We start from the raw sequence: 51737 nt of genomic DNA on the forward strand, positions 1-51737 counted from the left end.
GAATAGCATGGCTTTAGATGGTATTGATGCTGAATATATCTCTTCAAAAGGAATGAAAACTTTTAATATGGCAATTGCAGGAAGTCATGTTTCAAATTCGTTGCTACTATTGGAAAACTATTTAAAATATAATACAAAACCTAAAATGATTATTATTGGATTATCCTCTTGTATTGGAAGAGGATATCTTAATCCTGTAGCTTTTGAAAATCCAGAGGTTACTTTTTTTTATAAGCCAAGCATAAAAAATAATCTAATTAATCCACCGCTTTTAAATTTTCAATGGTTGGCGGTTGATATGTTTAAAATACTAATTTCAAAAGACCATCGTAATGCCACAAGCGTTTCTGGACAATGGAGAACAAAAAAAACCATTCCAGATAATTCTGTTTATACTAATCCTAAAACCTTTACTGTAGATTATTCAAATCAATATTTGTCCAAAATTATAGCACTTTGTGAGTCCAATAGAATAAAAGTTGTTATCACAGAAATGCCAGGTTCTAATTTTCATAGAAATGCTTTGCCTTTTCAACGTCCAATTTTATTCCAAAAAAATACAATCAAAACAGTTTATAATCTCAATAATTATGTAGTTTCTAGCGCTATAATTGATGCACAAAAAGACTGGCTAGCAACTGACCATCTTAACTCGTATGGTGCAAGAAAGATCACAGATTATTTATTTAACAGCGTTATAAAAAAGGAGTTTTCAACTCAATAAAATCAATAATAAAGCTATGATTAAAATAGGTTTTACAGGCGATTTTTGTCCTTGGCTTCGTATCGAAAATCAAGTGAAAGCCAACAATTGGCAAACCTTATTTGACGAAGTTAAATCATTTTTTAATCAAAATGATTTGAATATTATTGATTTAGAATGTCCGTTGACGGTTGCCAATGATGGAATTTTGAAAACCGGTCCGCACATCAAAGCGCATCCAGAAACCGCAGTAATTTTAAATTATTTGAATTGCCAATTAGTAGCAACAGCAAATAATCATTTCAAAGACTATGGTTTAAAAGGAATGCAGGAAACTTATGAAACATTAACCCAAAATAAAATTTCTTGGTTAGGAAGTGGAACCAATTTTGAAGAAGCTTCTAAAACATATTATTGGAAAAAATACGATACAAAAGTTGCTTTTATAAATGTTACCGAAAACGAATGGACAACAACACACGATTCAACTCCAGGTTGCAATCCTATTGATTTAGTCACTGTTTTTTATAAAATAAGAGAAGCTAAAAGCAATGCCGATTTTGTTGTAATTATTGCACACGGAGGTCACGAACATTATGAATTACCAAGTCCGAGAATGAAAAAATGGTATCGTTTTTTTGTCGATGCAGGTGCTGATGCAGTTATTGCGCATCATACGCATATTATTTCGGGATATGAAATTTATAATGAAGCGCCAATTTTTTACAGTTTAGGAAATTTTTGTTTTGATTGGCATGACATCCGCAACAAGCCGTGGAACAAGGGAATGATGGTTTGTTTAGCTTTTGAAAAAAATAAACCTATTACTTTTGAAATGGAATTTGTTTCACAAAACAATGATGTTTTAGGACTTTTTAAAGTAAAAGAAGCCGAGAAAAAAGCAATGCTTCAACATTTAGAAAAATTGAATATCATAATTGCAGATGATACACTCTTGGAAACCGAGTTCCAGAAATATGCTCAAACCTGGAAGCCCGTAATGAATACTTGGATTCAGCCTTATAAAGGCAAAATCATGTCAAGCCTTTACAAACGAGGACTTTTGCCATCTATTATTACCAAGAGAAAGAAATTGCTTTACACGAATTTGATTCAATGCGAAGCCCACAGAGACATACTTTTACAATCCATAAACCCTAATAAATAAATGTGCGGATTTACAGGATATTATTATTTTAATGACCAAAAAGAGACTAACAATCACGCGATGCGTCAAATGCTTTCCATACAAAAGCATCGTGGACCCAATGATTCGGGAATTGTTGGAATCAATACGCATGACAAATCTTTTGAGACTATTTCTATGTCAGAAAATGTAAAGTGTTCAAAGCCCAATGATTTAATTTTTGGTTTCAACCGTTTGAGTATTTTAGATTTATCACCCATGGGGCATCAACCTATGGTGAGCCCAAATGAGAAAGTGATTTTGATGTTGAATGGCGAAATATATAACGCCTTTGATTTTAAAGAAGATTTAGAAAAAAAAGGATACACTTTCAAAAGCACTTCTGATACCGAGATAGTTTTATGTTTATATTTAGAATATGGAATGGAGAAAATGATTTCGCTTTTAAACGGAATGTTCGCCATTGCGATTTATGATTTAGATTTGGATACGTTGTTTCTTGTTAGAGACCGTTTCGGCATAAAACCGCTGTATATTTTGCAAGAAGAAGACCGGCTGGCTTTTAGTTCAGAAATTAAGAGTTTTAAAGGGTTACCCAATTTTAAATTTGAACCCGATTTTAATAAACTAGACGAATTCTTATTGTTCCGAAATGTGATTAATGATACCTTGTTTAAAAACATTACCAACTGCATTCCTGGAACATACTTAAGTATTAAAAACGGAAAAATTAAAACAAACGTTTTTTACGAATTAGATAATGAAGGAAGTCAGACAATTCAAAATAATGCGGCTAGTATTTTAGAAAATGCCTTGCAAAAAAGCGTCGATTCCCAGATGATAAGTGATGTAAAATTGGGTTGTCAACTTTCAGGTGGTGTCGATTCATCATTAGTGAGTTATTATGCGTCAAAATCATTAGAAAAAGGAAATTTAGAAACGGTTTCCATCATATTTAAAGACCCAAATTTTTCCGAAGAAAAGTATATTGATATTGTCGCTAAACAACTTTCCCTTGAAGCACATAAATATGAAATGAATGCTCATTATTATTTTGAGGTTTTGGAAAATGCCATTTGGCATTTTGAACATCCGTTGAATCATCCCAATACAATCGGAATTTATTTATTGAGTCAGGAAGCTAAAAAACATGTAACCGTTTTGTTGAGCGGGGAAGGCGCAGATGAATGTCTGGCGGGGTACGGACGTTTTTCTAGAGCGCTACGATTTCCATATTTCAAACGAGAATTTCTAGGTGGCTTGAAAAAGAATAGTAAACATATTTTTGAATATTTAAGTTATTACGTTAGTCCAAATAAGCGAATGATCATGGAAACTGCTTTTGGAAGTTTGGCCACAGTTCATAGTTTAAAATCTAATTTTAAATTAGATAACGCCATAAATGACAGGATAAAAGTCTTAAATAAACTCAAAGGAAATACCAATCTTAAACAAAGAAAATATGAATTGCTTACCTATCTGCCCGATTTATTGATGCGTCAAGACAAAATGTCGATGGCACATTCTATAGAAAATCGCGTTCCATTTTTAGATAACGAAATGGTTACAACGTCGCTTAATATTCCAAGTGAATTGCTGGTTGGTAAACGCAAGGGTAAGAATGAAAATAAAATTTTGTTGAAAGATATTTGCGCTTCAAAATTTGGAGAATCTTTCGCTTATAGAGACAAAATGGGATTCGGAATCCCGTTAAGGGAGTTTTTCTCATCCGCAGTTTTTAAAGAAAAATGGAATACACAAGTAGCGCCAGGAATAAGAAAACGAGGACTTTTTGAACTAAATGAATTAGATTCTTGGCTGCAAAATAGTAACAATGCAACATCAGATCAATTAGATGCGATTTGGTTAATGCTGGGTTTTGAACTTTGGGCACAACATTATTTAGATTAAATGATAGCCATACACAACAATAAAAGTAAAGATTTGTTTCATTACAGATGGATTGACTACTGCGAAAAAAATAACATTGCGTATAAGTTAGTTAGGTGTTATGATAACGATATTATACAGCAATTGTTGGGTTGTTCATGTTTAATGTGGCATTATCATCAGGCAAGTACAACAGATATTGTGATGGCAAAATCATTACTTTTTTCATTAGAACAGAGCGGTTTTAAAGTTTTTCCAGATTTTAATACAGCGTGGCATTTTGATGATAAAGTAGCACAGAAATATTTACTGGAAGCTTTAGCAATTGATTTGGTTCCAACATGGGTTTTTTATGATAAAAAAACCGCATATAATTGGATAGAAACCACTTCGTTACCAAAAGTTTTTAAATTAAAAGGTGGTGCTGGCTCTCAAAATGTGCAGTTAGTCAAAACAAAAGAACAGGCCAAATCACTCGCCAATAAAGCGTTTGCAAATGGATTTCCCGCTTATGACGGCTGGGGAAGTATTAAAGAAAGATATAGAAAATGGCGATTAGGAAAGAGCAGTTTTTTTGATGTTTTTAAAGGCTTTGCGCGATTATTCAATCCGCCACGTTATGCAAAAGTAATGGGTAACGAAATGGATTATTTGTATTTTCAGGAGTTTATCAGTAACAACGATTCAGATATTAGGATAATAGTTATCGATGGCAAAGCTTTTGGAATAAAAAGAATGAATCGTGAAAATGATTTCAGAGCTTCGGGAAGCGGATTTATTTTGTACGATAAACAGTTCATAGACGAACGTTTTGTGAAAGAGGCTTTCGAAATCAATAAAAAATTGAATGCACAATGCATAGCCTACGATTTTGTTTTGGATAAAAATGATAAGCCTTTACTTATCGAAATTAGTTACGGATTTGCTAACGGTGGTTATGATGCCTGCGTTGGATACTGGGATGAGCAAATGAACTGGTACGAGGGAACATTTGATCCGTATGGTTGGATGGTTGAATTGATGTTGAAATAAATGAAAAACTACGCGCCAATTTTAGTGATGGTTTATGACCGATTAGATTGCCTAAAAATATGTATCGAATCGCTACAAAAGTGTGAAGAAACATCACATTCGGTGCTATATATTTCATCGGATGCGGCATACAAAATTGAAGATAATGTCAAAATTGAATCTGTAAGAGCTTATATTAAAACCATTTCCGGATTTAAAGAAGTAATTCTAATTATTGCAAACGAAAATAAGGGTTTAAAACGGGCTTATGAATTTGCTACCGATTTGGTTTTTAGCCAACACCAAACTTTAATCTTTTTAGAAGATGATATTGTGGTTGCCCCCAATTTTTTACAATTTATGAATAACGGATTAGAATTCTACAAAAATGATCCGAAAATAATTTCCATTTCTGGGTTTTCACATTCAGTTTTTTTTGATGTAAATGACAAATTGAAAGCAGATGTTTATTTCACAAATCGGTGGTGTCCGTGGGGGTTTGGAACTTGGAAAAATAAAATGCAAAACGTTTCAAACATCTCGTTCCAAACATTAAAAAAAGATTTGAATAATAAGGATTTTGTCAAAAAGTTAGACGCCATAGGCATTGATTTATTCACAGCTTTTCAGCGAAAATTATATAAAAATGAAGCTTTGGTTTTAGATTATCGCAATGTTTATCACATGATTAAAAATGATTTTTACTCGGCAACACCTTATACAACGAAAACTTTTAATATTGGTAACGACGGACAAGGAACTCGAACAAAAAAAAATGAAAAATTTATTGGTTTCAACACGAATTCATTGAACGAAATTGTTCCTTATCAATTCTTGGCGTTTGACCCTAACAAAATAAATAATTCTTTTAATTTTTTATCCAATAATACAAGGACTAGTAAAGTCAAGCGTCTACTGAATGCAGTTGGATTGCTGCAGTTTGGCTATCTATTGCACGAAAAAAGAAAAAAATGGCGGAAAAAAAAATAGTTATAATATTGCCCAAGTTAACTGCTGGTGGAACAGAGCGAACTGCTGTGGTTTTGGCAAATTATTTGGTCGAAAATAACATTAAGGTAACTATTTTGGTTATGTTCAAAAAAGATAAATTCTTTGACTTGCATCCCAAAGTAAAACTCATTGAGCCTGATAATTTTCGAGATAAATATGGCAAAATTATATCCTTTCCAATGCTAATATGGTACCTGCGAAAAAATATTAGAAGTGAAAAACCAGATACTGTTTTTTGCTTGGGCTACATGCTTTTGGGAATTATAAGTACTGTTGGATTAAAAACAAAAGTAATTATTTCGGGGAGAAGCAGTCCAGATAGAGTAAGATTTCCACGAAATCCGTTTTTCAACAGTTTCTATAATCTTTGCTATTCGATTTTAAAATTCAGAATCAACGGAATCATTGCCCAAACTAATTATGCCAAAGAAGTTTATAAAAAAAAATACAGTTGCCCAATAGTAGTAATTCCTAACTTTTTAAGAGATATCAAGGAATACCCACATCAAAGAAAAAACCAAATCATCACATTAGGAAGGTGTTCTTACGAAAAAGCACAGCATTTTTTACTTGAAGCTTTTTCAAAAGTTATAGCCCCTAACTGGAAAGTAGCTATTATTGGGGACGGTCCTTTATTAAAAGATTTAAAATATCAAGCAAATCAATTAAATATTGCCGAAAAAGTCGAATTTTACGAATTTCAAAAAGAAGTCGATTTTTATTTGTCACAAGCTAAAATTTTTGGTTTTACTTCAATCATAGAAGGCTATCCAAACGCACTGATAGAAGGCATGGCAAACGGTTTGGCTCCCATAAGTTTCAATTGCGTTGCAGGACCATCTGATATTATAAACGAGGGTGAAAACGGATTTTTAATTCCAGTTGGAAACGTAACTCTTTTTACAGAAAAATTACAGTTTTTAATTGATAATCCATTACTATTAAATCAAATTGGTAACAGCGCTTCAAAAATCAAACAAACAAACAATTTAAAAATTATCGCCGAAAAGTATAAAGAGTTTTTACTTGGGTAAGCGTGATGAAAAATAGTTAAACTATGAAAATTTTAATAACGGGAGGTGCTGGATTTATTGGTTCAGCAATTGTTCCAAAACTGCAAAGTGAAAAGCATGATATTTTTGTTTATGATAATTTAAGTTTTGGAAACAGAGAATTTATAACTGTTGCTGATGATCATTTTTTTTATGGAGATATTAGAGATGCGGTGGCTGTTTCAAATGCTATTCATGTAATAATGCCGAATGTTATTATCCATTTGGCTGCTGTTCATTTCATTCCGTATTGCAATGAGCATCCATTTGAATCTTCGGATATTAATATCAGAGGAACAATGAATGTTCTCGAAGCTGCCAAAAAAGTAAAAAATTTAACTAAAATAATTTTTGCTTCAACTGCTGCGGTTTATCCAATTTCTGTTAGTGCTGTTGCCGAAACTGATGAAGTAAGACCTCTTGATATATATGGTTTGAGCAAATTAGCTGGCGAACAATTGTTGAAAAAGTTCCATCTTGAAACCGGAATTGATACCGTTTGTTGCCGATTTTTCAATGCTTTTGGACCAAACGAAACCAATCCACATCTTATTCCGGAAATTGAAAAACAAATCAAAGAGGGTAACCGCAAAATTGCTTTAGGAAACTTAACACCAAAAAGAGATTTCATCCATACACATGACATGGCAAATGCTATGTATGCATTGATAAAATTGGAAAACGTTGGGTTTGACATCTTCAATTTAGGACGCGGAATTGAGTACGCCGTTACCGAAGTAGTTGCCGAATTTGAAAAAGTCCTTAACGAAAAAATTATTATAGAAGTTGATCCCATAAGAGTTAGAAAAGTTGAGCGTATGCACTTATTGGCTGACGTTTCTAAACTAAAAGAAAGAACTGGTTGGGAACCAAAATGGAGCTTGGATCAAGGTATTAAAAATCTAGTTGATAACTGGTAAAATTATGGAACAGAGATTTAAATTAGGTTTACTTTTCAATTTCAATCCAAAATGGACAGGTGGAATAATTTATTTATTAAATGCCATTCGGATTTTAAATTTTCTTGATGATAAAGACAAACCTATGGTTGTTATTCTTTATAACCCTACATTAAAAAAATATGTTGACGAAATTAATTATCCGTATTTGGAATTGGTGCCCCATAATTTTTCTTCAATTTACAAAGGATATATTAATTCTTTCCTGAAAAACAAAAACACTTTCGTACACGATTTAGTGATCAATTTCAAGCTGGACGCCATTTTTCCGATGCATGATTATCCGATAAAAAGTAAGTTAGACGCTAAACTCGTTTCATGGTACGCCGATTTGCAACACCTATACTACCCGCAGTTTTTTACTAAAAGAAAACGTATCGAACGTAATGCTCGGATTAAATTAATACTTAAAAATTCTAAAGATTTAGTAGTTTCAAGCCAGGCTGTAAAGGATGATTTCCTGAAATTTTTTAAGGTTTCAACAAAGTTGAACATTCATATTTATCATTTTGTTTCTATCATTGAAGGTTTGCCAAATAAAAGTTTTGAGGAAATCCTTGCAGAATATGATTTGCCAAACCATTTTTATATGATTAGCAATCAGTTTCATAAACACAAAAATCATAAAGTTGTTTTTGAAGCAGTTGCCGAATTAAAGAAAAAAGGATACGAAGTTTGTGTGGGAATCACAGGTCGCTTTCCCGAAGAACCCGATTCTAGCTATATGCAGGAACTACATGACATTATTAATAAAAATGATTTAAAAAAATCAATCAAGTTTTTGGGATTAATTCCGCGTGGAAATCAATTATTACTCATGAAATATTGCAAAGCCATTTTGCAACCTAGTTTGTTTGAAGGCTGGAGTACCGTTATCGAGGATGCAAAATCACTTCAAGTTCCCGTTATTGCAGCCAATTTGAATGTGAATATAGAACAATTAGAAGAAAAAGGAACGTACTTTGAACCTCATAATGTGAGTCAATTGGTTTCAATATTGGAGCACTATCCAAACAGGGATTATAACAAACAATTATACGATTCCTATGATAAAAGAATGAAAAATGCTGCCTACGAATTATTAGCTGTTTTTAAATAAATAACACATGAATAAGTTATCAAAAATATACATTGCAGGACATAAAGGAATGGTGGGAAGTGCCATCTGGAATGCTTTAAAAGATAAAAAATACGATAATCTGATTGGCAAAACTAGCAGTGAACTCGATTTGAAAAATCAGCAAGCGGTCAAGGAATTTTTCGCTAATGAAAAACCTAATATTGTAATTGACGCTGCTGCTAGAGTAGGAGGAATATTGGCCAACAACAATTATCCGTTCACATTCCTAATGGAAAATATGCAAATTCAAAATAACCTAATCGATACATCATTAAATCAAGATGTTGACAAATTTATTTTTTTAGGGAGTTCTTGCATTTATCCAAAATTAGCACCACAACCTCTGAAAGAAGAATGTCTTTTGACCTCTTCATTGGAACCAACAAACGAATGGTATGCCATTGCAAAAATATCCGGAGTGAAAGCTTGCGAATCGATTAGAAAGCAATTTGGGAAAGATTTTGTGAGTTTGATGCCAACCAATTTATATGGGCCAAATGATAATTTCGATTTACAGACGTCCCACGTTTTACCTGCAATGATTCGAAAATTTCATGAGGCCAAAATCACCAAAAACGAATCAGTGACACTTTGGGGTTCTGGTTCGCCGATGCGCGAATTTCTTCATGTCTACGATTTAGCTGATGCAGTTGTCTTTGCTTTGGAAAATCCGTTTACAGAAAATTTATACAACATTGGAACCGGAATCGATCTAACCATTAAATCGTTAGCTGAAATGATTCAGAAAACAGTTGACTTTACAGGTCAAATCATTTGGGACAGTTCAAAACCGGATGGAACTCCGAGAAAATTAATGGATGTAAGCAAAATGGAAAACCAAGGCTGGAAGGCAAAAATTTCGCTTGAAGACGGAATTAAATCCACATACGAATGGTATTTAGAGAACGAACATTCGTTCAAGGAAGTCAAAATGTAATTGCATATAATAAAAAAATAAAACTAATGAAAACCGCATTAATTACAGGAATAACAGGACAAGATGGAGCTTATTTAGCAGAATTATTACTCGAAAAAGGTTACATGGTTCACGGTATTAAAAGACGTTCATCGCTTTTCAATACCGATAGAATTGATCATTTATACCAAGATCCGCACGCTAAAGGAATTCGTCTAAAATTGCATTACGGCGATATGACTGACTCCATGAATATAACCCGAATTATTCAGGAAGTACAGCCCGATGAAATTTATAATTTAGCAGCGATGTCGCACGTTAAAGTGAGTTTTGACACGCCAGAATATACCGCAAATGCTGATGGAATAGGAACTCTTCGGCTTTTAGAAGCGGTTCGTTTGCTGGGTTTACAAAATAAAACCAAGATTTATCAGGCATCAACTTCAGAATTATATGGTTTGGTGCAACAAGTACCGCAATCAGAATCGACGCCTTTTTATCCGCGTTCGCCTTATGCTGTCGCCAAAATTTATGCCTATTGGATCACCGTTAATTATAGAGAAGCCTACAATATGTTTGCTTGCAACGGAATCTTATTCAATCACGAATCGCCTTTGCGTGGAGAAACTTTTGTTACCAGAAAAATTACACGTGCCGTTGCCAAAATTGCGCTGGGATTGCAGAGCGACTTGTTTATTGGAAATCTCGACGCACAGCGAGATTGGGGACATGCAAAAGATTATGTAGAAGCAATGTGGCGAATTCTGCAGCAAGACATAGCCGAAGATTATGTTATAGCAACCGGTATAACAACCCGTGTTCGTGATTTTATAAAAATGGCTTTTCAGGAAGTTGGTTTTAAACTTAAATTTGAAGGAGAAGGCGTCAACGAAATTGGAATTTTAGAGTCAATAAATGCCGAAAAATATCAAGCAGCTTTAGGAAAAGAGTTTTCAACCAAACAATTCTCAATTCCTGCAATTGGCAGTACAATTGTAAAAGTAGACCCAAGTTATTTCCGTCCAACCGAAGTAGATTTATTGATTGGCGACCCAACGAAATCGAAAACCAGATTAAGCTGGCAACCTAAGTATGACTTGAAAATGCTGATTGAAGAAATGGTTTCTTCAGATGTGAAATTGTTTCAAAGAGACATACATTTAGCCGAAGGCGGACACAAAATTTTGAGACAGGCCGAGTAAAATTGACAGCATTCTATGAATAAAATTGAGGATAGAAGGATAGTAGTCATTAATCAAGCGTCCAATTATCTTACTGTTGGTTTTTGCAACGCTTTCGCTCAAAAGTTTGAAAATGTTGCCTTAATTACGGGAAGCATTCACATACAAGGAGAAGCGCTCCATCAAGATATTCAAGTGAAGTACATCAACAAATGGATGGAACGTCCAGCTAGAAAAAAGTTTTTGTCCTATATCAAAGCATGTTTTAAAATTTATTGGCTTTTGATGACCAAATATAAAAAACACGAAGTATTTTTTGTTTCGATTCCGCCAATGGGTTATTTATTAAATCTTATGGTTTCCAACAAATTCAGTATGGTAGTTTGGGATGTTTATCCCGATGTTTTTAAGATTACCGGAATGAAGGAAACGCATCCAGTTTACAGAATTTGGGCATTATTAAACCGAAAATCTTTTAAGAAAGCATTACGACTTTTTACTATTGGCGATAAAATGGCAGAACTATTAGAAATGTATGTCACAAAATCCAAAATAATCATTCAGCCCATTTGGTCTATTTTTCAGCAGAACGAGCGCGTTTTAAAAGATAAAAATCCGTTTGTAAAAGAACATAATTTACTAGATAAATTCATCGTTCAATATTCGGGAAACATTGGCTTAACACATAAAGTTGAGGTTGTAATTGAACTTGCAGAACTTTTAAAAAATAATAAAGACATTATTTTTCAGATAATTGGTCGTGGACCAAGAGTTCCAGCTTTGCAGAAAATGGTTGAAGATAAAAGCTTGCCCAACTGTACTTTTCTTCCGTTTCAAACCGACGAAATGTTCCCGTTTTCATTATCTGCTGCCGATTTAGGAATTGTTATTTTGGATGAATTGACTTCGAAAGGAAGCGTTCCCAGCAAATCCTATAATTTGATGAGTTATGGAATCCCGTCTCTTTACATTGCTGGTGAAGATTCAGAATTAAACACCTATGCGCACAAATATAAAGCTGCCGAATGTTTTTCTGAAAAGGAGTTACGACTTGCCAAGGATTTTATTCTCGATTTGTGTCAAAACAAACAAAAATGGAATGCTATGTCCGCCAATGCCATTGCTACAGCCCAACTTTTCAAACGTGATAATGCCGATAAATTTGTTGCTAATTATTTGAATCCAATTCATGATTAAAAGCATAATATCTTTTATACTATCAAATTTAAAAAACAGCATTGGTTGGAAAACCCATCGTAAAATTGTTGTTTTTTCGGTTGATGATTATGGTAACGTCAGATTGAATTCAGCGGCAGCCAGAAAAAATATGGATGCTGCTGGAATGAAAATTTATTCTCGTTTTGATGCTTTAGATACTTTGGAAACCACACAAGATTTGGAACAACTTTTTACGGTATTGTCTTCTGTAAAAGATAAAAATGGCAAACATGCTATTTTCTCGGTATTTGCTTTGCCGTGCAACATTGATTTCGAAAAAATGGAAGCCGATGAATTTCAACATTTTTATTTTGAAACCTTACCGAATACCTATAAAAAGCTAGCTATTCAGCAACCAGAAGCTTATACAGGAACTTGGGATTTATGGAAAGAAGGGATTGCTAAAGGATTTTTGAAACCACAATTTCACGGGAGAGAGCATCTGAATTTAAAGATTTTCAATGATAAATTAAAAAATCGTAATGTAGAATTACTGACAGCATTGAGCAATAAGTCCTACACCAGTATTGCAGACGATGACTATCCAACTATGTCAGCAATGGCAGCACTAGACTTTTTGGATGTAAAAGAAAACGAGGATTTAAAACCAATGCTAAAGGAAGGATTGCAACTTTTTGAAGAAGTTTTTGGTTATCGGAGTAACTATTTTACACCGCCAGTTTTTAATATTCATCACTCGTTATTTCAGACATTAAAAGATAACGGAATACAATTTTTAGATTTAGCTTTGCATCCTAAAGAACATCAGGGCTTTAATAAATATAAAAAGTCATTAAATTACCTTGGAAAGAAAACAAAAGAAGGCTTATGTATTATGGTTAGAAATGTTGTTTTTGAACCAACGGAAGAACGTGGAATTGATTGGGTAAATTTTACAATGAAGCAAATAGAAACTGCTTTTCGTTGGAATAAGCCAGCTATTATAAGTTCGCACCGTGTAAATTTTTGCGGACACATAGATAAAAAAAATCGTGAAAAAGGATTAGAGTCTTTGAAAAAATTATTACAACAAATTGTAAAGAAATGGCCGGAGGTCGAGTTTATGTCGGCTGATGAAATGGCAATGATTTTAAAAGATAAAAAAAATGTTTAAACGACTATTGTATTTAGGATATTATATTAAGAAAATGGACTGGAAGAAGTTAAACCTTTTTTTGAACCATGCTTCTAAACTAACCAAAAAAAATAAAGTCAGTCTTTTGTCTGATGCTGTTTCCTGTGTTTTTAAATACAATATTTCCCTTTTGGAATATTTCCAATTCCGTTTTTTTGAGCTTGATGATACACAACGAAAAACATGGGCTGGAACGGGTTATATGTTCGAATATCAATTGAAAATGAATCCGAAAAATTCCCGTGATATTCTGGATGATAAGACCAAATTTTATCGATTGTACAATGAGTATTTTGTTCATAATGTAGCAGATAGAAACGACTTGAAACAATATCCAGAAGTAACTCAAAAATTATTGAATAATTCATCGGGAAAACTTGTTTTTAAAGTTGCTGACGGCAGTTGTGGTATTGATGTTCAGATAGAAGTTGCCAAAAAATTTGACGAAAAAAGTATCATTACTTTCATGGAAAACAACCATTTTGATTTGGTAGAAGAGTTTATTCAACAACATCCGGTTCTCAATAACTTATCACCTTCGGCGGTTAATACAGTTCGAATTTTTACACAATTGGACTATACTAATGAAGTGATTTTGTTAGGTTGTAGACTACGAATTTCAGTAAATTCTTCTGTTGATAATATGGCAGCAGGAAACATGGCAGCACCAATTGACGAAATCACAGGAATTGTTCACGGAAAAGGAGTGTACAGCGACATCACAAAACCAGAAGAAAAATTTCATCCCGTTACAAAAGTTGAAATCGTCGGTTTGCAGATTCCATTTTGGAAGGAAGCAGTTGCTATGGTTACAAAAGCGGCTAAAAAATATCCTGAAAACAGGTCGATAGGTTGGGATATTGTAATCACTGAAAATGGTCCAGGTTTTATTGAGGGCAATCACGATTGGTGTAAACTATTATGGCAGCTACCTGTTCAAAAGGGATTAAAATCAAAATTAGAACCTTATTTTAAATAAAATGTATCGACTTTTTTTTAAGCGAATTTTAGATATTTTGATTTCAATAATAGTATTGTTAGTTACTGCTCCTATTATACTTATAGTGGTTTGTATTTTAGGATTTCAAAATAATTGGAATGTTTTTTTCTTTCAAGAAAGACCAGGATTTCACCAAAAAGCATTTAAAATTATCAAATTCAAAACCATGACCGATTCTAAAGATGACAACGGAAATTTATTACACGATAATCGTAGGATAACCAGTGCAGGAAAAATTATCAGAAGATTATCCATAGACGAATTGCCACAACTTTTAAACGTTCTTAAAGGCGATATGAGTTTAATAGGACCAAGACCACTTTTATTTAAATACATTCCGTTGTATTCTTCGAATCAGTTAAGACGACACGATGTTAGACCAGGAATAACAGGTTGGGCGCAAGTAAACGGAAGAAACTCAATTAGTTGGAAGCAGAAATTTGACTATGATATTTTTTATGTTGATAATCTTTCGATGATGATTGATATTAAAATTTTGTGGTTGACCTTCATAAAAGTGATTAGAACCGAAGGAGTAAATCAAAGTTTAGACCGACCAATGCAACCGTTTAATGGAAATAATTAAAAAGATATGATGCAAAAACTACTCATAATTGGTGCGGGAAGTGTTGGTAAATTTATTGCTTACAATATCAATCATTTTACCCAATCGTTTGAAATCATCGGCTTTTTAGATGATGATGTTTCAAAACACGGTACCGTTATCGCAGACTTTCTTGTTATAGGTTCAGTAGATAAATTGCCCGAGTATTCTGGAAAAGATATTGCTATAGTTTGGGGCATAGCTTTTCCAACTATTAAAAAAAAATTATTCAATCGATATCAAAATTTATCATTTAGCTTTCCTAATTTTATTTCAAAAAACGCTTGGGTTTCCGAAAAAGTTATTTTTGGACAAGGAAGTATTGTTTATCCTGGAGCTGCCATTAATTACGAAACGGTTATTGATGATTTTGTTGTAATTAATATGAATTGTAGTTTAGGTCATAATTGTTTTGTAAAATCTTTTTCATCCCTAGCACCAGGTGTAAATCTTGGGGGAAATACAACTATTGGGGATTGTGTTGAGTTAGGTATTGGCGCCTCAACTATTCAAGGGGTTGTTATCAACGATGATGCTATTATTGGCGGACAAGCCATGGTAGTTTCCTCGGTTTCTAAAGCTGATAGGGTGGTTGGAATTCCTGCAAAAAGTATAAAATGAATGCCATAAGTAAAAGATGCTTCGACCTTATGGCTTCGATTGCAGCATTGATTATATTTTCGCCTTTCTTGGTAATTTCATGGTTGATTTTGATGATAGATACACAATCGAATGGGTTTTTTTTTCAAGAACGAATTGGTCAGTACGGAAAATTGTTTACAATTTATAAACTAAAAACCATGCATCCTAAAACTGGTATTATTACCAAAACAGGTCTTTTTTTCAGGAAATATAAATTAGATGAACTACCTCAATTTTTAAATGTTTTAAAAGGTGATATGAGCATCGTTGGTCCTAGACCAGATATCGAAGGATACTACGATAAGCTCACTGGAGAGGCCAGAAAATTATTGGAGTTAAAACCAGGAATAACTAGTCTTGCTTCTATAAAATATTATAATGAGGAAGAAATATTAGAGCATCAAGACGATGCTTTAAACTATAATAACACAATCATCTTTCCAGATAAAGTACAGATGAATTTGAATTATTACTACAATCAAAATTTTCTATTGGATATGAGAATTATTATTAAAACAATTTTTAAAAGATAATTATTAGATAATGAATGACTCTAAAATTTGGCTTTCCTCTCCACATATGGGCGGAAAAGAGCAGCATTTTGTAAAAGAAGCTTTTGATACGAATTGGGTGGCGCCATTGGGACCAAACGTTACTGGTTTTGAAAAAGATTTAGAAGTATTTTTAAATGATGATGCCTGCGTAGCAGCGTTAAGTTCTGGAACAGCAGCAATTCATTTAGGGTTGGTTTTATTTGGAGTGCAAGCTGGCGATGAGGTTATTTGTCAAAGTTTTACTTTTTCGGCTTCTGCTAATCCGATTTTGTATCTTAATGCAACACCAATTTTTATTGACAGCGAATTAGAAACTTGGAATATGTGTCCAATTGCTCTCGAAGAAGCTATTGTTGACCGATTAAAAAAAGGAAAAAAACCAAAAGCAATTATTCCAGTTCATTTGTACGGAATGCCCTTTAAAGTAGATGAAATAAGAGTTATAGCTTCAAAATATGAAATCCCAATTCTTGAAGATAGCGCAGAAGCTTTGGGAAGTACTTATAAAGGTAGAAAATGTGGAACTTTTGGGGATATTGGGGTTTTATCTTTCAATGGAAATAAAATTATTACAACTTCTGGCGGAGGAGCATTGGTTACGCATTCAAAAAAAATGAAAGAAAAAGCAGTTTTTTTAGCCACACAGGCTAGAGATGCTGCGCCACATTATCAACATTCAGAAATTGGTTATAACTACAGATTGAGTAATATATGCGCAGGAATTGGACGAGGACAGATGGAAATTTTAGAAAAACATATGAACTTGAGACGCCAAATTAACCGATTTTATATCGAAATTTTTCAAGGCATAAAAGGAGTAACAGTGTTTCAAGAACCTAGCTCTAATTATTTTTCAAATCATTGGCTAACGTGTATAACGATAGATAATAATGTGATTGGGGCAACAACAGAAGATTTAAGAATAGCACTTGAGAACGTAAATATTGAATCTAGACCACTATGGAAACCAATGCATTTACAACCTATATTTGAAAATTATCCTTATTATGGTGGGAAAAATGCGCAACAACTTTTTGAAAACGGTTTATGTTTACCGTCAGGTTCAAATTTGACAGTATCTGATAAAAAAAGAATTTACGATGCACTTCAAAGTTTTTTTAGTATAAATTTGTAAAAATCTGTCTTTTACTATGCGTGATTTTGTTTTTAAATTTTTGAGAAAAATCATTTCTACAAAAAGATTTCAAAATATTGGATATTTACCAAGGTGGATAATTTTTACCATTGACGTTTTTATTGTTTTGATAGCTTGTTTGATTACTCAAATTATAATTCACAGTTTAAATGTGAAACTCTATCCAACGCTGAATGTATATATACAATATGCTATCGTTATACTAGTAAATGCAATATCATTTATTTTTTTTAAAACGTATAGCGGTATCATAAGACACTCAACATTTATAGATGGTGTAAAACTTCTGGTAGCTACCACAACGTCGTATTTAGGATTAATGATTGTTAATTATTCCTTACAAATTTTTCGAAAAGATAGATTACTCTTATCAACCGGTTTATTTATAACTTATGTTATTTCTTTTTTATTACTATTTCTTTTCAGAATATTAGTCAAAAATATTTTTGAAACTTATTTGCAAATATCAGATACAAATCAACTAGTAAAAGCGGTAATATATGGAGCTGATGCTAATGCAATTTCAGTTGCTAATGCCTTGAAAACCGAAAAACCATCCCGATTTAATGTAATAGCTTTTGTAAATAAATTCAAGCAGGATAAAACAAATAAAAGTATATTGAATTTGCCAATAATTAATCAAACAAAAGGAATACATGTAATTTTAAAATCGGTAAATGCAGAAGCATTGATTATTGCTGAAAAAAGTCTGACAAAGGAAGAAACAATAAAACTTGTTGAAGAATGTTTAGAATATAATTTTAAAGTTTTTACGGTACCGTTAATAACAAACTGGGAAGACCAAAATCAGATTTCAAATCAACTAAAGAATTTCGCCATTGAAGATTTATTAGAAAGAGAACCTATAGTTCTAGATGATAATAAAATTTCCAATCAAATCAAAGGCAAAATAGTTATGATTACTGGTGGTGCAGGTTCTATAGGAAGCGAAATTGTTAGACAAGTTATTAATTTTAGTCCAAACAAAATAATTATTTTAGATCAAGCCGAATCTCCCTTACACAGTTTGCAACTTGAAATTTCGGAACAATCAAACGATATAAAAATTATAACAGTTCTTGCAGATATTAAAGATTATGATGCACTTGAAATGGTTTTTGAAAAGTTTAAACCTGATTTTGTTTATCATGCTGCGGCATATAAACATGTACCTTTGATTGAAGAGAATCCATCTCAAGCCATTTTTACAAACGTAATTGGTACCAAAAACCTTGCTGATTTATCCAAAAAGTATTTGGTAGAAAAATTTGTAATGGTTTCAACAGATAAAGCTGTCAATCCGAGTAGCGTAATGGGCGCAAGCAAACGTATTGCTGAAAAATATGTACAATCGTTGCATTATCATCTTGTAAATACTACTCAAAAAAACGCTACTAAATTTATTACTACAAGATTTGGGAATGTGTTAGGTTCCAATGGTTCTATAGTTCCTTTGTTTACCAAACAAATACAAGAAGGTGGACCAATTACTATAACTCATCCTGAAATTATAAGATATTTTATGACTATTCCAGAGGCTTGTCAGCTTGTACTTGAAGCAGGTGCAATGGGTAATGGTGGTGAGATTTTTATTTTTGATATGGGGAAACCCGTAAAAATTATAGATTTTGCCAAGAAGATGATTCGATTAGCAGGATTTATCCCAGATAAAGACATTAACATCAAAATCATTGGGCTACGACCTGGAGAAAAATTATATGAAGAATTATTAAATGATTCTTCAAAAACATTACCCACATACAATAACAAAATAATGATTTCACAAGATATTTGTGATGATTTTGAGGACGTTAAAGATTTAGTAGCAGAATTGATAAATATAACAAAAAAATACTCAAACCTTGAGGTTGTTGCCCAAATGAAAAAAATTGTTCCAGAATTTAAGAGTATGAATTCAGAATATCAAATTCTTGATATAAAATAGGTTTTCAAAAAATCACCATCAAATTAATTAAAATCTTGTAATCATATTAAAATATAAAATCAAATTGTAGCTTTGCATTTTTTGAAAATAAATTAAGCATAACGTTTTAAAAACACTCACCCTAAAATACTGAAATCATTTATTTATGTTAAAAAAAATACTCCTTTCGTTTGTTGTCTTTTTTATATTTATTTCTTGTACTAACAAAAAAGACATCCTTTATTATCAAGATTTAAAAGATAAAACACAAGCACCTATAAACTATGTTTCAAATGAAATTCAAATAAACGACATATTATACATAAAAATTGATGCATTAGTCCCTGAATCTACAAAACCATTTAATTTAGAAATCAATCCTACGACTGCTTTAAATATAGAAACACTAAAAGTTCAGGGTTATCTGGTGTCACAGGAAGGAACCATCGTTTTTCCAATTTTAGGAACTTTAAAAGTAGTAGGAAAAAGCACATTAGAATTACAACAAATGTTAGTGAAAATGCTTGAAGACAATGGATACATAAAAGATGCTAATGTAAATGTTAGAGTTATAAACAGTAAAGTAACTGTTTTAGGAGAGGTAAGAAACCCAGGAACCTATAGTTTTGGGGAGCAAAATATTTCTTTAAATCAGGCTATTGGTTATGCTGGCGATTTAACTATTAACGGTATACGAAAAGACGTTTTATTGATTAGAGAAAATAACGGAACCAGAACTTATATTAAATTGGACTTGACTTCATCTAACTGGTTTACAAGTCCTTATTATTATGTAAAACAAAACGATGTTATAATTGTTAATCCAAATGGTGCAAAAATTATGACATCCGGCTATTTGGCTAATGTAGGAAATGTTCTTGGCATAATGTCTTTTGCGCTTACACTCTTTATAATATTAAAAAAATAATTTTTAATGGAAAACACTCAACCTGATATTCAAGACAAGCATAACAGCTTTGATTTTTTAGAACAATTCTTTGTTTATCTACGTTATTGGCATTATTTCTTAATTTCTGTAATAGTTTGCTTTTTTGTCATGAAATATTACTTAAATCACACAGTTTCAGTATATGAATCCAAAGCAAAAGTAAAAATAATTGACGACTCTAAAAATAGCTTTATACTGCCTAATAGTCCTGTCGCATTGTTTGGGAAAAACAAAGTTAATTTGGATAATGAAATTGAAGTTTTAAAATCCTATAGAATTCTTGAACAAGTTTGTAGAGCCTTAAATTTAAATAATCAATATTTTAATGTTGGATATTTAAATAATATCGAAATCTGGAAAAATAGACCATTTACTATAGAATGGCTTGACAAATCATTAAAAATAGATGATAAATCAATTTCTTTTGAGATTGAAATAGCCAATGAAGGATATAAAGTAATTAGTTCATCATCTGGAACATCATCTAAAGTTTACCCCTTCAATTCGGTTCAGTATATAAATGGAGTTCCTTATAAACTAATTCTTCAAGTAGGAACAAATTTAGGTTCCATCAATACTAGAAAATTTTTAATTGTTCATCCAACGATTGAATCGGTTGTATTGAATTTAGCTGGAAATTTAAATATTGCAAATAGTAACAAGAATTCGGATATTCTTGTTATATCTTTAGTTGGATCTAATAAAGACAAATCAGAAGTAGTTCTTAATGAAATTATTAAACAGTTCGACATTGATGGTTTGAATGACCGGCGATTAGTATCTCAAAGAACTATTGATTTTGTTAATGCACGTTTCAAATCGTTGGAAAGACAGTTGGACTCTGTTGAAACCGGCAAAGCTACTTTCAAACGCATTAATGCCTTAACATTTATCAACAATGATGCTTTATCAGCAACAGCGGGGAAAATACAAGCTACTAGTGATGTTTTTCAAGTTGAAACTCAAATTGCATTGGCAAAAGTATTAGAACAAACCGTCAAAGAAGATAAAAAATTAGGATTGCTTCCAGCCAATATTGGACTGACCAATCAAGGTATTAATCAATTGATTTCCGATTTTAACATTGTTGTTTTAGAACGAGACCGTCAATCCATTAGTGGTTTATCAAACAATCCAACTATACTTTTATTAAATGGCAAATTGGCAAGCTTAAAAGAAAATGCTATTCAATCTATTAAAGCATATCAGAAAGAACTTGAAGTTTCGCTTTCTAAAAATGATTATATCAAAAAAGAAACAGGCAGTAAATTTAGTGCCATTCCTAATGATGAAAAAGTTTTGAGAGGAATAGAACGTCAGCAAAACATTAAAGAAACATTATATTTATTGCTTTTGCAAAAAAGAGAAGAAGCAGCAATAAATTTAGCAATAACTTCTTCCTCTCTTAAAGTTGTAGATTATGCTTTGACAGGTTCTACTCCTGTAGCACCAAAAAAAGGAACTTATTATTTGGTATCTCTACTTTTAGGAATGCTGATTCCGTTTTTGATTTTATGGATAAGTTTCTTGCTTGATGATAAACTTCACACTAAAGAGGATATTTTAAAATTAACGAGGAATAAAATTATACTTTCCGAAGTTCCTCATATTAATTCAGAAAATAAATTAACAACACTAAATGATAGATCAATTCTTGGGGAATCATTTAGGATATTAAGGACTAATTTAACTTATATTTTCCCTTTACTAAAAGAAAAAGTAGGTCAAACTATAATGATAACTTCAACTATAAAAGGAGAAGGAAAAACATTTACCGCACTCAATTTATCGATATCTTTTTCTATAATGAATAAAAAAGTGTTGTTGATTGGCGCGGACATGAGAAATCCTCAATTACATACGTATTTAAACATAGAAAAGAATCAGCACGGACTTCAAGATTATTTATTTGATATAAATGTTGATTGGAAAAGCACTATTAATAAAGATTGTTTAAATAATCCTAATTTAGATATTATATTATCTGGAACAATTCCGCCAAACCCAGCCGAATTATTATCAAACGGACGTTTAGAAAAATTGGTTTCAGAGGCAAAACAAGATTATGATTTTATAATTTTAGATACACCACCAACATTACTGGTAACGGATACTCTTGTAATTTCGCATTTAGTAGACACAACTTTATATGTAGTTAGAGCCGATTATACGCCTAAAAAAATATTAGAGTTTTCTGTAAACTTAAGCGACAAAGGAAAATTGAGGAACATGGCTTATGTTATCAATAATGTGGGGGCTAATTATAAAAGCTTTTCTTCTTATGGCTATGATTATAAATACAATTACGCCTATGGTTACGGTTATGGATACGATTCTGAAACGGGAACAAAAAAATCGTTGCTAGAAAAGGTTTCATCTTTCTTTAAAAGCAAAAAATAAAAAAACTAAAATTCAAAAAAAGAATTATTTTGAAAAGCAGCCGTCAGATAACCATAATTTTTTAGGACAATTCTCTTATGCATATATTCCAAATGTCGATTATGGTGTATATCAGAGCCAATAAAATCTATTAACCCGTTTTTTAATAATATATCAGCAATTTTAGCGACTTTCTCGCCATAGTATCCTGTTGTAGATAGCATGTTTAACTGAAAATAACATCCTGCATTTTTCAACTTTTTATAAGCATCAAGCGAATTATGGTAAAAATTATATCTTTCAGGATGAGCCAATACGGGATGATAACCAGCTACTTGCAAATCGAATAAAATTTCGAATAATTGAATTGGAGGATTTAAATATGATATTTCTACTAAAACATAATTGTCTTTTAAAGTTAATAAAGATTTGCTTTTAAAAAGTGTATTAAATTCAGAGTCAATCATGTATTCTGCAGCAGCTTTCAAACGATTACTGATGTTAGGAATTTTTACTTCAGAAATAGTCGCTAATAAATTTTGATTTATTTGTTCGTTGGTATTTTTCCAAACATCACCCATAATATGTGGAGTGGTAATAAATTTTTTAAAACCAATTTCTTGTAAACCATTTATTAAACTTGAAGTATCTTTAATACAAGTGGCACCATCATCTATTGCAGGTAATAAATGAGAATGAATATCAATATAATTATCTGGAATTAAATCTTTTAAAAAAGGTTTTTTTTGTTTAAAAAAATCTATCACAATAGTAAATTTAGCTTGCAAAATTAATCAATTAAAAGCATTATATCTAAATGTTAATAGTTTACTAAACAAATCAATTCATTTCTTTTTCTGCACCTGTTGTAATCTATATATTTGCATTCAATAATTTTTATAATCACATATTTTTTCAATTAATACAGGTTTAATGAAAGAAAGTAATCAATCTCAATATTGGGATTTAGTAATCAAGGGACATACTTCACTTTTTGATGTAAAGTTTAAAGACCTTTGGTATTACAGAGATTTGTTGCTTTTACTGGTAAAAAGAGATTTTATCAGTTTTTATAAACAAACGGTTTTAGGTCCGTTATGGTTTTTTATACAACCTATTTTTACAACATTAGTTTTCACATTTGTGTTCGGAAATTTAGCAGGAATAAGTACTGATGGCATACCAAAATATCTTTTTTACTTATCAGGAATTACATCATGGAACTATTTTTCGGATTGCTTGACCAAAACAAGTACCGTATTCAGAGACAATGCAAATATTTTTGGGAAAGTATATTTTCCTAGGTTAATAATGCCATTAAGTATAGTGGTGAGTAATTTGGTTCGTTTTGGAGTTCAGTTACTTTTGATGATTTTAATGATGATTTTCTTTTATTTCAAACCAATACCTGGAACCAGTTTTCAAGTCACTACTGGTATATTTTTATTTCCTATTTTGGTACTCTTAATGGCATTACTTGGACTTGGTCTTGGATTAATTATTACCGCAATGACAACTAAATATCGTGATTTAACCTTTTTAGTCACCTTTGGAGTGCAGTTATTAATGTACGGAACAACAGTTATTTATCCGTTGAGTTATGCTAAAGAAAAAGGCTATGGCTGGATAGTGGAGTTGAATCCAATGACAAGAATTATTGAAGCTTTTAGATATGCTTTTTTAGGAAAAGGTGATTTTACCGCTTTCACTTTACTGAATTCAATGCTGATTACACTTTCAATTTTAGCCATAGGAATTATTGTTTTTAATAAAACCGAAAAAAACTTTGTCGACACCATCTAATGAGCAAACCTAGTATACATGTCGAAAATTTATCAAAAGCCTACCAAATTGGGCAAATCGGAACAGGAACTATCTCACGCGACATTGAGCGTTTTTGGTTAACAAAGATTCTTGGTAAAGAAGACCCTTTTCTGAAAATTGGACAAACAAATGATAGAAGTGTCAAAGGAGAAAGCGATATTGTTTGGTCACTAAAAGATATAAATTTCGAAATCAAACAAGGAGAAGCCGTTGGTATTATCGGAAAAAATGGAGCAGGAAAAAGCACCTTGCTAAAGTTATTATCAAGAGTCACCAGCCCTACAATGGGGGAAATTAAAGTAAAAGGAAGAATTTCTAGTTTGCTTGAAGTAGGTACTGGTTTTCATCCAGAGTTATCAGGTAGAGAAAATATTTATCTTAATGGTACTATACTTGGAATGCGCAAAAAAGAAATTACTCAAAAACTGGATGAAATAATAGATTTTTCTGGAGTTGAACGCTATATAGACACTCCAGTAAAGCGCTACTCATCTGGAATGTATGTTCGGCTAGCTTTTGCTGTAGCGGCTCATTTAGAAAGTGAAATTTTGATTGTAGATGAAGTTTTAGCCGTTGGTGATGCGGAGTTTCAAAAAAAATGTCTCGGTAAAATGGGAGATATTTCAAAAGGTGAGGGGAGAACTATTTTATTTGTAAGTCATAATATGGCGGCTGTGAAAAGTTTGTGTCAAAGAGGAATTGTTTTGGAAAATGGTATTTTAAAATTTGATGGCACAACAAATCAAGCATTGACGGTCTATGATGACGCTATTAACCTTAACGTTTCGATGAAATATATTGGAGAAAAGATTATTAAAAAAGCTATCCTAAATGAAGAAAATGATTGTGTTAAGTACAAATCACTGTTCAAACTGGATGTGTATTTTGAATCTAAAGAGGTCATTAAAAATGTGGTATTAGGGATTGTAATCAAGGATTTTAATAATGTTGAATTAATTGGGATAAACAACAAACATTATATTTTTGACAAAATAAACCCTCATGATGTTTTAAAAGGAAAAGTATCATTGACAATAAACGAAATTATTTTACTGCCAGGACTATACAAAATAGATATTTTTCTAGGCGATTCAACTAACGATATTGAGGTACTCAACGATGCCATTATTTTCAATATTCAAGAATCTTTTCAAAATGAAATATTAAACAGCCTTGACTTCAGATTGAACAAAGTTTTTCATGAAAATGTAGATTGGGAATTTAACAAAATATAACGAATGAATTTTTTTAGAGTAATTAATAAATGGCGCATTGCAGCTTTTCTCAAACAATCAAAACCTCAAACGGAAGAAGAATATTATGAGCAACTTTTTACGAAAAGTCAATTGTGGAGTAAACCCGGCCCTAATAATGACGAAAAATTACGATGGGATGTTATAAAAACTTTTGTTGAAACGGGAATAAATATCTTAAACAAAGAAAATAATATTGCACTTTTAGACCTTGGCTGCGGGAGAGGTTGGCTCTCAAATTTGCTTTCTGCATACGGGAAAGTTACCGGAATTGAACCTGTCAAACCTGTTATAGAACACGCACGAAAAATATTTCCAAAACTTGAATTTTTAGTCGGAACATCACAAACAATACTAGAAACTAGAAGTAATAGTTTTGATTTTGTTGTTTCATCAGAAGTTATAGAACATATACCCAATGAACAAAAAGAAGTATTTATAAATGACATTGTTAAACTTTTAAAAAAAGATGGTTTTTTAATTCTAACGACTCCTCGAAAAGAAGCACAACTAGAATGGAATAAATACACATCCACAGATCAACCTATTGAAGAATGGATATCAGAATCAGAATTAGAAACATTAGTTACCAAAAAGCATTTCAAGGTGATTGCATTAAAGCGAATTCCTCTGATTCCAAAGTTGAATTTTCCAGAAATTGATGTTTACCAACTTTGGTTATTCCAAAAAATAAACTAATGAATAGATTAGTATCAGTTATTATTCCTTGTTATAACCATGCTCATTTTTTAACAGATGCACTCCAATCAGTTTTAGAACAAACTTATCAAAACTGGGAATGCATTATAGTTAATGATGGAAGTCCTGATGATACTGAAAAAATTGCCCAAGAATGGGGCAAAGCGGACAGTAGATTTCTTTATTTTAATAAAAAAAATGGAGGATTGAGTAGTGCCAGAAATCATGGCATCGAAAATTCTAGAGGAGAATATATATTAACTTTAGATGCGGATGATAAATTTGATAAAACCTTCATTAAAAAAGGTGTACAAATTCTTGATGAAAATTCAAAAATTGGAATAGTTAGTTGTTGGGGTTTTCGTTTTATGGGCAATAAATATCTTGAACAATTTAAGCCTGATGGCAAAAACTTAAATGATTATTTATTTAAAAATGCAGCCATTGGTAATTCGCTTTTTAGGAAAAAATGTTGGGAAGAAGTAAAAGGTTTTGATCAAGAAATGAAAAATGGATATGAAGACTGGGAATTCTACATTAGAGTAAGCAAGGAAGGTTGGGAAACAAAAATTATAAAAGAACCACTTTTCTTTTATCGTCAGCATAAAATTTCCATGAGAACTGAAGCACTAAATAAATATGATTACGAAATAAGACTTTATATTTTTAAAAAACATAAGGATATTTACCTTAATTTTTATGACGAAATGATTTCTTTTTTCTTACAATCAATAGACTTAAATAGAAAAAACGAATTGAAAAGATTGAATTCAATAAATTTTAGAGTAGGTCATTATATTTTGAAACCATTTCGTTTTTTTAAACAATTATTTAAAAAATGATCCCAGTTGTATCTATAATTATGGCTACTTACAATAGAGCACATTATATTGTTGAAACTTTGCAGTCAATTCAAAATCAGAATTTTACAGATTGGGAATGTCTTATCATTGACGATGGTGGAACAGATAATACACTTGACATCATACAGCCAATTTTAGAAAATGACAAAAGATTTCAGTATTTCATAAGAACTGATAAGCACAAAAAGGGATTGCCAGGTTGTAGAAATTATGGTCTCGATTTAGCAAAAGGTAACTATGTTATTTTTTTTGATGATGATGATATTGTTCATCCTCAAAACTTGACAGTCAGTACTAGCCATATTGAAAAAAATAATGTAGATTTTTGTCATTATGCTAAATCACCATTTACCACAATTTATCCAGATTTTATCTATCATACCGATGCATATGTTCGAGAAATTGGCATAAATGATATTAAAGATATTATTATACAAAAAATTGGATTCGCTTCTTGCACAGTTTTATGGAAAAAAGATTGTTTTAATAATAATCATTTTAATGAAAGTTTGCATTATGCTGAAGAATGGGAATGTTATTGTAGATTGATGACCAATAATCTTCGCGGGATAATGATAGACACGATTCTTTATTTTAATAGAAAACACCCAAATTCAAACACAGGAGAATTTTATGCTAATGATCCACTCAGAAGAAAATCTTATGTAGAAGCAGTTCTATTAGTTGTTAAAAATCTTAAACAAAAAGGATTACTAACCTATTCATTAAAACGATATTTTATTGGTATTTCAATAAAATTTAAAGAATATAATTTATTTAAGAATTTAATTGATACTCTTGAATTCACTACTTTTGAAAAATTAAAATGGCAACTATTTTATTTTGTTCTTCCACTACGATTGAAGGCTACTAAAATAAAAAAAGCTTTTAAAAACAACTAAAGTTTTATGACATTAAATAATTCTAAAATATTAATAACAGGAGGATTCGGCGCATTAGGTTATAATTTAATTAATTATTTACAACAAAATTTTATTTGTGATATTCATGTCATTGATAATTTTAGTTCAGGACACACTAATTTTTTAAAAAACGTAAATTTTTCCTATATAGACATAGGAAATACCGAAAAGGCAAATACTTTCTTCAACAACCACAAGCCACACTTTATTTTTCATCTGGCAGCACACTTTGCTAATCAAAACTCTGTAGACCATCCATTATCTGATATAAATACTAATATTGTAGGAGTTGTTAATTTATTTGAAGCTCAACGAAAAAACAAAGAGTTAAAGAAAATTATTTTTGCTAGTTCAAGCTGTGTTTATGGTAATAACCAAACTATGCACGAAAAGTTTCCTGTTTCACCCTACGATACCCCTTATGCAATCAATAAATATGTAGGGGAACTTTATGCCAAATATTATTCCCAGATACACCGTATTCCGGTGGTTAGCACTAGAATTTTTAACAATTATGGACCAGGTGAAATGCCCGGAGAATATAGAAATGTTATTCCAAATTTTATAAAAAGAGCACTTTCAAATCAAGATATAATTATCACAGGAACAGGAAGTGAAACAAGAGATTTTACATATGTATCAGATACTATTGATTTGTTAATACTATTAGCTGAATCATCCTATAATCAAGCAGAAATTTTTAATGGGGGAACGGGACTAAAAGTTAGTATTAAAACAATAGCAGAAAAAATTATTGAAATATCAAACTCAAGTTCCAAAATTATATACAATCCGCCAAGAAATTGGGATCATGTAAAAGATAGATGTGCGGACATCCAGAAATCTCAAGAACTTTTAGGATACCAACCTAAACATAATTTAGAAGAAGGATTACAATCTACTATAGACTGGATTAAGGAAAAATTAAATTTTTAATCGAGAATTTATCCAAAATTAATGAGCATAAAAAAAATTAGCGCACTAATAGAATCCATAGACATCAATGATAGTAGTTGTACAAAGTGTAATGTAGCTTTAATTCAAAACCTTCACAAAAGTGGTTTTGATGTTAAGGTTTATCATTATACCAGAAAAAATATTCGTCTTGATAATATCCCATGTTATGGTATTAAGGAAAAAAAAATAAACCTAAATTATATTTTTAGCCGATTTCAAAGGGTTCTATACCGAAATTTAAAGATTAATTTTAATCCCTTGATTGAAAAAATATTTGGATTTTCTTTTGCGTTTTTTAATGATGTGAATTCCTTAAAAAAAACATTAAAATTAATTAAAAACGACAAACCAGATTTAATCATTACGTTAAGTAAAGGTGCAAGTTTTCGACCGCACACTGCAATGTTATCTTATCCAGAACTCTATCCTATTTGGATGGCAAATATTCATGATCCGTACCCATTTCATTATAATCCGAGACCCTACAACTGGGTTGAGCCTGGCTATAAAAAAAAGGAACTTAATTTCAAAAAAATATCTGAAAGCGCAAGATTTTCATCATTTCCTAGTAAATTATTAAAAGAGTGGATGGGGAGTTATTTTCCTAATTTTTTAACAACGGGTATTATCATTCCGCATCAGAATTCAGATTATAAAATTAACGATGTCGCTCTTCCCGACTACTTTGATGAAACAAAATTTAACCTATTGCATGCAGGAAATTTGATGCCGCAAAGACCTCCAAAAGGTTTGATTGAAGGATACAAGTTGTTTTTAGCAAATAATGATGATGCAAAAAATCACTCAAAGTTAATAATGCTTGGGAGCGCAACTTATCATACCGAAATGTTGAAAGAATATCAAAAAAATATTCCTCAAATCTATATTTATAATGGTACAGTAGCATTTGAGTTGGTTTACAAACTCCAAAAAAATGTTTCAGTCAACATAATTTTAGAATCAAAATCCGAAATTAGTCCTTTTCTTCCAGGTAAATTCCCTCATTGTGTAGAAGCTAATAAACCTATTATATCATTAGCACCCTATTACAGTGAAGTGAAAAGATTATTAGGTGAAAAATATGCCTATTGGTCTGAAATTGATGACACTGAAAAAATTGCTAACATTATAGAAAATCTTTACCAAATTTGGAAATTTAACCGAGGCAAATTGGCACTAAACAGAGAAGATTTAATACAATATATTTCTGATGATTACTTAAAAAATGAAATCAATAAATTGTAATATTTTTTTATGCAATTTAGTAAAATTTCAATAGTAATTTCTACCAAAAACCGTTGCGATGATTTGCTTTTTACTCTCGAAAAAATAAAGCATTTAATCAATAATAACGTGAAGTGTGTGGTTTTTGACGACGGCTCAACTGATGAAACTTCAGCAAAAATAAAAGCTCTATTTCCACAAATAAAATTACTGCAGAATCAAACATCCAAAGGGTATATTTACTGTAGAAATAAAATGCTCAATGAAACTGACGCTGATTTTGCTATTTCTCTTGATGATGACGCCCATTTTTTAACTACTAATCCTATTGAAATTATTACAGATTATTTTTTAAAAAATCCATTATGCGGATTAATTGCAGCCCGTATTTTTTGGAGTAAAGACAATGCTAAAAATATAGTTTCCAATGAAATTGCTCAAAATGTAAAAAGTTTCGTCGGTTGTGGTCATGTATGGAGAATTTCCGCTTGGCGCGAAATTCCCAATTATCCTGAATGGTTCGAGTTTTATGGCGAAGAAAGTTTTGCTTCATTGCAATTAATAAAAAAACATTGGCAAATTCATTATGTACCACAACTTTTTGTCCAACATAGAGTTGATTTAAAACATAGAACAAAAATTAATAACGATTTTGCTTTTCGCCACCGCAGATCACTTCGCGCTGACTGGTATAATTATTTTTTATTTTTTCCAATAAAAGTAATTCCAAAAAAAATAGCCTATTCAATAGCAATGCAATTTAAAAACAACATTTTTAAAGGGAATTTTAAAGTAATAAAACCATTATTTTTAGCCATTTTCGACTTGATTTTTACAATTCCAAAACAGATAAAATTTCGTAACAAGTTGACCTCTGCAGAATATGACTATTACATCAAATTAAACGAAGCTAAAATTTATTGGAAACCAGAAAAATAGTTACTTTTACTACCATATCAATGGATTTTTAATGAAAACTAAACCATATTTAATTGCTGAAATTGCTCAAGCTCATGACGGAAGTTTGGGAATTTTGCATTCTTATATTGATGCAATCTCAAAAACTGGCGTACAAGCAATTAAATTTCAAATGCACATTGCCGAGGCCGAAAGCAGTATTCATGAACCTTTTCGTGTAAAATTCTCTAAAGAAGATGCAACACGTTTTGATTATTGGAAACGTATGGAGTTTTCTTTCGATCAATGGGTAGCAATAAAAATGCATTGCGACAATGTAGGTTTAGATTTTATTTGTTCTCCGTTTAGCAATTTAGCTGTTGATTGGTTGGAAAATATAGGTCTTCAAAGTTACAAAGTTGGTTCTGGTGAAGTAAATAATTTGTTACTTCTTGAAAAAATCACGCAAACACGTAAGCCTATCATTATTTCGTCTGGTATGAGTAGTTTTTCAGAATTAGATGAAACAGTCAATTTTTTGAAAAGTAAAAAAGCTACTTTTTCTATATTGCAGTGTACAACAGCTTATCCAACAAAACCAGAACAATACGGTTTAAATGTGATTCAAGAATTAAAAGAACGTTACCATGTATCTATAGGTTTTTCTGATCATTCCGCAAAAATTTCAACCGGAATTGCTGCAATTGCGCTTGGTGCAGAAATTTTAGAGTTTCATGTTGTTTTTCATCGTTCAATGTTTGGTCCAGACGCCATTGCTTCATTAACCATAGAGGAAACAAAGCAATTAGTCGAAGCCATAAATGATCTTTATGTAGCGCAAAATAATTTAATTAACAAAAATAATACTGATGCTTTCAAGGAGCTAAAATCAATTTTTGAAAAATCATTAGCGATTAATAAAAATTTAGCACAAGGTCATAGCATTACTTTTGAGGATTTGGAAAGTAAAAAACCAAGTGGCTTTGGAATTTCTGCCAAGCATTTTAGAGATGTTATCGGAAAAAAACTAATCAATAATAAAGAGAAGTGGGATTTTTTGAATGAAAATGATTTAGAATGAGCACAACGAGAAAAATAGCTGTGGTTATTACAGCAAGACCATCCTACAGCAGGGTTAAAACCGTTTTAACCGCCATAAAAAACCATCCCGAATTAGAATTACAACTCATAGTAGCTGCATCAGCTTTGTTAGATAGATATGGAAGTGCCGTAAATTATATCGAAAAAGATGGCTTTCAAATCGCTGCCAAAGTATTCAATGTTTTGGAGGGCGAAAATCTAACAGCAGCAGCAAAAACAACAGGAATTGGAATACTTGAATTATCAACAGTTTTCGATAATCTTCGACCAGATATTGTAGTCACTGTAGCCGATAGATTTGAAACTATGGCTACTGCCATTTCTGCATCGTATATGAATATTCCTTTAGCACATATTCAAGGTGGAGAAGTAACAGGCAATATTGATGAAAAGGTGCGACATTCGATAACAAAATTGGCAGATTATCACTTCGTTGCTTCAGAAAATGCCTTGCAAAGAGTGATTAAGTTGGGAGAAAATCCTGCAATGGTTTTCAATACGGGTTGTCCATCTATAGATATTGCTCAAGAAGTTGCTAAAAATGCGCAGCTTATTTTCAATCCTTATGAAAAATATGGAGGCGTAGGTTCGCAACCAGATTTGAGCAAAGGCTATATTGTGGTAATGCAACATCCAGTTACCAATGAGTATCAGGATTCTAGAAAACATATTGAAGCGACTTTATCTGCGATACAAAAATTGAATAAACCAACACTTTGGTTTTGGCCCAATGTTGATGCCGGTGCTGATGGTACTTCTTCGGGAATTCGTTCTTTTCGTGAAAAGCACACCTTAAAAAATGTGCATTTTTTTAAGAATATGGAAGGGTATGATTTTTTGAATTTATTAGATAATTCTTTGTGTTTAGTAGGAAATTCTAGTGTTGGTATTCGCGAATGTGCTTACCTTGGCGTTCCAACCGTTAATATTGGTTCTCGTCAAAATCGGCGGGATAGAGGTGAAAATGTAGTTGACGTTTCTTATAATGAAAACGATATTTTAGTTGCAATCGAAGCAATTTTAAAACAAAAAAATAGAATAACTTCCAATGTATATGGAGGTGGAAATTCAGGTGAAAAAATTGCGATTTTACTAAAAGAGTTGCCTTTGCAATTTCATAAAACAATAAATTATTAATACCAAAAAATGATAGCAGTAAATAAAGATATTAGAGATACCAGTGATTATTTTGAAATTGTTGATTGTATTCAAACCAAAATTTATGGTGTAGCTCCGCAAGAAATAGTTGCTATGTTCAATCATTTTCCGAATGATAAATTTCATAATTATTTTAGAATATTGTGTGTACCTTTTTTATTTCATAAAACTGAAACTATTTTTAAATCAGATAAAGACCCCATGTTTTTATTTGTAAATGCTTTAGCAGAATTAAAAAAAACAACATTAAGTGCTGTTAACAACGTGCAATTACAAAATTTACTTACCAATTCATTTGAATATAACGATAACGAAGATTTTGAAACCGAAGTAAAAAGTCATACTGGACAACATTATGGTAATCTCTTCAAGGAGTTTGATCACAAAAGCTACTTTGATGAAGCCAAAAAGCTTTTAGAAACAAGACTCAAAAGAAACGAAATTAAAATTACCAATATAGAAAATTTAGTTTTACTTGATCAAGGATGCGGGGGAGGTAGATATACTGCCGCATGGAAATTATTAGGTATTAAAAAAGCAGTTGGGATTGATTTTTCAGATATTGGATTGCAAGATGCTAGAGTAAGAGCTGAATTGGCAGGAATTGAAAGTATTGAATTTGTAAAAGGTTCAGTTTTAGAAATGCCTTTTGAAGACAAAACCTTTGATATAGTTTACAGTAATGGTGTTTTACATCATACAGAAGATTGGAAAAAAGGAATTGTTGAACAACTTCGCGTAATGAAAAAAGGAGGTTGGGGTTGGCAGTATTTAATCGAAAATCCTGGAGGTATTTTTTGGGATAGTATAGAAATTTTGCGAGCTATAATGAAAGATGTAAATAACAAATATGCTCAAGATGTTTTACGTTCGTTAGGAATTCCGATGAATAGAGTTTTCTATATGTTAGATCATGTGATGGTTCCTATTAATACCCGAATTACTCCTAAAGAATTGACCGTAGAATTAGAAAAAAATGGCGCTATTAACATCAAAAGATTGACGCGCGGTGCTGATTTTGATCGAGTAGAATCTATTTATAATCAAATCCCTTTTGCGAAAGAAAAGTTTGGCGTTGGTGAAAACAGGTATATTTTTAATAAAAAATGAGAATATTAGGTTTAATTCCAGCACGTGGTGGTTCCAAAGGGGTTCCTAGAAAGAATATTAAACTTCTTGGAAAAAAACCATTGATTGAATACACTTTAGATGATGCTAAAAAATCAAAACTACTTACTCAAATAGTAGTTTCTACTGACGATGAAGAAATAGCAATCGCTGCTGAAATGGCAGGTTGCAAACCACCTTTTATGAGACCATCACAATTGGCACTTGACACTTCAACAACACTCGAAGTAGTTCAGCATTCGATAGCTTTTTTTGAATCACAAAACATTTTTTTTGATGCCATCTGTTTGTTACAGCCCACAACACCTTTTAGAGAAAGTGACTGCATAGATATTGCTATCAAAAAATTTATTAACTCAAAGGCAGATTGTTTGATAAGTGTTTTAGAGATACCAGAGCAATACAATCCGCATTGGGCATTTCAAGAAAATGAAAACGGATTTTTGAATATTGCCACTGGCGAGGAAGAAATTATTCCTAGACGCCAAGAATTACCTAAATCTTACCATCGCGATGGCTCTGTTTATATTACTAAAATATCTGTGATTAAGAACGGTTCACTTTACGGAAAATCAATAACATATATAGAAAGCAACCCGCAATTTTATGTAAACATTGACACTATGAAAGATTGGAAAACTGCTGAAGAAATAGCAACAAAAATAAATTTATGAAAAGTGATAAAATAGCAGTAGAAACTTATAAATATTTTTCAAATCTAGAGGGAAATCAACATATAGCAACAGAATTTGCTTTAAAAATTATTGCTAAAATTGTAAAAAAATATCAACCAAAAAACATTTTAGAATTAGGACTAGGTATTGGCTCAATATCCTGTGTGGTATTAAAATTTACTCAATCAAAAAATCAAGCAATAAATTATTTAGGAACCGAAGCTAATTATTTTTGTTTGATGGCCTTACCCAAATATTTAAAAGAACATTACAACCGGCTAACAATTTTTAATGCTTTAGAAGATGTAGTTCATTCACAACAGTTTGATTTAATAATAATAGACGGAAAGGATGAGAACATTTTAAGAGTTAAAGATATTATATCAAGACATGGAATTATTATTATTGAGGGTGATAGAATGCCTCAATTAAATAGTATTAGAACTATTTTTCCAAATTCTTTTTATACAAGAGTTATTTCAAATTATAAAAATCCTAATTATGGTCCTTTTTCTGCGACGGATTATTCTGGCGGGTTGCAATTACTTTTCATAAATCCTACTTTTAAACAAAAACTGGATTATTTATTTTATAAGTTTCAAACGGCAATAAGGTATAAAATTAGATAAAAAATAATTATATGTGTGGTATTGCTGGAATTATTGGTCACAAAGCCAATGAAAATTTTATCTTAAAAATGTTGGAAACTCAAAAGCATCGCGGCCCAGATTATACAAATTTTTGGGTTGAGAATAAAGTTGTTTTGGGTCATAATCGTTTAAGTATAATCGATTTATCTAGTAATGCAAATCAACCTTTTACCAGCGAATGCGGCAATTATGTGATTGTCTTTAATGGAGAAATCTATAATTATATTGAACTAAAAAGACAACTCAAATCCAAGTTTAATTTCAGAACACATTCTGATACCGAAGTTTTATTAAACAGTTATTTAAAATGGGGAGAAAAATGTTTAGAACAATGTAATGGTATGTTTTCTTTTGCGATTTGGAATAAAAAAGAACAAACATTATTTGCCGCTCGAGATAGATTTGGTGTAAAGCCATTTTATTATTTTTACAACAATTCCGATTTTATTTTTGCTTCCGAAATTAATAGCATTTTTGCTTGTGGAGTTTCAAATATCCCCAAGGAAAATGTTTGGCTGAACTTTTTTTCGGAAGGTAGTTATGGTTTGCCCAATGAGAGTTTTTGGAAAGATATAAATCAACTGCCAGCAGGACATTTTATGATTTTAAAAAATAATGAACTTCAAATTAAGAAATGGTATTTTTTTGAAGACAGAGTTTTAAAATTGCAATCCCAGTTACAGGAAAATGAAGAAGATTATATCACAAACTTGCTTTTAAAAGCAATTAAATTACGTTTTAGATCTGATGTTCCAGTTGGTTTTAATGTTAGCGGAGGATTGGACTCGAGTATACTTTTAGCATTAATTGACCAGCAAGTTATTGACAAATCTGCAATTGAAGCTTTCACATTTATTACAAATGACGAAAGATATGATGAGCTAAAATGGGTAAAGTCTATGTTAGAAAACAGACCATTTCATCTTAATGTTTGTGAACTTTCTGCAAGCGAAATACCAGCACTTTCGCTACAAATAACGCGCCATCAAATGGAACCTTATGGCGGAATTCCAACGATAGCTTACTCAAAAATATTTAAGAAAGCAAGTCAAAGCGGGGTGAAAGTGTTGCTCGATGGACAAGGATCAGACGAGGCTTGGGCAGGTTATGATTACTACACAAATAATTCTCAAAATATTATTCAAGGAGTTACCAATTCACCCTTTCGAACGGAAGTTCTCGATACCGATTTTGCTAAAAATTACACTAAAACAGTTTATGACAAGCCATTTGACGATAATTTGTTAAATCTGCAGTACCGGGATTTGTTTTATACCAAAATACCAAGAGCATTGCGCTTTAATGACAGAATTTCGATGATGTATGGCACAGAACTTCGTGAACCATTTTTAGATTTTGAGTTGGTAGAATATGTTTTCAGCAGACCAACAGATTTTAAAATTAAAAATGGTGTCCAAAAATGGATGTTGCGCAAAATTGCGGAACATTTTTTACAAAAAAAATTAGTTTTAGCTCCAAAGCGCGCATTACAAACTCCTCAAAGAGAATGGCTTTCGAATGATTTGAAAGATTGGGTTCGTTCCGAAGTAGAAACTTTATATTCCAATAATTGGTTTAATAAAATAAAACTAGAAACAGAGCTTGATTTATTTTTTAAGGAAGACATTGAAAGCAGTTTTCATATTTGGCAATGGATTAATGCCGCACAATTACTAAAATAAAATGCAAAAAATAATCAATTTATACCGCCTAAATTTTTTTAATAAAGTTCTCGTTTTAAAATATCTGTTAAAACGCATTTTTAGATTAAAAACTTCCGAAAAAGAAAGACAAATCAATGAGTATTATTTTCATTTGATAAGTTTTAATGGATTTTTGCAGCAAGAAAGTACTAATGATTTTATAGCTAATTACCCCGATTTTGATTCTATTATAAAAATCAGAAAAAGACCTTCAAGTGACTTAAATGTGTTTGCTCAAATATATCAATACAATGAATATAAGCCCGTTAAAGAAATATTTCAAAAGTATTTTCCTAATTCAAAAAAAATAAACATTATAGATGCTGGAGGAAACATTGGTCTAACTTCTGTTTATTTGTCAAAGTTTTTTCCAAATTCAAATTTCATTGTTGTTGAACCTGACGCTTCTAATTTTAAGAGTGTTTGTTATAATTTTGAAAGTAACAAAATTCAAAATGCAATCAAAATTAATGGCGGAATTTGGAGTAAGAAAACTAATTTAAAAATAGTAAATGATTTTAGAGACAAAAAAGATTGGTCAATACGAGTTGAGGAAACTAATGAAGTAGGAGATTTAAAAGCATTTTCTATACAGGATTTAATGCATCAGCATAATTTTGAGGTAATCGATATACTTAAAATTGATATTGAAGGATCAGAAAAAGAGGTTTTTACAGGTTTAAATACTAATATTTCTTTTCTGTCAAAAACCAAGTGTATTGCTTTAGAAATTCATGATGAGTTTGATTGCAGAGATGAAATTTATAAAATTTTAAAAGAGTTTAACTTTGATTTTTTTGAGTCAGGCGAATTGATAATTGGTATCAATAGAAATTTGATATAAAATCAAACAGATTTTTTATATTTTAATAATAATTTTAAAGTTAAGTGTTAATTTATGGTTGTTAGAATTGAAAGCTATTTTAAAAATTATTTTGATTTAAAAAAGCAGACTCCAAATAGTTCTATGAGGTGGGGAAATATTACATTCACCATTGATGATGTTGAAGAATGTGATTACTTGGTAATTTTAGATTATCCAAAAGATGACTTTGCTGTAAAAGTGAACAAAAACAATATTATTCACATTTGTTTAGAACCACCAAACGAAGTTTCTAAGTACAGACAATACGGTAACAAAAATGCCAGTGTAATTTTTAACCAATTAGACATAAAAAATAATAATATTCTTTCTCATGGTGCATTACCATGGCATATTAATAAAAGTTATGATTTTTTAACTAACATTCAACTTGAAAATTTAAACAAAGAAAATAAAATTGTTTGGGTAACTAGTAACCAAAGATCTTCAAAAGGGCATAATATTAGGATGGATTTTTTAGATAAAATTAAAGAACTTCCTTTTATTGAATTATATGGAAGAGGGATTAAACCAGTTGATGATAAATGGGATGTTTTGTGTCCTTACAAGTATGCAATAGCCTATGAAAATTTTCAAAATGAGTATTATTGGACAGAAAAAATTGTTGATGCATATTTAAGTTTTGCGATGCCTTTGTATTTTGGATGTAATGCGATTGAAAATTTTTTTCCAAAAAATTCATTCATACAAATAGATCCTAACGACAAGCATATTGAATTATTTTTAAAAGAAATTTCCGCCTCAAAAAAATGGGAAGAAAATTTAGATTCCATCTTAAAAGCTAGGAAACTAATTTTAGATAAATATCAATTGTTTCCTTTTTTATCGTATCAAATTGAAGCGTTAGAAGCTATAAATGGCGTAAACGCTTCTGAAAAAAAGGAATTGTTTTATTTTAAAGGTGGAAACAATTATTTTGACAATTACCCTATGGAAGTTTATGTTGAAAAATTGATGCTTAAAATTAAGAAAAAAATTAAAATATAAGTTCTATGTATTATTCACAATGTAAACAAGATGAGTTTTTGAATGAAGTTGTTTTTAACAACAAAAAGAATGGTTTCTTCATAGATATTGGAGCTCATGATGGAAAAACGTTTAGTAATTCATTGTTTTTTGAATTAAATAATCATTGGAAGGGAATATGTGTAGAACCAAATCCTAAAGTTTTTGCCAAATTAAATTCCTTCAGAAAATCTATTAACTTGAATGTGTGTATTGGAGCGTATAATAAGTCGATTAAATTTACACAAATAGATGGATATGCTGAAATGTTAAGTGGTATTTCTGAAAGTTATGACGAAAGGCATATTCAGCGAATAGATAGAGATATAGAAACAAAGGGAGGCAATAGGATAGAAATTGATGTAGAAATGATTACGATTAACAGCATTAAAATGCTCACAAACCAACAAGTTGATTTCATCTCAATTGATACTGAAGGAAATGAATTTGACATTGTTTCAAGCATGAATTTTGACAATTTAGATGTACAAGTTATTGTAATTGAGAACAATTTTAAAGATGGACGAATTAATGAGTTTTTATCAAAATTTAATTTTATTAAACTTCATGAATTAGATTTTGATGATGTTTATATTCATAAAATTTACTTATCAATGGGGATAAAATCTCGTCTAAAAATTTGGAAACTGAAAATTTTAATAAAACGTATAAAAAATAAATTGAAAAGTTTCATTAGATAAATTAGGAATTTTAAACTGTATAATGAAAAACAAAAAAATATTCATACTTCTTCCTGATGGAATAGGTTTAAAGAATTTTGCCTTCACAAATTTTCACAAACTTGGACTCAAGAAAGGATTTGACATTATTTTTTGGAATAACACGTTATTCGAATTAACAAATTTAGGGATTAAAGAAATAAAAATTGAAAAAGCTAAAGCGCATCCTACTACTGATTTATACAAAATCGCACAAACACATATAGAATTGTCTCAAAACATTCGGAAATCAAACGATACAATTTATAATTCGTATCGTTTTCCATTGTCTTTTAAAGACTTAAAATCCTGCATAAAAAGCATTATTATAAAAACAATAATTTTTTGTAACAATTCTGAAAATGGCTTAAAAAGAATTAGAAAAAAAATAGTCAAAAACGAAAGAAAAACAAAGCTGTATTTTGATAGTTATCAAACACTCAAAAAAGAAAAACCAGCAATAGTATTCTCTACTAATCAAAGACCAATGCTTGCGGTTGGACCAATTTTGGCCGCACAAGATTTAGGAATTCCTACAGCTACATTTATTTTTTCATGGGATAATTTACCAAAAGGAACAAAAATTCTTGAAACTGATTTTTATTGTGTTTGGAGTGAACATATGAAAAAAGAACTTCAATATTATTATCCTTATATTAATGAAAATCAAATTTTTATTACAGGTACACCACAATTTGAACCCCATTTTGTTAAAAATAATATAGTTTCAAAAGAAGTTTTTTATAATCAAAATAAGCTAGATTTTTCGAAAAAATACATCTGTTTTTCAGGTGATGATGCGACAACTTCTCCTAATGATCCACAATATCTTTTAGATATTGCATTAGCTGTTATTTCATTAAATTTAAAAGGCTACAACCTTGGAATTATTTTCCGCCGTTGTCCTGTTGATTTTTCAAAAAGGTATGATGAAGTTCTTGAAAAACATAAAAACCTCATAACTAGTTTAGACCCAAATTGGGAGATAGTTGGTAAAACATGGAATGCAATTTTGCCCACAAAAAAAGATTTAATTTTGCAAATAAATACTATCTATCACACTGAATTAGTCATAAATTTGGGCTCCTCCATGGTTTTTGATTATGTGGCGTTAAATAAGCCATGTGGTTATATAAATTATGATGTTTCAAACAATTTGTTTCCCCATTGGAATGTAAAAAACATCTATAATTTTATTCATTTTAAATCAATGCCTGTAAAAGAATCTGTTTTTTGGTTAAATCACAAAGACGATATAGCTCCAATAATTGAAAAAATGCTCCATCCAGATTCGAATAAAATAGTTAAAAATGCTAAAAATTGGTTCGAAAATATAAATCAGCATCCAGCAGAAAACGCATCGCAAAGAATATGGAGCACCATAGAAATGATAATAAAAGACAAAAATGCTGTCAGAGATGACATTCTTAATTAAAACAGTATTATTTTTATATTCACAATACATTCTACAATATGAAAATTGCTTTTATAACCCCAGAATTTCCACATCCAAAAATGGGTTCTTCAGGGGGAATAGGTACTAGTATATTAAATTTATCCAAAGGATTAACGTCTGCGGGACACGAAGTTACAGTTTTAGTTTATGATCAAAAAGTTAATCAATTTTTTGAAGAGGATGCTATATCCTATTATAGAATTAAAAATGTTAAGTTTAAAGGTTTTTCTAGAATTCTTACTCAAATAAAGATTCAGAGGTTAATCAATAAATTGGTCAAAATGGACAAAATTGACATCCTTGAAGCTCCAGATTGGACAGGAATTACATCAAATATAAATCCAAAATGTCCTGTAATTATTCGATTAAATGGGTCGGATACTTATTTTTGTCATTTAGAAAGTCGACCTGTAAAGTTTTTAAATAAATTTTACGAAAAAAAAGCTTTACAAAATGCTGATGCTCTTCTTTCAGTAAGTCATTATGCGGCAGATTTGACCCGAAAACTATTTGAACTGCAACGTGATTTTACTATAATTCCCAATAGTATTGATATTGATAAGTTTACTTTTAATGAAAAAATTCCAATTCAAGAAAATACAATTCTCTATTTTGGTACTTTAATCAGAAAAAAAGGACTTTTAGAATTACCTATTATTTTCAACGAAGTATACAAGCACAATAATCAAGCAAAATTAATTTTGATTGGACGTGATGCTTCGGATATTATTTCGGGAAATACATCTACTTGGCAAATGATGCAATTACTATTTGATAAAGCAGCCATTCAAAATGTATATTATTTGGGGAGCGTTTCCTATGATAAAATAAAGGCGCATATCAGTTCCGCAGCAGTTTGTGTTTTTCCATCATTTGCAGAAGCATTACCAGTATCTTGGATAGAAGCAATGGCAATGCAAAAGGCAATTGTTGCCTCCAATATTGGCTGGTCAAAAGAAGTTATTGACGATGGTGTAAATGGATTTTTAGTTGACCCAAAAGAGCATAAATTATTTGCAAAAAAAATAGTAGAACTTCTCGAAAACTCATCGTTAAGAAATCAGTTTGGCATAGAATCTAGGAAAAAAGTAGCGCAAAAATTCAGTATTGAAGTAATAGCTAATCAAAGCTTTAATTTTTATGATAATACTTTGAAAAATAAAAAGCGATGATTGTTTTTTACCACAATAAATCAAAAATAACAAGCATTGTTTCAATTGAAACTGGTATTATTTCGTTTGAACCAAATCAAAATATTGTATCCTTATTGCTTTATTTTGCGGATAAATTTAAAGATGAAATATTAGTTTGGTGTCACGAAAGCGAAAAAAATAATTTAAATGTAACGGAAATAGAGAAATTATTTCAACACAAAAAATTATTGTTTTCTTATAGTCCATCTTCCAATAATTACTTTGATCGACGAATAGGTTATATAGAGGATTCGCCATTTATTAAAGTTAACAAGAAGGTAAAATATGCCACTTGGCAGATGAGTAGTTTTGTTGGAGCGGTTCATGCTTCTGTTTTAAATGCATGTAAAATGGATTTAAAAGTTGAAAACAATTTTGATTATTTTCTCAATTCCTTTGCAAGGAGAGCGATGAAAGATGGTTTATTTTGTTATTCTCAACCTAAATTACTTATTAAAAAAAGTCAAAAAATAGATTCTATAAATGCCACACTTTTTGAACTTTTCAAATTCACAAAACAGCATTATAGAACAAGATGGATTTTTCTTTTGTTTTTTAATTTGTTGCTTTACGAAAGGACATTTCCTGTTTTACCATTTCTAGGTTCATTATTTTCTAACAAAAGGAAATTTAATCCTGAATTGCTGAATCAAATACCATTAGAATCAAATAAACAAATTATTAAACTTGGTACTATTGATGTATTAATTCCAACAGTTGGCAGAAAAGAATATCTTTTGAATGTTCTTAACAATTTAACTTTACAAACTTATCTACCCAAAAATGTTATCATAATCGAACAAAATCCAGAGGAGAATAGTCAATCTGACTTAAAATTTATTGAAAATCAAAAATGGCCTTTTATTATAAAACATCATTTTACCCACCAAACTGGTGCATGCAATGCCCGAAACATTGGTCTCGCTTTATTGGAAAGTGAATTTACTTTTATGGCTGATGATGATATTGTTTTTGAAAATGACATGATAAATAAAGTAATGCAAACATTTCAGTCAACTGGAAATGAAATTTTCTTGGTAGCTTGTCATTTAAAATCACAAATAATCGTTTCCCAGCCACCAAAACAGTTTCCTGTCTTTGGTGCTGGACATGCTTTTGTAAAAACTTCGGCTATAATGGATTTGAAATTTAATATGGGATTTGAATTTGGTTTTGGAGAAGATGCTGATTTTGGTATGCAATTACGAAATAAGGGTTTTGATATAATGTATATTTCATCTTTAAAAATTTTACATCTCAAAGCACCAACTGGAGGTTTTAGAACAAAGCCTTTTTTTAAATGGAAAGATGATAAAATTCAGCCAAAACCATCGCCAACAGTGATGTTATATAGATTAATGTATGATACAAATGAGCAATTATCCAATTATAAATCCATGTTGTTTATAAAAAATTTGAATCGAAGTTTTTACTTAAATCCATTTTTTTACTATAAGACATTCCAGCAAAAATGGAATAGAAGTGTCTATTGGGCTAACGTTTTAAAGGAGCAAAATAAATGAAGTTTACATTGATAATATGCACTTTTATGCGTCCAGTTTCTTTATTGAATTTATTAAATTCAGTGAAACTACAAACACTTTATCCTAACGAAATTTTGATAATTGATGGCTCCACGAATTCTGAAACAAAAAATATTTTAAGCAAAAATTTATTTAAAAATTTAAATTATTTTTTGGTTTCTGATAAAGAACGAGGGTTAACTAAACAACGAAATTTTGGCGTTTCAAAAGTGACAAACGATATGGGAATTATTTGTTTTTTGGATGATGATACTGTTTTAGAACCTAATTATTTTGAAGAAATTATAAAAACCTTTCAAAACAATGTATCAATAACTGGTGTTGCGGGTATAGCTATTAACGAAAACAATTGGTTCAAAAAACTATCCAACACAAAATATTCTCACTATAAATACTATGAATTAGAAGGATATGTATACCCAGAAGGAGTACGAAACATAGTTAGAAATTTTTTAGGGTTACAATCAAATTTGGGTCCAGGAAAAATGCCTCAATATTCACATGGAAGAACTTGTGGTTTTCCGTTAAATGGACAAACCCACGAGGTTGACTTGCTCATTGGGATGTCTTTTTCATTTAGAAAAAATATTTTTAATCACATAAAATTTTCCCATTTTTTTGAAGGATATGGTCTTTATGAAGATGCAGATTTTAGTATAAGAGCTCAAAAATTTGGAAAAAACGTAATAACAACAGATGCGAAATTATCACATTTTCATGACCAGTCGGGTAGACCAAATAAATACAAATATGGTAAAATGGTAATCAGAAACGGATGGTATGTTTGGCGAGTAAAATATCCAAATCCTTCTATGAAAGCTAAACTTAAATGGAATACCATTTCGTTATTGTTGCTACTAATAAGATTTTCCAATATATTTACCACAACTAAAAGAAAAGAGGCTTTTACCGAGAGTTTAGGTAGAATAGTAGGTTGGTTTAGCTTGTTTTTTAACAAACCAAGAATAGAATAGTTGTTTAAACTATTTAAAAAATATAAATGAGTAATAATAAAAACATAGCCATTGTTGGTGCAAATAGTATTTTAGGACAGGCTATTTATGAAAGATTGATTAAAGACTATGCTGTTTTTCAAGTTTACCATCTTAATATTGATGCAATCAAAAATAAAATTAATTTAATTCAAATAGATGATTTTTTAAAAACAGATATAGATTTTAAAATCATCTATTACATAAGTGCTGCGATAAGTTTTAAAGAAGATATAACAACTATAAATTCACTATTTCACACTAATATAAAGCTACTTAAAACAGTTTCAAACACTTTTACTAATTCAAAAATAATTTATGCCTCGTCAGTAGCTGTTTTTGAAATAAATGCTGCCATAGTTACTGAAATAAGTCCTGTTTTACCCTACAGTAGTTATGCTTTTTCTAAACTTTGGGCAGAGCAAATAGTTGCAAATCATGTTGGAGGAGGAGTTACAATTCGCCTATCATCACTTTATGGGATTGGAATGAAAAACAATAGTTTTTTGCCAAAAATAATTTATGATGCTATATCAAATAAACAGATTACTATTTTTGGAGACGGAAGTCGAAAACAAAATTACATTAGTGCAGATGAAGCTTCTGAATATTTTTATAAAGCTATTCATTATCCAGATAAAATAAAATTATTGGCAGTTAATAGTCAATCCTATTCTAATCTAGAAGTGGCGCAAATGATTGTTAAAAGTATTCAGGATGTAAAAATTATTTTTTTGGCACAAGATACTTCCACTAGTTTTAATTATAATAATAATTTCACAAAAAATATTTTAAAAATTAATCAAGATTATTCATTTAATGAATCAATCCAAGAAGTTATTCAATGGATTCAAAAACTGTATTAGTTACCGGAATTGGCGGTAATGTTGGTCAAGGAATTTTAAGAAATATAAATTCGTTACATTGGCCTGTAAAAATTGTGGGGTGTAACGTTACTGAATTTTCATCAGGAAACTATCTCTGCGATAGTACTCATTTAGTTCCGTATGCTTTTGATAAAGAGTATGTTTCAGAAATAAATAAAATAATTGATAATGAAAATATAGATTTAATAATTCCTTCTACAGATTACGAAGTTTATTATTTAGCGCTAAATCATAAAAAGATAAATGCAACAATTGTAGCCTCTGATGCTACCATTGCTAAATTATTTTTAGACAAATATTTGACCTATAAGTGCTTTTATGAAAATAATATTCCGTTTGCCAAGTCATGGCTTCCAAAAGATTTTGATTTTTCATGTGAAGAATATATTGCTAAACCTAGAGAGGGTAGAGGCTCAAGAGGAATCATATTAAATCCTGAAAATCCTCAACAGTTAAACGATGAATACATCATTCAGCCTTTTCATAAAGGAATAGAAATTACTACGGCAGTTTATGTTACTAAAAAAGGAAAATTACATGGACTATTTTCAATGGAACGACAATTAGAAAACGGAACTACCTCGCAAACTATAGTAAATAATAATTATAATAAAGTTTTTGAGGATATTGCAAAAAAAATAATTGATTTGGGAGGTGTAAGAGCTAGTTTCAATCTCCAAAGCATCATCGATAAAAATGGAGCTATATTTCCATTTGAAGTAAACGGAAGAATATCGGGCACAAACTCTATCCGTCACAATTTAGGTTTTCAAGATGTGAAATACATTCTTCAGGAATATTTATATAATCAAGAACCAGATCCCGTTGCTACTATAAACGGAATCGCTACAAGAATTTATTTAGATGTAATTTATAAAGGCGCAACTAATTTTGAGGCGTTAAATAATAAAACTTCCAATCCTATACTTTATTAAATGGATTCAAAAATTCAATACATACTTTTTGATGTTTCTGGCACACTCATGTATAAGCCGAAATTGTATACTGTTATTTCAGAAGTTTTAAACAAATATGGATATGATGTAGCATTGCATGAACTGAAACTCAAGCACAAATTACTTTCAGAAATTATTCATTTTCCAGATAAAACAAGTAAAAAGTTTTATAATGAATTTAATTCAGAGTTGCTTTATTCACAAGGAATATTGCCCAATGAATCAATTCTAGAAGCCATTTTTTCCAGTTGTTCTTATTTACCATGGGAAAAATTTGAAGATACCAAAGTGCTATCTCAAATTAGTTTGCCAATGGGAATTATATCTAATTTTAATTCTAGTTTAAAAGAAAAATTAAACGATTTTTTTAGTCCAATCTTTAACACTATTTTAGTTTCGGAAGAAGTTGGAATTGCTAAACCATCAATTGAATTTTATACTAAAGCTTTAGAAAAAATTTCTATCGCTCCTGAAAATATTCTTTATATTGGTGATTCTATTAAGTTAGATATGGAACCAGCACTTAAGCTGGGAATGAAAACATTACTTATTGACAGAGAAAATTATTTTCCGAATTATAATTGTGCTATAATGGATTTAAAACAAATTCTAAATTATTTATAAATAGTGAAAAAATTACTTTCATTAGTGGTTCCAGTTTATTACGAGGAAGAAGTGATCTTGCAATTTCTTAAAGAGACTAAACTTGTTTTAGACGAGCTTCCGTTGGACTATGAGTATATTTTTGTTGACGATGGGAGTAAAGATAAAACGGTCGCAATTATAACCGAACAGGCAATAAACAATGATAGAATTAAGCTTGTTGTTTTTTCTTATAATCAAGGAAAAGCAGCAGCAGTTTCGGCAGGTATTGCTCATGCAAAAGGAGATTTTTTGCTTTATATGGATCCAGATTTGCAAGATCCACCAAATGAAATCCCAAGGTTTGTTGACGAAATTGAAAAAGGATATGATTTAGTATGGGGAATTAGATCTGAAAAAAAAGACACTTTTTTGAATAAAATATTTTCCAAAATCTTTTGGAGTACATTGAATAAATTTACTGGATTAGAAATTCCAAAAGGGATAGCCGTTATGCGAATTTTTAACAGAAGTTTTGCCGAAGAATTTTTAAAATATCAAGAATCAAACCGATTTATAGAAGGAATTTTTATTCATATATCAAAAAATTGGAAAACCATAGAAATTGAACAAAGAGACCGATTTGCTGGAAAAACAAAGTTTAATTTTAAGAAAAAAATGCAATTAGCTTTTGATGCAATTTTCGATTTTTCAGAATTACCACTTAAAATGGCGGTTAAATTTGGGATTGTAATCTCAATTATTGGTTTTCTTGGATTGATTGTTTTATTACTTTTAAAAATCTTTTTTATTCATTTCCAATCGGGTTGGCCATCAATAATTGCTGCAATTATTATTGGTTTTGGTCTTCAATTATTTTTTTTAGGAATTGTATCCTTATACGTTGGAAGAATTTATAAAGAAGTAAAACAAAGACCAATGTTTTCTATAAAAAGCAAAATAAATTTGTAATGAAAAAGACATTAGCAATCATTGGCGCAGGAGATTTAGGACAACAAATAGCACACTATGCCATTGTCGATAATCATTATAATAAAGTTGTTTTTTTTGATGACTTTATAACAAATACAGAAATTGCTGGGCATAAAGTATTAGGAAAAATAATAGATGTTCAAGTCGCTTTTAAAAATAATATTTTTGATGAATTGCTAATAGGAATTGGATACAAACATCTAAATTTTAAAAAAGAAGTTTATAATAAATTTGAAAATAAAATTCCTTTTGGAAAACTAATTCATTCAACATGTTGGATAGATGAAACTGTCAAAATTAGTCCAGGTTGCATAATTTATCCAAAATGTATTATTGATGCCCATGTAACGTTAGATTGTAACACTATTGTTAACATTAATTGTTCAATCTCCCACCATAGTTCTATTGCTCAACATTGCTTCTTATCGCCTAGAGTAGCTATTGCTGGTTTTGTAAAAGTCGGAGAACTATCAATTATTGGCATAAATGCTACATTAATAGATAATATAAATATTGCTCCTAGCACTCAAATTGGTGGTGGAGCTGTTGTCGTAAATAATATTTTAACTAGTGGATTATACTTTGGAAATCCAGCAAAGTTTATTAGATAAATGATACCTTTTAACAAACCTTATTCCACAGGAAAAGAAACAAAATATATTGAAGATGCTGTTGCTAGAGGTAAAATCTCGGGCAATGGTTATTACACACAATTGTGTCAGTCATTTTTAGAAAAAAAATATGGGTTTAATAAATGTTTATTAACAACCTCATGTACAGATGCGCTTGAAATGGCAGCCATTTTGATTAATGTCAAAGAAGGCGATGAAATTATTATGCCATCTTATACTTTTGTTTCTACTGCCAATGCTTTTGTTTTGCGTGGTGCAAAGATTATTTTTGCTGATAGTAGAAGTGATCATCCTGGCATTGACGAAGACAAACTAGAAGCACTCATTACTACAAAGACAAAAGCTATAATACCAGTGCATTATGCTGGTGTTGCATGTAATATGGACAAGATAATGAGTTTAGCAAAAGATTATAATTTGTTTGTCATTGAAGATGCAGCCCAAGCTATTGATAGTTTTTATACTGGGAAAGATGGTATAGAAAGAGCTTTAGGTTCTATAGGACATTTAGCTGCATTTTCATTTCATGAAACTAAAAATATAATTTCGGGCGAAGGAGGAATGTTAGTGATCAATGATGAAAAATTTGCTGATCGAGCAGAAATCATCTGGGAGAAAGGAACAAATCGGTCAGCCTTTTTTCGAGGTGAAGTTGATAAATATGGTTGGGTAGATATTGGGTCAAGTTTTTTGCCTTCAGAAATTATGGCTGCGTTTCTTTGGGCGCAATTAGAAAACATTGAAGATATTCAAAAAGTTAGAAAAACGATATGGAATCAATATTATGAACAATTAATTGTATGGGCTTCTAATAATAATATCCAAATCCCTTTTATACCTGATTATGCTACAAATAATGGTCATATGTTCTATGTTATATGTGAATCATTAGAACAAAGACAAGTTCTAATAAATAAATTAAAAAAAGATTCAGTTCATGCTGTATTTCATTACATTAGTCTTCATAAAAGTCCTTTTTTTAAAGCTAAATACATTGGTTCAATATTAAAAAACACAGATATTTTTTCGGATTGTTTACTACGATTGCCTATGTTTTATGAGCTTGACACCAAAAATGTTATTAAAACTATTCTAAACCATGATTGAAATAATAAAAAAAAACATTGCCCGATTAGCGTTTCTAAATGAGAAGAAAACAAGCCTTTCTTTATTTGTAATTTTTGCGATTCTAAATTTAGTTTATTTTATAAAAAATTTCTTTTTTTATTTTTTTAATAAAGGCTCCAATGCTGATGAATTTTACGAATACAATGTATATCAACTTTCAAACCTCACTTTAAAAAAGTTATTTTATACGCCTTCTCAACCATACATTTTTATAAGTTCTTGTTTTAATTTTTTTTTAAACAATCCTAAAATTTCAACAAGGCTAGTATCTTTATTATGTGCAATTATATTGATTAAGTTTTTTATCAAAAAAATAAATAATCTTAAAGATGGTTTTATAGAAAAACTATATAAATCTTCACTGTTTGTTTGCGCTATTTTGATAACAAATCAGCTTTTTATGGGAACATCTGATTTTTTATCTTTTTGTTTTTTAATTGCAGGGTTTCTAATGATAGTAGAAAGTATCAGCCTAAATAAAATTAATTTAAGTAACTCAAAATCTGTTTTAGTAGGTTCGTTTTTAGGTTTAGCTATGGCAACCAGACCAACTGCTATGGTTTTAATAATTTCGTTATTTATTTCATTATTTTTAATTTTAGGTTCAAAATCCATTTTTTGCCGTACTAGTTTGACAATAGTAGTTTCATCAGTACTTTTCTTTTGTGTAATTAATATTTTGCCGATAGTACAAAAGCACACTGTAGTATTAGATGTAAAAGAAATTGCAAAAGAAACTGGTGTCAATTGGTTTCAGCGTAATTATTTAATGGCAAAGTTTTGGGATTCAAATAAAATACCAACTACAAAATGGATTTCAACTCAAGAAGTAATAATTTTTAAAAAAGAAAATCCAAACTTTGTTTTTCCTAAAAATCAATTTGAACTTTTGATTAAAGAACCAAAATTGTATGCTAAACAAATGATACGAATGACAATAAAAGCAATCTACACAAGTTATAGATTTATGTACTTTTTATTCATAGTTTTATTATTTTCATTTGTAATAAAAAAAATTAAGAACATATCAATTAATGAGGAAATCATAAATCAAAATAAAGTTATTATAATTTTTCACTTCATAAGTATTTTATTGTTTTCTTTTTTAGCTGTGAAATTATTTGAATTTAGATGGGTAATTCCTTGTATGGTTTTATATATC

General features: G+C 30.6%; 49 protein-coding genes. 48 read left to right on the plus strand and 1 reads right to left on the minus strand.

The window, feature by feature from the left end:
• From Q0Q96_RS00505 to Q0Q96_RS00600, 20 genes are all read left to right on the plus strand, one after another.
• The coding region (locus Q0Q96_RS00505) for a hypothetical protein (protein ID WP_293870205.1) at positions 1-724 on the plus strand (724 nt) is incomplete at its 5' end.
• Positions 725-740: 16 nt separating this feature from the next.
• Complete coding sequence (locus tag Q0Q96_RS00510; RefSeq protein ID WP_293870207.1) at positions 741-1871, plus strand: CapA family protein; 1131 nt, start codon at positions 741-743, stop codon at positions 1869-1871.
• On the plus strand, positions 1872-3761 hold the full coding sequence (gene asnB / locus Q0Q96_RS00515) for an asparagine synthase (glutamine-hydrolyzing) (protein WP_293870209.1): 1890 nt from the start codon (positions 1872-1874) through the stop codon (positions 3759-3761).
• Positions 3762-4772, plus strand: coding sequence for a hypothetical protein (locus tag Q0Q96_RS00520; RefSeq protein ID WP_293870211.1), 1011 nt, complete (start codon positions 3762-3764; stop codon positions 4770-4772). It abuts the gene before it with no gap.
• The gene (locus Q0Q96_RS00525; RefSeq protein WP_293870213.1) at positions 4773-5741 is read left to right on the plus strand and encodes a hypothetical protein; all 969 of its coding nucleotides are present in this window, start codon (positions 4773-4775) and stop codon (positions 5739-5741) included.
• On the plus strand, positions 5723-6796 hold the full coding sequence (locus tag Q0Q96_RS00530) for a glycosyltransferase (RefSeq protein WP_293870215.1): 1074 nt from the start codon (positions 5723-5725) through the stop codon (positions 6794-6796). Before Q0Q96_RS00525 ends, Q0Q96_RS00530 begins: the two co-directional genes overlap by 19 nt.
• Positions 6797-6819: 23 nt before the next feature.
• Positions 6820-7734 carry an NAD(P)-dependent oxidoreductase gene (locus Q0Q96_RS00535; protein ID WP_293870217.1) on the plus strand — a complete coding sequence of 305 codons (915 nt, stop codon included), beginning with the start codon at positions 6820-6822 and terminating at the stop codon, positions 7732-7734.
• A gap of 4 nt (positions 7735-7738) precedes the next feature.
• Positions 7739-8872, plus strand: coding sequence for a glycosyltransferase family 1 protein (locus tag Q0Q96_RS00540; RefSeq protein WP_293870219.1), 1134 nt, complete (start codon positions 7739-7741; stop codon positions 8870-8872).
• A 7-nt stretch (positions 8873-8879) separates the two neighbouring features.
• Positions 8880-9830: a GDP-L-fucose synthase gene (locus Q0Q96_RS00545; RefSeq protein ID WP_293870221.1), complete on the plus strand. Its 951-nt coding sequence runs from the start codon at positions 8880-8882 to the stop codon at positions 9828-9830.
• Positions 9831-9856: 26 nt separating this feature from the next.
• The gene (gene gmd / locus Q0Q96_RS00550; RefSeq protein WP_293870223.1) at positions 9857-11011 is read left to right on the plus strand and encodes a GDP-mannose 4,6-dehydratase; all 1155 of its coding nucleotides are present in this window, start codon (positions 9857-9859) and stop codon (positions 11009-11011) included.
• 15 nt (positions 11012-11026) lie between these two features.
• Positions 11027-12187 (plus strand): glycosyltransferase family 4 protein, encoded by a 1161-nt coding sequence (locus tag Q0Q96_RS00555; RefSeq protein WP_293870225.1) that lies wholly within the window; start codon positions 11027-11029, stop codon positions 12185-12187.
• Positions 12180-13322, plus strand: coding sequence for a hypothetical protein (locus Q0Q96_RS00560; protein ID WP_293870227.1), 1143 nt, complete (start codon positions 12180-12182; stop codon positions 13320-13322). The genes Q0Q96_RS00555 and Q0Q96_RS00560 overlap by 8 nt, the downstream gene beginning before the upstream one ends.
• Positions 13315-14322: a sugar-transfer associated ATP-grasp domain-containing protein gene (locus Q0Q96_RS00565; protein ID WP_293870229.1), complete on the plus strand. Its 1008-nt coding sequence runs from the start codon at positions 13315-13317 to the stop codon at positions 14320-14322. Before Q0Q96_RS00560 ends, Q0Q96_RS00565 begins: the two co-directional genes overlap by 8 nt.
• Position 14323: 1 nt before the next feature.
• Positions 14324-14929: a sugar transferase gene (locus Q0Q96_RS00570; RefSeq protein WP_293870230.1), complete on the plus strand. Its 606-nt coding sequence runs from the start codon at positions 14324-14326 to the stop codon at positions 14927-14929.
• Between the two features lie 6 nt (positions 14930-14935).
• On the plus strand, positions 14936-15568 hold the full coding sequence (locus tag Q0Q96_RS00575) for a NeuD/PglB/VioB family sugar acetyltransferase (RefSeq protein WP_293870232.1): 633 nt from the start codon (positions 14936-14938) through the stop codon (positions 15566-15568).
• Positions 15565-16122 (plus strand): sugar transferase, encoded by a 558-nt coding sequence (locus Q0Q96_RS00580; protein ID WP_293870234.1) that lies wholly within the window; start codon positions 15565-15567, stop codon positions 16120-16122. Before Q0Q96_RS00575 ends, Q0Q96_RS00580 begins: the two co-directional genes overlap by 4 nt.
• Before the next feature lie 10 nt (positions 16123-16132).
• Positions 16133-17278 carry a DegT/DnrJ/EryC1/StrS family aminotransferase gene (locus Q0Q96_RS00585; RefSeq protein ID WP_293870236.1) on the plus strand — a complete coding sequence of 382 codons (1146 nt, stop codon included), beginning with the start codon at positions 16133-16135 and terminating at the stop codon, positions 17276-17278.
• Between the two features lie 40 nt (positions 17279-17318).
• Positions 17319-19244: a nucleoside-diphosphate sugar epimerase/dehydratase gene (locus Q0Q96_RS00590; protein ID WP_366068695.1), complete on the plus strand. Its 1926-nt coding sequence runs from the start codon at positions 17319-17321 to the stop codon at positions 19242-19244.
• Positions 19245-19389: 145 nt separating this feature from the next.
• Positions 19390-20151, plus strand: coding sequence for a polysaccharide biosynthesis/export family protein (locus Q0Q96_RS00595; RefSeq protein WP_293870240.1), 762 nt, complete (start codon positions 19390-19392; stop codon positions 20149-20151).
• 6 nt (positions 20152-20157) lie between these two features.
• Positions 20158-22572: a tyrosine-protein kinase family protein gene (locus Q0Q96_RS00600; protein WP_293870242.1), complete on the plus strand. Its 2415-nt coding sequence runs from the start codon at positions 20158-20160 to the stop codon at positions 22570-22572.
• Between the two features lie 5 nt (positions 22573-22577).
• On the opposite strand, the gene Q0Q96_RS00605 is transcribed toward Q0Q96_RS00600, so the two are convergent.
• Positions 22578-23318: a CpsB/CapC family capsule biosynthesis tyrosine phosphatase gene (locus Q0Q96_RS00605; RefSeq protein ID WP_366068697.1), complete on the minus strand. Its 741-nt coding sequence runs from the start codon at positions 23316-23318 to the stop codon at positions 22578-22580.
• A gap of 166 nt (positions 23319-23484) precedes the next feature.
• On the opposite strand from Q0Q96_RS00605, the gene Q0Q96_RS00610 reads away from it, so the two are divergent.
• The 28 genes from Q0Q96_RS00610 to Q0Q96_RS00745 all read left to right on the plus strand — a co-directional run.
• The gene (locus tag Q0Q96_RS00610) at positions 23485-24354 is read left to right on the plus strand and encodes an ABC transporter permease (protein ID WP_293870244.1); all 870 of its coding nucleotides are present in this window, start codon (positions 23485-23487) and stop codon (positions 24352-24354) included.
• Positions 24354-25610, plus strand: a complete 1257-nt coding sequence (locus Q0Q96_RS00615; RefSeq protein ID WP_293870246.1) for an ABC transporter ATP-binding protein — start codon at positions 24354-24356, stop codon at positions 25608-25610. The genes Q0Q96_RS00610 and Q0Q96_RS00615 overlap by 1 nt, the downstream gene beginning before the upstream one ends.
• Before the next feature lie 3 nt (positions 25611-25613).
• Positions 25614-26327 (plus strand): class I SAM-dependent methyltransferase, encoded by a 714-nt coding sequence (locus Q0Q96_RS00620; RefSeq protein ID WP_293870248.1) that lies wholly within the window; start codon positions 25614-25616, stop codon positions 26325-26327.
• Positions 26327-27169 carry a glycosyltransferase family A protein gene (locus Q0Q96_RS00625; RefSeq protein ID WP_293870250.1) on the plus strand — a complete coding sequence of 281 codons (843 nt, stop codon included), beginning with the start codon at positions 26327-26329 and terminating at the stop codon, positions 27167-27169. Before Q0Q96_RS00620 ends, Q0Q96_RS00625 begins: the two co-directional genes overlap by 1 nt.
• On the plus strand, positions 27166-28092 hold the full coding sequence (locus Q0Q96_RS00630) for a glycosyltransferase family 2 protein (RefSeq protein WP_293870252.1): 927 nt from the start codon (positions 27166-27168) through the stop codon (positions 28090-28092). The genes Q0Q96_RS00625 and Q0Q96_RS00630 overlap by 4 nt, the downstream gene beginning before the upstream one ends.
• A gap of 6 nt (positions 28093-28098) precedes the next feature.
• Positions 28099-29049 (plus strand): NAD-dependent epimerase/dehydratase family protein, encoded by a 951-nt coding sequence (locus tag Q0Q96_RS00635; protein WP_293870254.1) that lies wholly within the window; start codon positions 28099-28101, stop codon positions 29047-29049.
• Positions 29050-29070: 21 nt separating this feature from the next.
• Positions 29071-30315, plus strand: coding sequence for a UDP-glycosyltransferase (locus tag Q0Q96_RS00640; RefSeq protein WP_293870256.1), 1245 nt, complete (start codon positions 29071-29073; stop codon positions 30313-30315).
• A 9-nt stretch (positions 30316-30324) separates the two neighbouring features.
• Positions 30325-31233, plus strand: coding sequence for a glycosyltransferase (locus tag Q0Q96_RS00645; RefSeq protein ID WP_293870258.1), 909 nt, complete (start codon positions 30325-30327; stop codon positions 31231-31233).
• A gap of 31 nt (positions 31234-31264) precedes the next feature.
• On the plus strand, positions 31265-32272 hold the full coding sequence (locus tag Q0Q96_RS00650) for an N-acetylneuraminate synthase family protein (protein ID WP_293870260.1): 1008 nt from the start codon (positions 31265-31267) through the stop codon (positions 32270-32272).
• Entirely contained in the window at positions 32269-33429 is a 1161-nt protein-coding gene (gene neuC / locus Q0Q96_RS00655; RefSeq protein WP_293870262.1) for a UDP-N-acetylglucosamine 2-epimerase, read from the plus strand. The genes Q0Q96_RS00650 and neuC overlap by 4 nt, the downstream gene beginning before the upstream one ends.
• A gap of 9 nt (positions 33430-33438) precedes the next feature.
• Positions 33439-34560: a class I SAM-dependent methyltransferase gene (locus Q0Q96_RS00660; RefSeq protein ID WP_293870264.1), complete on the plus strand. Its 1122-nt coding sequence runs from the start codon at positions 33439-33441 to the stop codon at positions 34558-34560.
• A complete protein-coding gene (locus tag Q0Q96_RS00665; protein ID WP_293870266.1) occupies positions 34557-35252 on the plus strand; it encodes an acylneuraminate cytidylyltransferase family protein in 696 nt (231 codons plus the stop codon). Before Q0Q96_RS00660 ends, Q0Q96_RS00665 begins: the two co-directional genes overlap by 4 nt.
• Complete coding sequence (locus Q0Q96_RS00670; protein WP_293870268.1) at positions 35249-35881, plus strand: hypothetical protein; 633 nt, start codon at positions 35249-35251, stop codon at positions 35879-35881. The genes Q0Q96_RS00665 and Q0Q96_RS00670 overlap by 4 nt, the downstream gene beginning before the upstream one ends.
• A gap of 11 nt (positions 35882-35892) precedes the next feature.
• Positions 35893-37584 (plus strand): asparagine synthase (glutamine-hydrolyzing), encoded by a 1692-nt coding sequence (gene asnB / locus Q0Q96_RS00675; RefSeq protein ID WP_293870270.1) that lies wholly within the window; start codon positions 35893-35895, stop codon positions 37582-37584.
• A 1-nt stretch (position 37585) separates the two neighbouring features.
• Entirely contained in the window at positions 37586-38449 is an 864-nt protein-coding gene (locus Q0Q96_RS00680) for an FkbM family methyltransferase (RefSeq protein WP_293870272.1), read from the plus strand.
• A gap of 123 nt (positions 38450-38572) precedes the next feature.
• The gene (locus Q0Q96_RS00685) at positions 38573-39475 is read left to right on the plus strand and encodes a glycosyltransferase family 10 (protein WP_293870274.1); all 903 of its coding nucleotides are present in this window, start codon (positions 38573-38575) and stop codon (positions 39473-39475) included.
• Between the two features lie 5 nt (positions 39476-39480).
• The gene (locus tag Q0Q96_RS00690; RefSeq protein ID WP_293870276.1) at positions 39481-40194 is read left to right on the plus strand and encodes an FkbM family methyltransferase; all 714 of its coding nucleotides are present in this window, start codon (positions 39481-39483) and stop codon (positions 40192-40194) included.
• Between the two features lie 22 nt (positions 40195-40216).
• Complete coding sequence (locus Q0Q96_RS00695) at positions 40217-41647, plus strand: UDP-glycosyltransferase (protein WP_293870278.1); 1431 nt, start codon at positions 40217-40219, stop codon at positions 41645-41647.
• 38 nt (positions 41648-41685) lie between these two features.
• Positions 41686-42840 (plus strand): glycosyltransferase family 4 protein, encoded by a 1155-nt coding sequence (locus Q0Q96_RS00700; RefSeq protein ID WP_293870280.1) that lies wholly within the window; start codon positions 41686-41688, stop codon positions 42838-42840.
• Entirely contained in the window at positions 42837-44384 is a 1548-nt protein-coding gene (locus Q0Q96_RS00705; RefSeq protein ID WP_293870282.1) for a glycosyltransferase family A protein, read from the plus strand. Before Q0Q96_RS00700 ends, Q0Q96_RS00705 begins: the two co-directional genes overlap by 4 nt.
• A complete protein-coding gene (locus tag Q0Q96_RS00710; protein WP_293870284.1) occupies positions 44381-45379 on the plus strand; it encodes a glycosyltransferase in 999 nt (332 codons plus the stop codon). Before Q0Q96_RS00705 ends, Q0Q96_RS00710 begins: the two co-directional genes overlap by 4 nt.
• Positions 45380-45405: 26 nt before the next feature.
• Positions 45406-46263, plus strand: coding sequence for an NAD(P)-dependent oxidoreductase (locus Q0Q96_RS00715; protein ID WP_293870286.1), 858 nt, complete (start codon positions 45406-45408; stop codon positions 46261-46263).
• On the plus strand, positions 46242-47219 hold the full coding sequence (locus Q0Q96_RS00720; RefSeq protein ID WP_293870288.1) for an ATP-grasp domain-containing protein: 978 nt from the start codon (positions 46242-46244) through the stop codon (positions 47217-47219). The genes Q0Q96_RS00715 and Q0Q96_RS00720 overlap by 22 nt, the downstream gene beginning before the upstream one ends.
• The gene (locus Q0Q96_RS00725) at positions 47220-47864 is read left to right on the plus strand and encodes an HAD-IA family hydrolase (protein WP_293870290.1); all 645 of its coding nucleotides are present in this window, start codon (positions 47220-47222) and stop codon (positions 47862-47864) included.
• A gap of 3 nt (positions 47865-47867) precedes the next feature.
• Complete coding sequence (locus Q0Q96_RS00730; protein ID WP_293870292.1) at positions 47868-48794, plus strand: glycosyltransferase family 2 protein; 927 nt, start codon at positions 47868-47870, stop codon at positions 48792-48794.
• A complete protein-coding gene (locus Q0Q96_RS00735; RefSeq protein WP_293870294.1) occupies positions 48794-49426 on the plus strand; it encodes an acetyltransferase in 633 nt (210 codons plus the stop codon). Before Q0Q96_RS00730 ends, Q0Q96_RS00735 begins: the two co-directional genes overlap by 1 nt.
• Entirely contained in the window at positions 49427-50554 is a 1128-nt protein-coding gene (rffA, locus tag Q0Q96_RS00740) for a dTDP-4-amino-4,6-dideoxygalactose transaminase (protein WP_293870296.1), read from the plus strand.
• Between the two features lie 421 nt (positions 50555-50975).
• A partial coding sequence (locus tag Q0Q96_RS00745) for a hypothetical protein (protein ID WP_293870298.1) occupies positions 50976-51737 on the plus strand: 762 nt, incomplete at its 3' end.

Origin of the sequence: Flavobacterium sp. (assembly GCF_025352015.1) — a bacterium.
Taxonomy (GTDB): Bacteria; Bacteroidota; Bacteroidia; order Flavobacteriales; family Flavobacteriaceae; genus Flavobacterium.

Bases quoted from the DNA above. Each gene is read 5' to 3' on its own strand.
- Q0Q96_RS00510 (WP_293870207.1), top strand. From the start codon at position 741: ATGATTAAAATAGGTTTTACAGGCGATTTTTGTCCTTGGCTTCGTATC.
- asnB (WP_293870209.1), top strand. From the start codon at position 1,872: ATGTGCGGATTTACAGGATATTATTATTTTAATGACCAAAAAGAGACT.
- Q0Q96_RS00520 (WP_293870211.1), top strand. From the start codon at position 3,762: ATGATAGCCATACACAACAATAAAAGTAAAGATTTGTTTCATTACAGA.
- Q0Q96_RS00525 (WP_293870213.1), top strand. From the start codon at position 4,773: ATGAAAAACTACGCGCCAATTTTAGTGATGGTTTATGACCGATTAGAT.
- Q0Q96_RS00530 (WP_293870215.1), top strand. From the start codon at position 5,723: ATGGCGGAAAAAAAAATAGTTATAATATTGCCCAAGTTAACTGCTGGT.
- Q0Q96_RS00535 (WP_293870217.1), top strand. From the start codon at position 6,820: ATGAAAATTTTAATAACGGGAGGTGCTGGATTTATTGGTTCAGCAATT.
- Q0Q96_RS00540 (WP_293870219.1), top strand. From the start codon at position 7,739: ATGGAACAGAGATTTAAATTAGGTTTACTTTTCAATTTCAATCCAAAA.
- Q0Q96_RS00545 (WP_293870221.1), top strand. From the start codon at position 8,880: ATGAATAAGTTATCAAAAATATACATTGCAGGACATAAAGGAATGGTG.
- gmd (WP_293870223.1), top strand. From the start codon at position 9,857: ATGAAAACCGCATTAATTACAGGAATAACAGGACAAGATGGAGCTTAT.
- Q0Q96_RS00555 (WP_293870225.1), top strand. From the start codon at position 11,027: ATGAATAAAATTGAGGATAGAAGGATAGTAGTCATTAATCAAGCGTCC.
- Q0Q96_RS00560 (WP_293870227.1), top strand. From the start codon at position 12,180: ATGATTAAAAGCATAATATCTTTTATACTATCAAATTTAAAAAACAGC.
- Q0Q96_RS00565 (WP_293870229.1), top strand. From the start codon at position 13,315: ATGTTTAAACGACTATTGTATTTAGGATATTATATTAAGAAAATGGAC.
- Q0Q96_RS00570 (WP_293870230.1), top strand. From the start codon at position 14,324: ATGTATCGACTTTTTTTTAAGCGAATTTTAGATATTTTGATTTCAATA.
- Q0Q96_RS00575 (WP_293870232.1), top strand. From the start codon at position 14,936: ATGATGCAAAAACTACTCATAATTGGTGCGGGAAGTGTTGGTAAATTT.
- Q0Q96_RS00580 (WP_293870234.1), top strand. From the start codon at position 15,565: ATGAATGCCATAAGTAAAAGATGCTTCGACCTTATGGCTTCGATTGCA.
- Q0Q96_RS00585 (WP_293870236.1), top strand. From the start codon at position 16,133: ATGAATGACTCTAAAATTTGGCTTTCCTCTCCACATATGGGCGGAAAA.
- Q0Q96_RS00595 (WP_293870240.1), top strand. From the start codon at position 19,390: ATGTTAAAAAAAATACTCCTTTCGTTTGTTGTCTTTTTTATATTTATT.
- Q0Q96_RS00600 (WP_293870242.1), top strand. From the start codon at position 20,158: ATGGAAAACACTCAACCTGATATTCAAGACAAGCATAACAGCTTTGAT.
- Q0Q96_RS00610 (WP_293870244.1), top strand. From the start codon at position 23,485: ATGAAAGAAAGTAATCAATCTCAATATTGGGATTTAGTAATCAAGGGA.
- Q0Q96_RS00615 (WP_293870246.1), top strand. From the start codon at position 24,354: ATGAGCAAACCTAGTATACATGTCGAAAATTTATCAAAAGCCTACCAA.
- Q0Q96_RS00620 (WP_293870248.1), top strand. From the start codon at position 25,614: ATGAATTTTTTTAGAGTAATTAATAAATGGCGCATTGCAGCTTTTCTC.
- Q0Q96_RS00625 (WP_293870250.1), top strand. From the start codon at position 26,327: ATGAATAGATTAGTATCAGTTATTATTCCTTGTTATAACCATGCTCAT.
- Q0Q96_RS00630 (WP_293870252.1), top strand. From the start codon at position 27,166: ATGATCCCAGTTGTATCTATAATTATGGCTACTTACAATAGAGCACAT.
- Q0Q96_RS00635 (WP_293870254.1), top strand. From the start codon at position 28,099: ATGACATTAAATAATTCTAAAATATTAATAACAGGAGGATTCGGCGCA.
- Q0Q96_RS00640 (WP_293870256.1), top strand. From the start codon at position 29,071: ATGAGCATAAAAAAAATTAGCGCACTAATAGAATCCATAGACATCAAT.
- Q0Q96_RS00645 (WP_293870258.1), top strand. From the start codon at position 30,325: ATGCAATTTAGTAAAATTTCAATAGTAATTTCTACCAAAAACCGTTGC.
- Q0Q96_RS00650 (WP_293870260.1), top strand. From the start codon at position 31,265: ATGAAAACTAAACCATATTTAATTGCTGAAATTGCTCAAGCTCATGAC.
- neuC (WP_293870262.1), top strand. From the start codon at position 32,269: ATGAGCACAACGAGAAAAATAGCTGTGGTTATTACAGCAAGACCATCC.
- Q0Q96_RS00660 (WP_293870264.1), top strand. From the start codon at position 33,439: ATGATAGCAGTAAATAAAGATATTAGAGATACCAGTGATTATTTTGAA.
- Q0Q96_RS00665 (WP_293870266.1), top strand. From the start codon at position 34,557: ATGAGAATATTAGGTTTAATTCCAGCACGTGGTGGTTCCAAAGGGGTT.
- Q0Q96_RS00670 (WP_293870268.1), top strand. From the start codon at position 35,249: ATGAAAAGTGATAAAATAGCAGTAGAAACTTATAAATATTTTTCAAAT.
- asnB (WP_293870270.1), top strand. From the start codon at position 35,893: ATGTGTGGTATTGCTGGAATTATTGGTCACAAAGCCAATGAAAATTTT.
- Q0Q96_RS00680 (WP_293870272.1), top strand. From the start codon at position 37,586: ATGCAAAAAATAATCAATTTATACCGCCTAAATTTTTTTAATAAAGTT.
- Q0Q96_RS00685 (WP_293870274.1), top strand. From the start codon at position 38,573: ATGAGGTGGGGAAATATTACATTCACCATTGATGATGTTGAAGAATGT.
- Q0Q96_RS00690 (WP_293870276.1), top strand. From the start codon at position 39,481: ATGTATTATTCACAATGTAAACAAGATGAGTTTTTGAATGAAGTTGTT.
- Q0Q96_RS00695 (WP_293870278.1), top strand. From the start codon at position 40,217: ATGAAAAACAAAAAAATATTCATACTTCTTCCTGATGGAATAGGTTTA.
- Q0Q96_RS00700 (WP_293870280.1), top strand. From the start codon at position 41,686: ATGAAAATTGCTTTTATAACCCCAGAATTTCCACATCCAAAAATGGGT.
- Q0Q96_RS00705 (WP_293870282.1), top strand. From the start codon at position 42,837: ATGATTGTTTTTTACCACAATAAATCAAAAATAACAAGCATTGTTTCA.
- Q0Q96_RS00710 (WP_293870284.1), top strand. From the start codon at position 44,381: ATGAAGTTTACATTGATAATATGCACTTTTATGCGTCCAGTTTCTTTA.
- Q0Q96_RS00715 (WP_293870286.1), top strand. From the start codon at position 45,406: ATGAGTAATAATAAAAACATAGCCATTGTTGGTGCAAATAGTATTTTA.
- Q0Q96_RS00720 (WP_293870288.1), top strand. From the start codon at position 46,242: ATGGATTCAAAAACTGTATTAGTTACCGGAATTGGCGGTAATGTTGGT.
- Q0Q96_RS00725 (WP_293870290.1), top strand. From the start codon at position 47,220: ATGGATTCAAAAATTCAATACATACTTTTTGATGTTTCTGGCACACTC.
- Q0Q96_RS00735 (WP_293870294.1), top strand. From the start codon at position 48,794: ATGAAAAAGACATTAGCAATCATTGGCGCAGGAGATTTAGGACAACAA.
- rffA (WP_293870296.1), top strand. From the start codon at position 49,427: ATGATACCTTTTAACAAACCTTATTCCACAGGAAAAGAAACAAAATAT.